General features: G+C 50.3%; 57 protein-coding genes, 2 tRNA genes and 1 pseudogene (2 of these 60 only partly in view). 26 read left to right on the top strand and 34 right to left on the bottom strand.

Annotation, left to right across the window (positions count from 1 at the left end; all coding sequences use genetic code 11):
* From IPI86_RS13020 to IPI86_RS12990, 7 genes are all read left to right on the top strand, one after another.
* A protein-coding gene (locus IPI86_RS13020) for a glycosyltransferase family 4 protein (protein WP_345298439.1) crosses the window boundary here: on the top strand, positions 1-306 show its 3' portion. The gene continues 909 nt to the left of window position 1, outside the view; only the last 306 of its 1215 coding nucleotides appear in the window; the start codon falls outside the window, past its left edge; it ends in the stop codon at positions 304-306.
* Positions 307-325: 19 nt separating this feature from the next.
* A complete protein-coding gene (locus IPI86_RS13015) occupies positions 326-2131 on the top strand; it encodes a glucosyl-3-phosphoglycerate synthase (protein ID WP_345298438.1) in 1806 nt (601 codons plus the stop codon).
* Positions 2132-2314: 183 nt separating this feature from the next.
* Positions 2315-3583 carry a cation:proton antiporter gene (locus tag IPI86_RS13010; RefSeq protein ID WP_345298437.1) on the top strand — a complete coding sequence of 423 codons (1269 nt, stop codon included), beginning with the start codon at positions 2315-2317 and terminating at the stop codon, positions 3581-3583.
* A gap of 1 nt (position 3584) precedes the next feature.
* A complete protein-coding gene (locus IPI86_RS13005) occupies positions 3585-3947 on the top strand; it encodes a hypothetical protein (RefSeq protein WP_345298436.1) in 363 nt (120 codons plus the stop codon).
* Positions 3944-4282 carry a cyclic-di-AMP receptor gene (locus IPI86_RS13000; RefSeq protein ID WP_345298435.1) on the top strand — a complete coding sequence of 113 codons (339 nt, stop codon included), beginning with the start codon at positions 3944-3946 and terminating at the stop codon, positions 4280-4282. The genes IPI86_RS13005 and IPI86_RS13000 overlap by 4 nt, the downstream gene beginning before the upstream one ends.
* A 53-nt stretch (positions 4283-4335) precedes the next feature.
* A complete protein-coding gene (locus IPI86_RS12995) occupies positions 4336-4596 on the top strand; it encodes a cyclic-di-AMP receptor (protein ID WP_345298434.1) in 261 nt (86 codons plus the stop codon).
* A 92-nt stretch (positions 4597-4688) separates the two neighbouring features.
* Complete coding sequence (locus IPI86_RS12990) at positions 4689-5918, top strand: hypothetical protein (protein WP_345298433.1); 1230 nt, start codon at positions 4689-4691, stop codon at positions 5916-5918.
* An 85-nt stretch (positions 5919-6003) separates the two neighbouring features.
* On the opposite strand, the gene IPI86_RS12985 is transcribed toward IPI86_RS12990, so the two are convergent.
* From IPI86_RS12985 to panC, 3 genes are read right to left on the bottom strand one after another with little or no spacing between them, the layout of a single operon-like run.
* Entirely contained in the window at positions 6004-6891 is an 888-nt protein-coding gene (locus IPI86_RS12985) for an alpha/beta hydrolase (protein ID WP_345298432.1), read from the bottom strand.
* Positions 6888-7805, bottom strand: a complete 918-nt coding sequence (locus IPI86_RS12980; RefSeq protein ID WP_345298431.1) for an alpha/beta hydrolase — start codon at positions 7803-7805, stop codon at positions 6888-6890. Before IPI86_RS12980 ends, IPI86_RS12985 begins: the two co-directional genes overlap by 4 nt.
* 2 nt (positions 7806-7807) lie before the next feature.
* Entirely contained in the window at positions 7808-8641 is an 834-nt protein-coding gene (gene panC / locus IPI86_RS12975; protein ID WP_345298430.1) for a pantoate--beta-alanine ligase, read from the bottom strand.
* Between the two features lie 73 nt (positions 8642-8714).
* Here panC and IPI86_RS12970 point away from each other — a divergent pair, with 73 nt between their 5' ends.
* From IPI86_RS12970 to IPI86_RS12955, 4 genes and pseudogenes are all read left to right on the top strand, one after another.
* A complete protein-coding gene (locus IPI86_RS12970) occupies positions 8715-8933 on the top strand; it encodes a hypothetical protein (RefSeq protein WP_345298429.1) in 219 nt (72 codons plus the stop codon).
* Positions 8934-9039: 106 nt separating this feature from the next.
* Positions 9040-9423 carry a single-stranded DNA-binding protein gene (ssb, locus tag IPI86_RS12965; protein ID WP_345298428.1) on the top strand — a complete coding sequence of 128 codons (384 nt, stop codon included), beginning with the start codon at positions 9040-9042 and terminating at the stop codon, positions 9421-9423.
* A 68-nt stretch (positions 9424-9491) separates the two neighbouring features.
* On the top strand, positions 9492-10007 hold the full coding sequence (locus IPI86_RS12960; protein WP_345298427.1) for a GNAT family N-acetyltransferase: 516 nt from the start codon (positions 9492-9494) through the stop codon (positions 10005-10007).
* Positions 10008-10344: 337 nt separating this feature from the next.
* Positions 10345-11244 (top strand): annotated as a pseudogene (locus tag IPI86_RS12955) (ethylbenzene dehydrogenase-related protein); the annotation flags it as partial.
* 13 nt (positions 11245-11257) lie between these two features.
* Here the strand turns inward: IPI86_RS12955 and IPI86_RS12950 are convergent.
* The 10 genes from IPI86_RS12950 to IPI86_RS12905 form a co-directional block, all read right to left on the bottom strand.
* Positions 11258-11800 (bottom strand): response regulator transcription factor, encoded by a 543-nt coding sequence (locus IPI86_RS12950; protein ID WP_345298488.1) that lies wholly within the window; start codon positions 11798-11800, stop codon positions 11258-11260.
* A gap of 58 nt (positions 11801-11858) precedes the next feature.
* Complete coding sequence (locus tag IPI86_RS12945) at positions 11859-13256, bottom strand: ATP-binding protein (RefSeq protein ID WP_345298426.1); 1398 nt, start codon at positions 13254-13256, stop codon at positions 11859-11861.
* 1 nt (position 13257) lies between these two features.
* Positions 13258-13464 (bottom strand): hypothetical protein, encoded by a 207-nt coding sequence (locus IPI86_RS12940; RefSeq protein WP_345298425.1) that lies wholly within the window; start codon positions 13462-13464, stop codon positions 13258-13260.
* 153 nt (positions 13465-13617) lie between these two features.
* Positions 13618-14817 (bottom strand): chromate efflux transporter, encoded by a 1200-nt coding sequence (chrA, locus tag IPI86_RS12935; RefSeq protein ID WP_345298424.1) that lies wholly within the window; start codon positions 14815-14817, stop codon positions 13618-13620.
* Between the two features lie 20 nt (positions 14818-14837).
* Positions 14838-17465 carry a DEAD/DEAH box helicase gene (locus IPI86_RS12930; protein WP_345298423.1) on the bottom strand — a complete coding sequence of 876 codons (2628 nt, stop codon included), beginning with the start codon at positions 17463-17465 and terminating at the stop codon, positions 14838-14840.
* Positions 17423-18427: a lysylphosphatidylglycerol synthase transmembrane domain-containing protein gene (locus tag IPI86_RS12925; RefSeq protein ID WP_345298422.1), complete on the bottom strand. Its 1005-nt coding sequence runs from the start codon at positions 18425-18427 to the stop codon at positions 17423-17425. The genes IPI86_RS12930 and IPI86_RS12925 overlap by 43 nt, the downstream gene beginning before the upstream one ends.
* A 91-nt stretch (positions 18428-18518) precedes the next feature.
* Entirely contained in the window at positions 18519-19214 is a 696-nt protein-coding gene (locus IPI86_RS12920) for a zinc metallopeptidase (protein ID WP_345298421.1), read from the bottom strand.
* A 37-nt stretch (positions 19215-19251) separates the two neighbouring features.
* Entirely contained in the window at positions 19252-20577 is a 1326-nt protein-coding gene (locus IPI86_RS12915) for a S41 family peptidase (protein ID WP_345298420.1), read from the bottom strand.
* 199 nt (positions 20578-20776) lie between these two features.
* On the bottom strand, positions 20777-21022 hold the full coding sequence (locus IPI86_RS12910) for a hypothetical protein (protein ID WP_345298419.1): 246 nt from the start codon (positions 21020-21022) through the stop codon (positions 20777-20779).
* On the bottom strand, positions 21022-21657 hold the full coding sequence (locus IPI86_RS12905; protein WP_345298418.1) for a pyrimidine 5'-nucleotidase: 636 nt from the start codon (positions 21655-21657) through the stop codon (positions 21022-21024). Before IPI86_RS12905 ends, IPI86_RS12910 begins: the two co-directional genes overlap by 1 nt.
* Before the next feature lie 60 nt (positions 21658-21717).
* Here IPI86_RS12905 and mutL point away from each other — a divergent pair, with 60 nt between their 5' ends.
* The 6 genes from mutL (at position 21718) to IPI86_RS12875 (ending at position 31187) form a co-directional block, all read left to right on the top strand.
* On the top strand, positions 21718-23496 hold the full coding sequence (mutL, locus tag IPI86_RS12900; RefSeq protein WP_345298417.1) for a DNA mismatch repair endonuclease MutL: 1779 nt from the start codon (positions 21718-21720) through the stop codon (positions 23494-23496).
* A gap of 133 nt (positions 23497-23629) precedes the next feature.
* Complete coding sequence (locus IPI86_RS12895) at positions 23630-24541, top strand: GGDEF domain-containing protein (RefSeq protein WP_345298416.1); 912 nt, start codon at positions 23630-23632, stop codon at positions 24539-24541.
* Between the two features lie 463 nt (positions 24542-25004).
* The gene (locus IPI86_RS12890) at positions 25005-26273 is read left to right on the top strand and encodes a multiheme c-type cytochrome (RefSeq protein ID WP_345298415.1); all 1269 of its coding nucleotides are present in this window, start codon (positions 25005-25007) and stop codon (positions 26271-26273) included.
* Positions 26274-26294: 21 nt separating this feature from the next.
* Positions 26295-28016 carry a rhodanese-like domain-containing protein gene (locus tag IPI86_RS12885; RefSeq protein WP_345298414.1) on the top strand — a complete coding sequence of 574 codons (1722 nt, stop codon included), beginning with the start codon at positions 26295-26297 and terminating at the stop codon, positions 28014-28016.
* Between the two features lie 199 nt (positions 28017-28215).
* Positions 28216-29157, top strand: a complete 942-nt coding sequence (locus IPI86_RS12880; RefSeq protein ID WP_345298413.1) for a LysR family transcriptional regulator — start codon at positions 28216-28218, stop codon at positions 29155-29157.
* Between the two features lie 44 nt (positions 29158-29201).
* Positions 29202-31187, top strand: a complete 1986-nt coding sequence (locus IPI86_RS12875) for a heterodisulfide reductase-related iron-sulfur binding cluster (protein WP_345298412.1) — start codon at positions 29202-29204, stop codon at positions 31185-31187.
* 89 nt (positions 31188-31276) lie between these two features.
* Here the strand turns inward: IPI86_RS12875 and IPI86_RS12870 are convergent, their stop codons facing one another.
* A complete protein-coding gene (locus tag IPI86_RS12870) occupies positions 31277-32371 on the bottom strand; it encodes a hypothetical protein (RefSeq protein WP_345298411.1) in 1095 nt (364 codons plus the stop codon).
* 230 nt (positions 32372-32601) lie between these two features.
* On the opposite strand from IPI86_RS12870, the gene IPI86_RS12865 reads away from it, so the two are divergent.
* From IPI86_RS12865 to lpdA, 7 genes are all read left to right on the top strand, one after another.
* On the top strand, positions 32602-35019 hold the full coding sequence (locus tag IPI86_RS12865; RefSeq protein ID WP_345298410.1) for a transketolase C-terminal domain-containing protein: 2418 nt from the start codon (positions 32602-32604) through the stop codon (positions 35017-35019).
* Positions 35020-35095: 76 nt separating this feature from the next.
* Complete coding sequence (locus IPI86_RS12860; RefSeq protein WP_345298409.1) at positions 35096-36343, top strand: dihydrolipoamide acetyltransferase family protein; 1248 nt, start codon at positions 35096-35098, stop codon at positions 36341-36343.
* Positions 36340-36966 (top strand): class I SAM-dependent methyltransferase, encoded by a 627-nt coding sequence (locus tag IPI86_RS12855; RefSeq protein WP_345298408.1) that lies wholly within the window; start codon positions 36340-36342, stop codon positions 36964-36966. The genes IPI86_RS12860 and IPI86_RS12855 overlap by 4 nt, the downstream gene beginning before the upstream one ends.
* On the top strand, positions 36956-37297 hold the full coding sequence (locus IPI86_RS12850; RefSeq protein ID WP_345298407.1) for a hypothetical protein: 342 nt from the start codon (positions 36956-36958) through the stop codon (positions 37295-37297). The genes IPI86_RS12855 and IPI86_RS12850 overlap by 11 nt, the downstream gene beginning before the upstream one ends.
* A complete protein-coding gene (locus tag IPI86_RS12845; protein WP_345298406.1) occupies positions 37294-37770 on the top strand; it encodes an isoprenylcysteine carboxylmethyltransferase family protein in 477 nt (158 codons plus the stop codon). The genes IPI86_RS12850 and IPI86_RS12845 overlap by 4 nt, the downstream gene beginning before the upstream one ends.
* Before the next feature lie 89 nt (positions 37771-37859).
* Positions 37860-38519, top strand: a complete 660-nt coding sequence (locus IPI86_RS12840; protein WP_345298405.1) for a dienelactone hydrolase family protein — start codon at positions 37860-37862, stop codon at positions 38517-38519.
* 221 nt (positions 38520-38740) lie between these two features.
* Entirely contained in the window at positions 38741-40141 is a 1401-nt protein-coding gene (gene lpdA, locus IPI86_RS12835; RefSeq protein ID WP_345298404.1) for a dihydrolipoyl dehydrogenase, read from the top strand.
* Positions 40142-40269: 128 nt separating this feature from the next.
* Here the strand turns inward: lpdA and IPI86_RS12830 are convergent, their stop codons facing one another.
* Entirely contained in the window at positions 40270-41004 is a 735-nt protein-coding gene (locus tag IPI86_RS12830) for a class I SAM-dependent methyltransferase (RefSeq protein ID WP_345298403.1), read from the bottom strand.
* Between the two features lie 80 nt (positions 41005-41084).
* Between IPI86_RS12830 and IPI86_RS12825 the strand changes: the two genes are divergently transcribed.
* Positions 41085-41172, top strand: a tRNA-Ser gene (locus tag IPI86_RS12825).
* A 79-nt stretch (positions 41173-41251) separates the two neighbouring features.
* Positions 41252-41341 (top strand) — tRNA-Ser (locus IPI86_RS12820).
* A gap of 233 nt (positions 41342-41574) precedes the next feature.
* Here IPI86_RS12820 and IPI86_RS12815 read toward each other — a convergent pair.
* From IPI86_RS12815 to IPI86_RS12725, 19 genes are all read right to left on the bottom strand, one after another.
* Positions 41575-42069 (bottom strand): DinB family protein, encoded by a 495-nt coding sequence (locus IPI86_RS12815; protein WP_345298402.1) that lies wholly within the window; start codon positions 42067-42069, stop codon positions 41575-41577.
* Position 42070: 1 nt separating this feature from the next.
* Complete coding sequence (locus tag IPI86_RS12810; RefSeq protein WP_345298401.1) at positions 42071-43045, bottom strand: membrane dipeptidase; 975 nt, start codon at positions 43043-43045, stop codon at positions 42071-42073.
* A complete protein-coding gene (locus IPI86_RS12805) occupies positions 43042-44892 on the bottom strand; it encodes a glycosyl hydrolase family 8 (protein ID WP_345298400.1) in 1851 nt (616 codons plus the stop codon). Before IPI86_RS12805 ends, IPI86_RS12810 begins: the two co-directional genes overlap by 4 nt.
* A gap of 55 nt (positions 44893-44947) precedes the next feature.
* A complete protein-coding gene (locus IPI86_RS12800; RefSeq protein WP_345298399.1) occupies positions 44948-45409 on the bottom strand; it encodes an ATP-binding protein in 462 nt (153 codons plus the stop codon).
* Positions 45410-45446: 37 nt separating this feature from the next.
* Positions 45447-46160, bottom strand: a complete 714-nt coding sequence (locus IPI86_RS12795) for a hypothetical protein (protein ID WP_345298398.1) — start codon at positions 46158-46160, stop codon at positions 45447-45449.
* Positions 46161-46499: 339 nt separating this feature from the next.
* Positions 46500-47309 carry an alpha/beta hydrolase gene (locus IPI86_RS12790; RefSeq protein WP_345298397.1) on the bottom strand — a complete coding sequence of 270 codons (810 nt, stop codon included), beginning with the start codon at positions 47307-47309 and terminating at the stop codon, positions 46500-46502.
* A 23-nt stretch (positions 47310-47332) separates the two neighbouring features.
* Positions 47333-48235 carry a DUF2268 domain-containing putative Zn-dependent protease gene (locus IPI86_RS12785; protein WP_345298396.1) on the bottom strand — a complete coding sequence of 301 codons (903 nt, stop codon included), beginning with the start codon at positions 48233-48235 and terminating at the stop codon, positions 47333-47335.
* Between the two features lie 222 nt (positions 48236-48457).
* A complete protein-coding gene (locus tag IPI86_RS12780; RefSeq protein WP_345298395.1) occupies positions 48458-48946 on the bottom strand; it encodes a GNAT family N-acetyltransferase in 489 nt (162 codons plus the stop codon).
* Positions 48947-49041: 95 nt separating this feature from the next.
* Positions 49042-49635 (bottom strand): dihydrofolate reductase family protein, encoded by a 594-nt coding sequence (locus IPI86_RS12775; protein WP_345298394.1) that lies wholly within the window; start codon positions 49633-49635, stop codon positions 49042-49044.
* 305 nt (positions 49636-49940) lie between these two features.
* Positions 49941-50558, bottom strand: a complete 618-nt coding sequence (locus IPI86_RS12770; RefSeq protein ID WP_345298393.1) for an SPFH domain-containing protein — start codon at positions 50556-50558, stop codon at positions 49941-49943.
* A gap of 140 nt (positions 50559-50698) precedes the next feature.
* Positions 50699-51073: a nuclear transport factor 2 family protein gene (locus IPI86_RS12765; protein ID WP_345298392.1), complete on the bottom strand. Its 375-nt coding sequence runs from the start codon at positions 51071-51073 to the stop codon at positions 50699-50701.
* A gap of 231 nt (positions 51074-51304) precedes the next feature.
* Positions 51305-51847 carry a ClbS/DfsB family four-helix bundle protein gene (locus IPI86_RS12760; protein ID WP_345298391.1) on the bottom strand — a complete coding sequence of 181 codons (543 nt, stop codon included), beginning with the start codon at positions 51845-51847 and terminating at the stop codon, positions 51305-51307.
* 245 nt (positions 51848-52092) lie between these two features.
* Positions 52093-52512, bottom strand: a complete 420-nt coding sequence (locus IPI86_RS12755) for a DUF1801 domain-containing protein (protein ID WP_345298390.1) — start codon at positions 52510-52512, stop codon at positions 52093-52095.
* Positions 52513-52833: 321 nt separating this feature from the next.
* On the bottom strand, positions 52834-53271 hold the full coding sequence (locus tag IPI86_RS12750; RefSeq protein ID WP_345298389.1) for a GNAT family N-acetyltransferase: 438 nt from the start codon (positions 53269-53271) through the stop codon (positions 52834-52836).
* A 306-nt stretch (positions 53272-53577) separates the two neighbouring features.
* Entirely contained in the window at positions 53578-54129 is a 552-nt protein-coding gene (locus tag IPI86_RS12745) for a dihydrofolate reductase family protein (protein WP_345298388.1), read from the bottom strand.
* Between the two features lie 293 nt (positions 54130-54422).
* Positions 54423-54887 (bottom strand): DUF1801 domain-containing protein, encoded by a 465-nt coding sequence (locus IPI86_RS12740; RefSeq protein ID WP_345298387.1) that lies wholly within the window; start codon positions 54885-54887, stop codon positions 54423-54425.
* A gap of 218 nt (positions 54888-55105) precedes the next feature.
* Complete coding sequence (locus tag IPI86_RS12735) at positions 55106-55990, bottom strand: GGDEF domain-containing protein (RefSeq protein ID WP_345298386.1); 885 nt, start codon at positions 55988-55990, stop codon at positions 55106-55108.
* Between the two features lie 231 nt (positions 55991-56221).
* Positions 56222-56752: an isoprenylcysteine carboxylmethyltransferase family protein gene (locus IPI86_RS12730; RefSeq protein WP_345298385.1), complete on the bottom strand. Its 531-nt coding sequence runs from the start codon at positions 56750-56752 to the stop codon at positions 56222-56224.
* A gap of 23 nt (positions 56753-56775) precedes the next feature.
* Positions 56776-57006 carry the 3' end of an isoprenylcysteine carboxylmethyltransferase family protein gene (locus IPI86_RS12725; protein ID WP_345298384.1) on the bottom strand. Its footprint extends 459 nt past the window's final position, so the window shows 231 of its 690 coding nt (coding positions 460-690); its start codon lies beyond the right edge, outside the window — the gene reads right to left on this strand; the stop codon is at positions 56776-56778.

Here is a 57006-nt window from a genome sequence, read left to right as displayed (position 1 = left end):
ATCGCTGATTTTTATCGTATTGCGGATGCGCTTTTATTTCCGAGCCGCGAGGAAGGATTCGGCATTCCATTGATCGAAGCCGCATTCAGCCATTTACCCGCCTTCTGCGCGGATATTCCTCCACTCCGCGAACTGGGATTAAACGACGCGGCCTTTTTCTCCCCGGATGATGACCCCGCGAAAATCTCGGGCATGATCGCGGAATATTTTCAATCCTCCCCTGCCGCACGCCTGTCGATGCGTGCGCGGGCTTCCTTTCGCTGGGAGGCGATCTATCGTCAGCACATCGCGCCATTATTGAAATAATCAACGAAAAGGAAAACTCATGCTCAGGCATTCTGAATTTACACCCATTCACAGCATCATCGTTCCATTCATTCACGAAGGGCCAGGGCTGCATGCCCTGGATGCCGCGCGTCAATTCGATGCGGAGATCACGCTCGTGGGCGTGGTGATCGTTCCGCATGAACAATCGTTGAGCACGGGCGCATCGGCGGCGCGCGCTTTGCGCAGGCTGTTGCGCGTCTTCAGCAGGGACAAGCGCACCACGAGCAAATCGCAGGTGATCGTTTCGCATGAACCGTGGAATGAACTTGCGAAACTACTACAGAATGAAAAACCCGATCTACTCTGCCTTGAATATGAAACTCATCCCAAAGCATTGCATGTAACCATGAGCGAAATATTGGCCCGCCCGCCATGCGATGTCGCTCTGGTACGTGGAAAAATTTCCAGTAAACCGAAGCAGGTTCTGGTCCCGGTAAGAGGCGGTCCACATGCGGAGTTGGCATTACGGGTGGGGCTGGGTCTGCATGCGCAAGGTGTCACTGCTTTGCACATCCGCCGTTCAAATGACCCCGAAGCAGGAACGGACGCTCCGTTCAAGGGGTTGGAGCGCGTGCTGAAGCAAATGCCTGAGGTGCAGAAGCAGTTCGAAGTTACGGATGATTCGGCGCAATTCATCCTCGAACATGCAAAGCAAAAGGATGTCATTATTTTGGGGACGACCATTCAGCCTGTGACAAGTTCCATTTCACTGGGGCCAGTGGCAGACCGCATTTTGCGTGAAGCGCCCTGCGCAGTGATCGCGGTCAAAAGTGGAAGGCCAATGCCGCAGCAGGCGGTGTACGATGAAAGTGCGGGCGTGGAGGCGATCTCCATTCTGGTGGATAAATGGTTTGCAGAGAATACCTTTCACGCAGATGAATTCAATCAACTGCGCGAATTGATTGAACTAAAAAAGAAACAAGGGCTGAGCATCAGCCTGGCCCTGCCCGCGTTAAACGAGGAGCAGACCGTTGGCAAAGTTATCAAAATGATGAAGAAGGAATTGTTGAAGCGGATTCCACTGCTGGATGAGATCGTGTTGATCGATTCAAATTCCACAGACCGCACACGCGAGATCGCAAAAAAGGAAGGCGTGCCTGTTTACATCCACCAGCAATTGCTGGAACGATTGGGCGCGCGGCGCGGAAAAGGCGAAGCGTTGTGGAAGAGTTTACTGGTGACAAAAGGCGACATCATCGTGTGGATCGATACTGACATCGTCAATATTCATCCGCGCTTTGTGTATGGCATCATCGGGCCGCTGTTGATCAATCCGCAGGTGCAATTTGTAAAAGGCTTTTATCGCAGACCGCTGCGTGTGGGACAAAAAATGCAGGCAGGCGGCGGCGGACGTGTAACCGAATTGACGGCGCGCCCGCTGTTGAATTTGTTTTATCCCGAGCTTTCTGGCGTGGTGCAGCCGCTTTCGGGTGAATACGCGGGCAGGCGCGAAGCATTGGAGAGCGCACCGTTCTATTCAGGTTATGGCGTTGAAACTGGTCTGCTCATTGACATTTACGAACGCTACGGCTTGAACGCCATTGCACAGGTGGATTTGCTCGAACGCATCCATCACAACCAATCGTTGGAGGCATTGAGCAAAATGTCCTTCGCGATCATCCAGACCGTGATGCGTAAACTGGAAAATCGGATTGGCCGCGTCATGCTGGAAGATGTGAATCGGTCCATGAAGTTGATCCGCTACAACAACAAGGGCTACTTTCTCGATGTGGAGCAGATCGCCGAACTGGAACGCCCGCCGATGATCGAGGTGCAGGAATATTTGGAGAGAAAGAAGACGTAAAAGCCAAGAGACATTACCTTTACAACGGGAATTAATCTTAGGCGGGAAAAGTCATGGTATAAAAAAAATTCATTACGGGAGTACTCCCACGATGAAACTTATCCCTTAATAGAGAGGAGTTGTTATTGCGCGATCTGTATTTCTTGAATGCAGCAATATGTTTCGCGCCATACAAAAAAATCAATGACCCTATTTCTTCAACTTGCATTTCTCCTTTCGATCATTCTGCTTTCTGCAAAGATGGCGGGATACTTGAGCATACGCATGGGGCAGCCTTCTGTATTGGGTGAATTGCTGGTGGGCATCATCCTTGGCCCATCCATCATCAATGTGCTAAACCTTCCATTCATCGAACATGAATTAGCTGAAACGGTTGCTAAACTTGGCGAACTCGGCGTGTTATTGCTCATGTTCCTTGCAGGTCTGGAACTGCATCTCGGTGAGATGAGAAAGAACCTGCGCGTGGCCGCTTTTGCAGGATTGATGGGCGTGTTCTGGCCCGTCTTGCTGGGATGGGGCGCAGGCTTGCTCTTCGGTCTGAATCAACCCGCTTCGATCTTTCTTGGCCTGACGCTTGGCGCCACTAGCGTCAGCATTTCCGCCCAGACGTTGATTGAGCTAAAGGCATTGCGCACCCGCGTGGGATTAAGCCTGCTCGGCGCGGCAGTGTTCGACGATATTTTGATCATCCTCCTGCTTTCCGTTTTTCTCGCCCTGCAAGGCGGCGGCGGAAGCGCATCCGATGTTTTGTTGATCGTTGTCCGCATGATCCTGTTCCTGGTCACCTCGGTGGCATTTGGTTTATGGATTCTGCCGTGGGTCATCCGACGTTTTGCAAAACTCCCCATCAGCCAGGGACTTCTTACAGTTTCCCTTGTCATTATGCTAACGTATGGCATCGCCGCGGAATATTTCGGCGGCATGGCGGCCATCACAGGCGCATTTTTAGCGGGCCTCATGCTGGCACGTACGCACGAAAAAGAAAGGATCGAAACAGGCATGCACGCACTGGCCTACGGTTTATTCGTTCCGATCTTCTTCGTAAACATTGGCTTGTCCATTGACTTGCGTGAGTTCCAATTGCAGGGATTATTCTTTACCGTTGTCATTATTCTGGTGGCAGTGATCGGCAAATGGGTGGGTTCAGGCTGGGGCGCGCGACTCGGCGGACTTTCGCGGCACGAATCGATTCAACTCGGCGCAGGCATGATCTCACGCGGTGAAGTAGGCCTTATTGTTGCCAGCGTGGGAATGAAGGATAATCTGGTGACCGCCGAAGAGTTTTCTGCGATCGTTGTCATGGTACTGGTCACCACGTTGATCACGCCGCCTATTTTGCGTGCCTTGTTTTCGCCAAAGGAAGATACAATAATGAAAAAAGCGGACAACGTGGAACAGCCCGTAGAATTATCCACCCCAAATGAGGATGCAAAAGAACCGGAGGCATCTTAATATGTATTTGATCATTCTGTTTTTGTATAATCCAGATTTGTTGGAAGAAGTCTTAAAAGAATGGGAAGAAGCAGGCGTGGAGAACGCCACAGTCCAGTTCAGCACTGGCATGGAGAGGGTCATCCAAAAACAGGGCATACGCGATGATATTCCGCTGATCCCTTCCCTGGACGATTTTTACGAAGCACCCGAAACCGTCAGCCGCACGATCTTTACTGCCGTAAAAGAAGAAGCCATGATCGATAAAATCCTTGCCGCCACACAGCGCATCACAGGCGATCTGAATAACGAAAAAACAGGCGTGATGCTGGTTTTACCAGTACTCAAGGCATACGGCATTGACAAACAAGGAAAAAGCAAATGACACAAAATCCAGTCCATTTATTATTAATGGCGGTCGTGCAGGATCAGGACCTTGATTCTGCGACAAAAGCCGTGCAGGCAATCGGCGCGTCTGTTACCTATCTTTCAAGTTCGGGGGGCTTTTTGGGGCGGCGTAACGCCACGCTGTTAATCGGCCTGCCCACCGCAAGGGAAGCCGAAGCGCTTGCCGCATTGCAGGAAGCCTGCCGTCAGCGCATCGAATATATGACACTGCCGCTCGAAGGCTCGCCCATGCCCATGCCCGCGCCTGTACCCGTCACCGTCGGCGGCGCCACTGTGTTTGCATTGCCCGTGGAAAGATTCGAACAAATATAAAATGCAAACCCTAAAGGTTTTTAAAACCTTTAGGGTTTTAAGGAGAAGTCACCATGAAACTGATCATCATCATTGTAAAAGACAACGACGCCGATACGCTCACCCAGGCATTCACCGCAGGGAATTTTCGCGTGACGCGTGTTGCATCCACGGGCGGTTTTATGCGCAGCGGCGTGGTCACCATGTTGTTGGGCGTCGAGGAACCGCAGGTGGATGCGGCGATCCAGGTTGTGCGCGATTCGCTGCCATCCAAAGGCGCCGAGAAACGTGCCACCCTGTTCGTGGTTCCAGTTCAACACTTCGAACAAGTTTAGCTGCTGACATCCAAAACAAAGACGTTAAACTCGGAACCTTCCGACTGGTTTAACGTCTTTGTTTTGTTTAACGAACCTACCATGAGGTCAAAATGCAAAAAAACTTCCGAATCTTTTCCGCGCTTCTCGCTTTGCTCGTTTTCGCTCTCGCCTGTGCCAATCCATTGGGAGGAACATCGCCCGTTGAACCTGCCAATGTGGAAACCGCCGTCGCTGCGACATTTCAAGCGCTGACAGCACCCGCTCCCGAATCGGGCGATGCGCCTCCTGCTTCGACCTCGAACCTGCTGCCGCATTCGATGTATTTTCTCAACAACGACGGTGCCGGGCTGTCGCAAGTCTACCGCCTTGAAAAGGACGGCAAGACCGTCACCCAGATCACCTTCGAACCTGCAAAGGTGGAAGATTACGCCGTCTCACCTATCGATGGCAGCGTGGCGTACACCTCCAACAATCAATTGCTCAACGTCCGCGCAGATGGCAGCAATCGCAGTCTGCTCGTGGATGGCGGCAAGGTGGATGAAAACAACCGTTACCTCACTTACATTTCCAATCCCGTCTTTGCGCCCAACGGCCAGACCATCGCCTTCGGATACAAAGGCCTGAGTTTTTATTCCATCGCTTCGGGTCAATACAATACCGTGCTCGAGAATAAATTCGACACCTTCGATGGCGGCTTCTCCATTCCGCGTGAGTTGTTTTGGCCCGAAACCTACACTACCGATGGAAGCAAACTCCTCATTACGCTTGGATATTATGAAGGCGCATCCGCCGCGATCTATTATCCCAATGGAGGTACGCTTGTTCAATTGACTGGCGGTGAGGGAGCCATGATCTGCTGCGGTGAAACCGAATGGACATCGGATGGCTCTGCTTTTTATGCGGCCAGCCCAACCTTCGGCATGTTCAGCGCCGGTCTCTGGCGCGTGGATGCAACCACAGGGAAAGTCACCACGTTGTTGAGTGGCAGCTTCGATACCAATCCGCTCAATCTTGCTGATGAACCCTTCCTCGCCCCGGATGGGCAGTTGTATTTCTTCCACGCCACCATGCCCGGCGGCACAGACATGGTCAATCGCGCGGCTTTGCAACTCGTCCGTGCTGGGACGGATGGCGTCGCAAATCGAACGGTGTTACGCCCCGAAACCTTCGAACGCATGAACGAAGCGCTATGGGCACCTGACGCAAGTTTTGTCATCGTGGCCAATGCCGATCTGCCCGAGATCTATCAAGGCGGCAGGCTGGAGTTATATTACACCGATGGGCAAAAAGGCATGATCTCGCTCCTCCCCTTTGGCATGGACATGAAGTGGGGACCGTAGTTTTTTTGACCGCCGAGGCGCAGAGTACGCGGAGTTTCAATAAGATTCTCTCTGTGCGCGAAGCGTTCGCGTCTCGGCGGTTCACTTATGGGGAGATACTCAAAAGATATTCATCGAAGAAACCTACCACCCTTTTCTCATACGCTTCGGGGAAATAGCCATACATCGCCAAATGCGGCACGCCATCTTCCACCCAGATTTGCTTTGGCTCCTTCGCCGCATCGTACAAACGATACGGTGAATTCATCGTGATCGCCCCGCCCTGCCAGCCGTCAATGATCAGGACCGGGCGCGGACTGATCTGCGCGATCCCATCCACCGGGCGGACCAGATCCATATCCACGCCACTGCGATATTCGCCGAAAAACATCACGAACGGCTGCATCAAGCCAAAGGGGATGTTGATCGCCAGCACATCTTCCAACGTGGGAAAGGCACTGTCACTGACCACCGCTTCGATCTCTGTCCGTTTTGCGGCCGTGAGAATGACCGTGGCCGCGCCCATCGACCCGCCCCATGCGCCGACATGCTCCACCTCAGGCTGATTCAACACATAATCCAACGCGGCTTCCACATCGGCCTGCTCATAATATCCCAGCGTAGACATATCGCCGCCGCTCAAGCCATGTGCGCGAAAATCCCATGACAGCACGCCATATCCATGCTTCGCAAACAACAATTGCCAGGTCGCATCGCGGCTGGAGTTGTATCCGTGCGCGACCAGTATCACAACTCCATTTTGGGGTGGTGTGTACCAGGCTGAAAGCACAATGCCATCTTTCGTGGTGAGTTCAATTTCCTGAAAAGGGATTCCGCTCTCGACAAGCGGCCTTTCGTTTGGAATCACCCGCGTGGGATGAAGCCGTGCCTGTGCCCATTGATCACTGACAAAAACGAGAAAGATCAAAAAGGCAGTCAAAAGCGAAATTGCAAGCGTCAGGGCAAGGTTTCGCCAATAACGTCCAGTCTTCATGGCTGATTCTGCTCAAGTTGCCGCACCAGTTCTCCAAAGAAGGCTTCGTCAAAGAAACGAAGTACCCTTCGCTCATATCGGCGCGGGTTGGCTTCGAACGTCCCCAAGTGGCGAACGCCCTCCTCCACCCACAAGAAGCGCGGATCGCCTGCGGCTTCGTACAATTCCTCGGCGGAATCGGGTGAAGCCACTTTGTCACCGCTGCCTTGAATAATGTACACCGGGCGCGGACTGATCTCGCCAATTTTCTCAAGCGGGCTGGCGGCATATGGATCGTTATCGAGCACAAACGTCATCAACAGCTTCGCCAGCGGATTCACGAACGGATATGGTGCAAGAAAATCGATCTCCTCCCCCAAAGACGAAAAGGAACTATCTACCACCAAGGCTTCGATCTGGGGCAGGCTGGCCGTTGCGCGGATCAGGGTAGCACCGCCCATCGAACCGCCCCACGCTCCCACATGCTTTATTTCGGGCTGGGCAAGCACAAAATCCAGGGCCGCTTTCACATCCAAGACTTCACGATAACCCAGTGTACTGATCTCGCCGCCGCTTTCCCCGTGAGCGCGGGCATCCCAGGAGAGCACGCCGTATCCGCCTTTGGCAAACATGGCATGCACCCACTCGGGGCGGTTATCGCCATATCCATGCGCCAGCAAAATGACTGCGCCGCTGCGTTCGTCATCGGGCGGGGTGTACCATGCCGAAAGCCGCACACCATCCTCGGTGAGCAGGTCTACGCTTCGAAACTCGATATTCTCTTTTACGAGCGTGTATCCCGGGGGCACGATCCGCGGCGGATGTAAAGCGTCATACACGCCGATCACCCCCAAAACCAAAAGGCCGATCCCGACCAACAGCACCACCCTGCCTGAAATTTTCAAAACCAAAAGCAACCGCTGACGAGAAGTCATCGCTACTCCAGCACAAAATTATCGATCAGCCTCGTTTTACCGATCAGCACAGCCATCGAAAGCAGGGCTTTACCCTTTATCATCTCCAATTCTTCCAGCGTGTTGTAATCGGCACACGAAACATATTGGATCTGCGCGCGCGGCTCAGCTTCGAGCACGTTCTTCATTCTGCTCCGCAACATTTCCGCGTCGCGTTCCCCGCCCTGATAGGCTTCCTTCGCCGCATTCAATGCCTGAAATAACACGACCGCCGCCTTGCGGTCTTCGCCCTCAAGGTACTTGTTTCGGCTCGACATCGCCAGCCCGTCCGCTTCGCGCATCGTTGGGCAGACCACCACCTCGAGCGGGAAGTTCAGATCCCAGACCATCTGGCGAATGACCGCCACCTGTTGGGCATCCTTCTGGCCGAAATAGGCCTTGTGCGGCTGGATCGCATTGAACAGCTTCGCCACCACCGTAGTCACACCCTTGAAATGGGTCGGCCTCATCGCACCTTCCAGCGGACGAGTCATCGCTTCCACCTCAACCCAGGTCTGGTAGCCAGTCGGATACATGATCTCAGGGGTGGGATTCCAAACCAAATCCACGCCGAGAGGCTCGATCAGGCTCAAGTCACGTTCAAGGTCGCGAGGGTACTTGGAAAGATCCTCGTTCGCGCCAAACTGGGTCGGGTTGACGAAGATGCTTACCGCCACATGGTCACACTCAGCCTTGGCGCGGCGGATCAGGGAAAGATGCCCCTCGTGCAGATATCCCATCGTCGGGACCAGACCCACTGTCCCCTTGAGAGAGAGGCGAGCGGCCCTCAATTCGTCTAGACCAATTACAGGTATCATACAATTCTCCTACTTGACAGGCTAGAAACTTTGTTCTACACTCATATTACCAAATTAGATATAAGGAGAAAAAATGGCTTACTCACACACAAACTCAAAAGGTAACACCTACTACCTGCATTCCAAAGGCAAGATGTTCTTCTTCTCGAAGGAGATCAAGGAAGGCGTTCTTGAAGCCCTCCCCGCCGGATACACAGTCAGCGAAATGAAGACCGGTATGCTCGTGCTGAAGAGAATCCCCGCTGAAGGCGAAGCAGCCAAACCCGCGGAGACCCCCGAAGCGTCTTCATAAAGTATAACCCTGTTCGACACAACCAAATTGTTCTTTTAGATAATAAGGAGACCAAAATGACACGTAAACAAGCATCTAAAAGCCATGAAACGAAAGTGGGGATGCCATGCCTACACTAAACCGCGTCCAGTTGATCGGCCGTTTGGGCAGAGACCCCGAAAGCAAATTCACCCCCACAGGCAAAAAAGTGACCCATTTCAGCCTTGCCGTCAGCAACCGCTGGAAAGACAAGAACGGCGAAACAAAAGAAGCCACCGAGTGGGTCAACATCGAAGCCTGGGGCCGCCTCGGCGAGGTTTGCCAGGAATATCTGAAGAAAGGCAGTCTCATCTTCCTTGAAGGGCGATTGAAGACTGACAAGTATGAGGAGAAGGGTGAAACCCGCTATTTCACCAAGGTGGTAGCCCAATCTCTGGAATTCCTCGATAAACGCCCTGCCGAAGAACCCATGATGGCAGTGGACGAAGACCCAGGCGATTACGAAGCGTAAAGTAGTAATAAGTAGGTAAAAAGGCAATCATCGAAAGGTGACTGCCTTTTTTATTTTATAATCTGAAAATGAACATCCAGCGACTCACTTCCCAAACCATCCTTCCTGAGCTTCCGAAACTCACCTCACTTTTGCAGAATGCGGTCGTAAACGGCGCATCGGTGGGATTTTTGCTTCCGCTTTCGGAGGATGAAGCCCTCGCCTACTGGCAGGATGTCGCCAAGGCTATCGAAGGTCCGCACCGCATTTTGCTCGTGGCAAAAATGGACGATGAACTCGCCGGAACGGTTCAGCTTGACCTGGCCAGCCGCGCAAATGGAAGTCATCGCGCAGAGATTGCCAAGCTCATGGTGCACACCTCCTTCCGCGGGCAGGGAATCGCGAAGGCCTTGATGAATGCCATCGAGCAGGAGGCAAGACAGGCGGGCAGAACCACACTCGTACTCGATACACGCGAAGGCGACCCATCTGAAAGCCTGTATGCAAAACTTGGCTATCAACGCGCAGGGACCATCCCCGAATATGCGCGCAGCATCAATGGTCAGCTTCATGCGACCGTGTTCATGTATAAGTTATTGAAGTAATCCCGCTATAAGGTACTCAAATTGATCTTGGGGGAGTTTTCTACCTGACTTCCCCTATCAAAACAGGGGAGAACGCCTCTAACTCCATTTTGGGAAGATGCATAAACTTATGAAAGATATATGAAAAATTCATAAGACAAGTTTGTGCATATATCGCTCTCACAAAATCTTTATAGAGGAGTTCACCATGAAAAAGTTTACGTTCGCAATTTCCCTGATTGTGCTGGCATCGCTGATCCTTTCAGCTTGCGGCGCCCCCGCGCCAGAACCAACCGAGGCACCTGTTGTGGCAACTGAAGCCCCAGCAACTGAAGCGCCCGCCCCCACCGAGCCCCCCATGCCTGCATGGGATGCCCCTAAAGGCGCGCTTGTCGCCTCCCCCGTTGATGCTGCTCCCACGCTCGACGGCGTAGCTGATGAAGCTTTTTGGGCTGATGCCGAAGATTTCGTCGTTGATGTAGATGGCGGCTTTGGCGGTTATGAAACCAAAGTTAATATTAAGGCTGTTTACACCACTGATAGCGTATACTTTCTCGTCACCTACACCGACCCCACCGAATCCTGGTATCGCTATCCGTGGGTCAAGCAGGAAGACGGCACTTGGAAACAGGATAAAGACCCAGACGACAAAGGCGGAGACAATAATCTTAATTACGAAGACAAGCTGGCCTTTATCTGGCCGATCAACAACAGCATTGAAAAATTTGAAACCAAGGGCTGCTACACAGCCTGTCATGACGGCGAAAACCCTGATCTGAAGCCCTACGGCAACAAATACACCGCTGGCGAAGGCCAATTGGGTGACATCTGGCACTGGAAATCCGTCCGCAACCTGAACCAGATCGACGATCAATATCTTGACTGGACACAGTTCAATGCCGAAACCGCAAAGGAAGCTGGGCGGAAGAGCGATCCGAAGGAAAGCGGCGGCTATTCAGACAACTTTGCAAGCATGCCCGATCCTGCCGATGCAACCAAGACCGTTCCCGACAAGACCATGCCCGGCTTTACTTCCCCCAGCATTGACCTTACCACTGGAGCCCCTGGTTACATTCTCGACAGTGAAAAAGTTGCCCTTACCAAGGAAGAACTCGATGCCATGCCTGCTGGCACAATTATCCCCGGCATCGTCAAATCTGAAATCGTCGGCGACCGTGGACAAATCTCTGCGGGATGGGTATGGGCCGATGGCATGTGGACAATTGAGTTTGGCCGCTTGCTCAACACTGCCTCTGAATTCGATGTCGAATTCACCGACCTGACCGCTCAATACTTCTTTGGCGTAGCCATCTTTCAACCGTCTTCTCGCTTAGGTTCAACAGTTTTCCAATTTCAGCATTGGTTTTTCCCTTGGCAAGATGCAGCAATACATCCATTTCCCGGTCTGATATTTCGCGGAAGGCATCTTCCTCGGCTTTTCTCTCTGCCTCGCGGACTCTTGTCAGCAACCTCGCAGTTGTGGATGGATCAAGAACCGATTCACCCCTCGCTGCGGCCTGGATTGCGCGAATCAGCTCTTCGTTCCCGACTTGTTTAAGCACATACCCAACCGCTCCCGCATTGATGGCACGCATCACTAATTCATCATCAGCAAAAGAAGTGAGCATCACCACCTTGACCAATGGAAAACGCGCCGTGATCTGGCGTGTGGCTTCGATGCCGCCTTCCCCCGGCAGACGAATGTCCATGAGTGTGACATCTGGAGAGAGTTTTTCAGCGGCATTTACAGCCTCTGCGGCAGTGCTAGCCTCTCCGGCCACTTCCATATCTGGCTGGTCATTGAGCAGGGTCATCAAACCGAGGCGAACAAGCGCATGGTCATCAACAAGCAAAATACGAATCTTTTTCATCTCAATCTTTCCAGGGAATTTCGAGGGTAACAACAAGACCCTTGTCATTTTCAAACAGGATTTTTCCATTCAACAAACGCGCACGGTCACGCATATTACGAAGGCCATATCCATTTTTTACTTCCGGGGGAAACCCTTGTCCGTCATCTCGAATCCGAATCTGCAAGAATTCACCCAAGTCATGGGTTTCAATAGTCACATTTTGCGCATGCGCATGGCGAACCGTGTTTGCCATAGCTTCATTAACAATGGAAAATAAATGCCCCGAACGCACATTTGAAATGAATTTTCCGACAGGCAATTCATTTTTGATGATGATATGAACCATCGTGTTGTAATTGGGATTCTCTGCCACTTTCTGCAAAAGCTCCGGTAGGGGCTGCTGAATCGTCTGGGTATGAGCATGCAACTCGGACAGATTCCGCCTCAAATCCAAAATCGAATCGCTAAGAGCGGAAACCGCGCGTTTAAGCCGTTTATCCATTTCACTCTCAGGTTCAGCCAGCCGTGCTGCAGATTCCACCAGCAGTCCCGCCGTATAAACTTTTTGGATCGCTCCATCGTGCAAATCACGGGCGAGGCGCTCCTGCTCGGCGTTTACGATCTGTTGTTGCTCCAATTGCTCAATACGACGTTCGGTTTCAAGATCGAAAATCTCCAGTGCTCGTATCAAGGTAAAGGTGATGATCATGGCGATCAATGAACGGAACACCAGCGGAGGCACATCCAGCAATTCAGTAAATGTTTCTGTGTTAACAAGATTACCTGGAAAAAAACTCACAGGGGGTACGATCAACCCGCCGATTACAGCATAAATTCCCAAGGAAAGCCCGGCAATACGAAACACTTGAACAATCTTCGGCACATTCAGAGGTTTAATGCGCTGCAAGGTATGGGCGCGCAATCCATACGCAGCTAGCATCCCACCGGGAAAGCCAATGAAATAACGCGCCAACGCATTGGCAAGACGCCTCCAAGCAAGATCATTTGGGTCGCCGGGGAAGATAAAAAAGACAAGACCAATCCAAAGCGCCAGCAAGGCGGCAGATTCCCAATGGATAGTCCAGCGGGTACGCTGTTTGGATGGATGCACAGTGAGACCAAATTCAAAAAGACAGATAAAGGAAATCGCCAGAAGTATCTTATGGATTAAATACAACACTCGCATGGTGGCTTCGCTGAGATACTCTGATTGAATGGGGATAAAAAGGTCGCCCCATTCGTAAAAGCCATGGGTAAGGCCAAAGGCCGCCAACCAGCGCAGGCTGCGCGCTAAATCAAGCCGTGAGGATTGGCGCGTTTGCAGGATGATGCCAAATCCCAAAAGAAAAAAGACCAATCCATAGACAAAGAGAATGATCTCACGGTTTAGTCTGAAAAATTCAGAAAGAGTGATCATTTCACGAATTCAACCCATCAATAAGGTGATGAAAGAACAACGCGAGCGAAACCGCCAAGGCAAAGACAGCATACCAACGCCTTCGGAGAACCAAAAGAATGCGGCGGATGGAGAAGCCGAACTCCATTTCCACAAACTCGTTAAAAAGGATATAGGTTCCGTAAGAACCAAGTACGATCATGACAATGGCGTACAAAAAATTGGACATGTCTTTTTACCGTGACCTTCATCTAAAGCAATAATTTTTATTATAGGCGGAAACAATCAGGAATCGATCATCATCCTTTTATTTCCTTCTTCGAACGGCCAGATGAAAAGGAGCCAAGTCTTTTTAGGGTGTCTTTTTTGAAAATACAAGGATTTACAAGAAGAACAATCCAAACAAACCCGCGGCGGCTACGACCCACGCAACGGTCCATTTTGATTTGGAGAGGAAGAGCGTGAGGAGGGCAAGGCTAAAGATGATCCACGCGTTCAGGCCGAGGATGGTTTCACTGAGGATGCCCAATGCCGTGGCGGCAATCAAGCCGACAACACCCGCTGTCACGCCGTCTAAAAAAGCATGAGCGGATTTGTTTTCGATCAGCTTTTCGAGATAGTCGTGTCCGATGATGGTGAAGGCAAAGGCAGGTAAAAATATACCAACCGTGAGGGCAATCGCGCCAAGCGGACCTCCACCGAGGTAGCCGACAAAAGTGGAAAAGATGATCAGCGGCGCAGGGAGCAAGCCCGAAAGGGCAAGGCCATCGAGAAATTGGGCATTGGTCAGCCAATGTCCCACTTCGACCGCGTCATGTTGAATGAACGGGATGGCGGTGTATGCGCCGCCGAAGGTGAGCAGTCCCGCGCGCAGACCAGACGCAAAAAGGGAGACGAGATCGGTCGCAGCGGTTTCAGTGACCTCGGCTGTTGAGAAGGTCACTGCATTGAGGGGAATGCCAAAGTTAAAGTAAATGATCGAGAAAACAAAAGCAATTGCCAGCGTGAGAGCGAAGCGGATCTTCTGTCGCTCGGCAAAGGCATAGACGAATCCAACTGTCAAAAGGGTGATCAAGAAATTAATGCGAAGCAGTTGGGCAAATCCCGCGAGGAAGGCCATGCTCCATAACCATTTATTTGCCTGCAGGGCGTGGCCGCCAATGCGATGCACCGCGCGGACGATGAGTGCGGCGACGGCGGGCTGCATTCCAAGAAAAACAGATTGAAAAATGGGCGAGTTGATTCCATAGGTGACGTAAAACCACGAAAGCGCGAACATGAGCAGAAAGCCCGGGGTCATAAAGCCAAGGCCAGCAAGAAACGCGCCGATGCGACCGCCTGCAAGCATACCGAAATACACGCAAATTTCGTGTGCCTCGGGGCCGGGCAATACTTGATACACCGCCAGCACACGATTGAATCTTTCAGACGAGATCCATTTTTCCTCGTCAACCAATTCGTGTCGGATCATCGCGATCTGTGCGACGGGTCCGCCCCATGCGAGAAATCCAAAACGAAGGAATCGCAGGAAAATTTTCAAATGAGATTCGTGGGGAATGTCGATTTGCTCAGATATAGACACGCTGCTTTTCCTTCGACGAATTAATATTGAGATGTGAGTTGTTTCAGTATGGCCAATGTTTCTGCTTTGCCCCCCGCCCCATTTTCACCGCCCGGGCCTACGCACGAAGGACAGCCATCTTCGCATTCACATTGACTTACCAATTCAAGGGCGCGTTGAATTAATTCATCATGGATCTCAAACAGTTTCTGGCTAAAACCTATGCCAGCAGGGACAAGGTCATAAAGAACAACGGACGGTTGACCGTTGACAGCAGACCATGCAGGGTCGGTGTGGGTACCCAGATCGCGCGGGTCGCACATGAGGAAGAGGGGCGCGAGGTTGCCCAGCACAAAGCCGAGGCCGCCCAATCCGCTGCGGATGCGGACGTTTTGCTCCACTTTTTTGTGGCAGCTTGGGCAAAGGGTGGTGAGATTCTCGAGGCGATTGGCCTGCTCCCTTGCCGCTTCGAGGGATGACGCATTCCGCACAAAGGAACGAAATGGAGTCTTGTGATGCACATCGTGTTGTCGCGCCCGGAGTGTAGTTGAAGGGTCCTTCTCCAATGCGCCGCAAACCTGACATTGATATTTGTCACGCGCACGCACGCGATCACGGATCTTCGGCCACTCGGGGCCGTAATCATTGGGGTCGTTGGTCCAAACTCCGGCGTCGCGCAGATTCGCTACGGCTTCTTCAGAAAGTGAAAGCCAATAGCCGGTGGTCTGCAATTCGGAGGGCGGCATGTCGAGCGGTTCCTGTCCGAGGTTTTCATAGGTGAACCAGCGAATCTTGCGGAAGCCAACCACCTGTGTGGTGACTTGAATCTCGCCATAATTTTTATCACAGCCCGGAACAGTCTCCTGGGCAGTATGCGCTGTGATCTCGATCTCTGAATTCTTTTGCGCCTCGGTGTAGTAATCCAACCCAACGGGCACAAGTTGGGCAATATGATTTTCGATGTTGAATTCCTGCACAAAATATTGCTGGGCTTCGTGCATGTAGATCGCGCCGGGATGTACCATCCATGCGGCGGATTCACCATCGACGGTTCCAATCGTCAGCGGTCTTCCGTCCTCGGTTACGCTTTGCAGCACCACGCTTTGCGGCGAAGCCGAACGCAATGAAATATTCGCGGCGGGATATTGATCTTTCATCCAATAATATTTTTCGTTCGAAAAATGCGCATCCTGATTGGCAACGAGAAATTCGAGATACTCATCCAGCAATTCATCAGAAATACCGCCAAAACCGTCGCCTTTTTTGAACGGCAATTCGAACATCGCACAACGCAAATGCTCAAGCAGGATCAGCAAATGATTCGGGTTCACCAGTGCCATCTCCGGCGAACTGCCGAAGAAATATTCGGGATGATGCGCAAGGAACTGGTCCAGCGGATTGGGCGACGCGACCAGCACAGACACAGCGGGATCATCGCCCCGCCCCGCCCTACCCGATTGCTGCCTCGCGCTGGCAATGGTGCCCGGATACCCGACGAGAATCGCCGCGCCAAGCCCGCCGATATCGATTCCCAATTCAAGGGCATTGGTTGCCACGACGGATTTTACAGAGCCGTCCCGCAATCCCTGCTCGATCTCGCGGCGCTGATGAGGGAGATAGCCGCTGCGATAGCCGCGAACTTGATTTACATTTGACGATTGACGATTAACGATTGGAGATTGGAGATAGGTCAGGATAATTTCAACCGAACGACGTGTTCTCGCAAAAACAACAGATTGAACATCATAAGTCAGCAGGTCATTTGCCAGCCGCACACTTTCAAGCAGACTGCTTTTCCGCAAGCCAAGCGCGGCATCGGTGACGGGTGGGTTGTAAATGATAAAGTGACGTTCGCCGCGCGAGGAACCATCGTTGTCAATGAGTTCAACTTCCTCTTCGATGAGACGCTCCGCTAGTTCCTTCGGGTTGCCAATGGTAGCCGAAGCCAGAATGAACTGCGGCTTTGCGCCGTAGAAATTTGCCACGCGTTTCAACCTGCGGATCACGTTGGCAACATGCGAGCCAAAGACACCGCGATACGTATGCGCCTCATCGATGACGATGAATTTCAAGTTGGAGAAAAAGTCGCTCCAGTTTGCGTGATGCGGAAGAATCCCCGTATGGAGCATATCGGGATTCGAAAGAACAATGCGCGCGGTTTTACGAATGGTGGGACGATTGGCCTGCGGGGTGTCACCGTCGTAAATCGATGTTGGCAGGTTTGAAAGTTGAAATGTTTCAAGTTTCAGGTTTTCCAGTGTCGATAACTGATCTTGTGCCAATGCCTTGGTTGGAAATAAATAGATCGCACGTGCTTCAGGGTCTTGAAGCATAGCTGCGAGGACGGGCAGATTGTAAGCCAGGGTCTTTCCGCTGGCGGTGCCTGTGGAGAGGATGATGTTTTCCCCGGCACGGGATCGAGTCCATGCGGAGAGTTGGTGGGAGTAGAGTTGGTCAATGCCGCGGGTGGATAATGCTTCTCGAAGCGGGGCAGGCACATCGGTCGGGATGGGATGCGTTTGCGCGGGGCGCGGTGGAGTCGTCTTCCACGCAAAAAAATTGGGAGCGGTTTGCTCATCCCGTTTCCAAAAGTCGAGTAAAGGTTGAATGGTGTTCAAGGGATTTTTTACGGTTCTTCGCCAGCGGTGTGCAGGGAGCGGAATGCCCATGCGCCCAGCCCGAACGGTACCCAAAATGTGACCGTACGGTATGCGATGGTGATAACGACCGCCTGACTCCAGTTGACGTTTAAAGAGGAGAGTGCCACAGGCATGAGGCCTTCCACAATGCCAATGCCCGAAGGCGTAGGCGAAACGATCAGAAAGAGATACGCAATGGAAAAGCCAGCAATGATCGTGCCTGCTGAAAACGGAACTTCAAATGAAAGAAATGAACAAACCAGAATACACATCAACAATATTTTATCCAGAAGTCCCCACAGGATGGGTCTGACCAGGCTGGATGGTTTTTCGTTAAGCCCGGAGAAGCCTTCTGCAACTTCATGGGCAAATTCGCGTGCACGGTCTTCACTTAGATAATCGCGCTTGAGGAAGAGTCGGGCAACGTAGTTTATCAACTTCACTATTTTAACCAGCAGGTTTCCGAGTTTTTCCTCGGAGCGATAACCCAGATAAAGGATGAAGGCGTAGGCGGCGGCAATACCAAACATAAAAAGCGAAGCCGAGATCTCACTGGCATCGAGATCATTGCGGCGAACAAGAACCAATAGCCCGAGCGCCAGTACAATCAGAAATGCAACCTGATCGAGCGAAAGGAATAATGCAGCGGCGACCGTCACTCTTCCGGCGGGATGTCCGCGCCTGCGCGCTTCGGCGGCAAAAAGCGCCACGCCGCCCATGCCCGCTGTCGGCGCAACAATGTTGATGAAATTGGCAGCGGCGGCAATGCGGCTCAAAACCAAAATGGATTCTTCAAGGCCAAGCAGGCGGTACACCGATTTATACATCCGCCCTGTGGTGAGAAGCCAGATCATTTGAATCAAGATCGCGAGAATAAAAAATCCCAGATGCGCCTTCTGCAAAGTAACCAGGATCGTTTCAAGTTCACCAAAACTCAGCACAACCACTGCAATACCAAGAAAGAGCACGACAATGAGGAATAATTTTTTCATCGGGAACGATTATACACGTCTGACAGAATATAAAACGAACCCACCCGTGAAGAAACTTCGGGTGGGTTCGTTTTCATTTTACAAAGATCGATCAGCTTCGGCGTCTGCCACCGCCGACGAGGGAAACATAGTAAAGCAATTGCAGGATGGCGGTGATGAGACCGGCGACATAGGTCAGCGCGGCGGCATTCAATACAGCGTTGACTCCGCGCTTCTCTTCTTCGGTTTGGATGATACCGGTTTGGGCAAGCAGTTGCTTCGCCCGGGCAGAGGCGTCAAATTCCACGGGCAGGGTGGCCAATGCAAAGACTGCGCCACCCGCAAATACGATCACGCCCAGCCAGGCCAGTTGGGTAAAGTTTAGGAACAGGCCGATCATGATCAGGAACCAGCCAAGGTTGGAACCAATGTTGACGATCGGGACCAGCGCCGAGCGGAAGCGAAGCGGGAAATATTCCTCGGCATCCTGCATGGCATGGCCAAGCTCATGTGCGGCGATGGCAACCGACGCAACTGAATTTCCGTTGCCGACACCCTGCGAAAGGTACAGGGTTTTGTTGCGCGGGTCGTAATGATCGGTGAGTTCGCCCGCCACGCCTTGAATTTGCAAGCCATACAAATTGCCCGTGGACATTAATCTCTGTGCGGCTTGCGCGCCGGTAAGCCTGCTGCTGACAGCCACACGGCCCCATTTTCTATAGGCTGATTTGACATACCAGGAAGTCAGCGCCATAAGGATGAACGCCGGGATCATGTATATTAGGTAAGTTGGACTGAAGTAAAACATTTGTTTATTCTCCTGCTGTAATTACGCAAGTGCTGAGTTATGGTTGCGTCGGGACTGCGCTTGGCACAGCGGTCGGCATGGAAGTGGGGATCGGGTTTCCGCTGATCATCGCGAGCAAGGTTTCGATGGCCGCATCGAGTTGGGGGTCGAGCTTGGCCTTGTAATCTTCCTCGGTCATTTCGACAAACACGTCAGGGGTCAGGCCGATCTCGTGGATGGTGTGTTCATTTGGCGTCAACCACTTTGCAATGGTTATGCGCACAGCGCCATTGTCGCCGCTGAGCGGGATCCAATTTTGTACAGAACCTTTTCCATAGGAAACCACACCCACAAGTTTAGCGCGGCCGTAATCCTGCAAAGCGCCTGCCACAATTTCAGAAGCGGATGCAGAGCCTTCGTTGATTAACACAACCATCGGGATGTTCGTGTCGGTGGCAAGGCCGCCGGGAAGCACATCATAGGTCCTGCGTTCGCCATTGCCATATTGTTCGTAAAGCGCCACACCCTCCCCCGCAAACTGGGAAATGACCTCGACGGAAGTTTGCAAGTATCCGCCACCGTTGTTACGCAGGTCAAGGATAATGCCCTTGGGGTTTTGCGCCATCAGATCCGTAAGGGTTTCAAGTAACTCAGCTGTAGTCTTCGCTCCGAAAGTGGTTATCTGAACATAAGCAATGTCGTTCTCGAGCATTTTGCCTGAGGCAGATTTGATGGTGATCTTCTCACGCACCACATCGAATTCAAGCAGGGCGGCCTCGCCTTCGCGAAATACTGTCAGATGGACGGTTGTGCCTGCGGGACCAATGATCTTACTGCGCGCCACTTCCGCAATCGTGCCTGTCATATCCTCACCATTGATCGCAACCACTTGATCTCCAGGCTGAAGACCTGCGCGTTCAGCAGGAGAGCCAGGCATGGGACTGGTAATGGTCAAGTATGTGGTGGTGACATCCACATACGCGCCGATGCCTTCATATTCACCTTCAAGGCTTGAATTGGCCTGTTCGTAAGTGGTCGGGTCCATGTAGGTGGAATGTTTGTCGCCAAGCGCCTGCATCATTCCGTTGATGGCGCCGCGCATCAAGGCCATATCGTCCACGGGCTGGTTTACATAATTCTCGTGGATGATCGTCCAAGCTTCCCAGAAGGGAGCAAAAAGGGCTTGGGTGTCTGCCGCAATTGCCGCCTGCTGCTCGGGAGATATGGTCGGTTCAGCAGAGATAACTGGCTGCTCAAAACCAGGAATACCGGGAATGCCAGCCACTGGAACGAATTGCCCGGTTACGAATCCGCCCGCAAACGAACCTAACACAAGCACGATCACGACCAATGCGGCAAAAATATACTTTAAAGTGTTATTCACAATAGCCTCCAATTTGGCTTAACTTCGATAAAAGATAACATTCGAGGATTAAAGTTTGCTGAATTCTTTGTACGATTTGTGTAAGAAAGCACTTGAAAGGTCAACTTATGCCCCCAAAGGCATGCAGATGCGAAGAGAAAAAGCCGAAAACCTTGTACCTGCGTGTGAGGTTTTCAGAAACAGCAACACTTCATTTTTCTCAAGGCGAAGGGTTCTCGTTGTCCTTTTTTCCCTTTTCCAATTCTTCCACCCTTTGGCGCAGTTCTTTAATCTCGTCATCCTTTTTCTGAGCGGCTGGATTCAACGACTTGCTGAGAGTTTCGAACATATTGCTCTTCTGGCTCGATCGCATCAAGCCGCGCACAATTCCGTACATAAAAAAATTCACACCGACGATGATCACAACAAAAATGATCGCCGCAACACTGGCTTTGCTTGATTCCATTAGCGTGCCTCCAAAATTTCCACAAGTTCATTCCAATCGGTGAAGTGCGCGTCGGCGTCTTCCATACTCCAGGAGTTGTCACACAAAATGCTGAACATGCCTGCTTCACGGGCGGCGCGGGTGGTGCGGCGCAGGTCATCGATCATTACACAGCGCGAAGGATCGGTTTCGCCAGCAACCTTCATAGCGATATCGAATGACTCGGGCATGGGTTTGCAGTATGGCGCAACCGTGGTCACATCCACGATGTTGGAGAACAGGTCGCGCAGGTTGAGCGCGGCGAGGACTCTTTCAGCGTGGGGAATGTCTGCGTTTGTAAAGATCAGGTTGCGGGTTGGGAGTGAAGCGATGACCTCGCGTTGGGTCGGGTTTGGGGTGAGGTAATTGCCGAGGGGCAGGTCATGCACATAAGCCAGAAAATCTTCCACATTGATGTTGTGATGTTTTTCCAGGCCTTTCAAGGTGGTGCCGTATTGTAGATAATATTTTTCGCGCAACGCGGGAATTTCATCTACTGGAATATTCATGCGCTCGCGCATAAATTCATTCATGCGCTGTTTGATGGCAAGCCACAAATTTGTGGTCGGCGGATAGAGGGTGTCATCGAGATCGAAGAAAATGGTGGTGAATCGCATTGAGAGATTATATAATACCGCCTCCAATTTGTGTAAATTGCAAGCGGGTATAATCGGCTCATGCCTATTCGTCTTTTATCTTCTGAGGTTGCTTCGCAAATTGCCGCAGGTGAAGTGGTTGAACGCCCCGCTTCTGTTGTGAAGGAACTAACCGAAAACGCGCTGGATGCGGGCGCGAAAAATATTTCCATTTCAATCGAGGATGCAGGGCGGACTCTGGTTGAAATTGCAGACGACGGATATGGGATTCCCGCAAACGAATTGGAATTGGCCGCTGCGCGTCATGCGACCTCGAAGCTGGTTCAGTCCGAAGACTTGTTCCACATCCAGACATTGGGTTTCCGAGGCGAAGCCCTGGCTTCGATTGGATCGGTTTCGCACATGACGATCACTTCGCGGGTTGCTGCTGCCACAGAAGGTGCGCGCTTAAAAGTGGACGGCGGCATTGCGGGCAAGGTTGAAAAAGTCGGCGCGCCAGTTGGCACAACTCTGCGCGTGGAAAATCTTTTTTACAACGTGCCCGCGCGTTTGAAATTTTTGAAAACTGATGTGACCGAGCGCCGCGCGATTGATGCATTGGTCACGCGTTATGCGCTGGCGTACCCAAACGTACGCTTCAAAGTGACCGACGGAAAGCAAGTCACTTTGCAAACAGCGGGCGATGGAGATCGGCGATCCATTCTCGCGGCGTTATATGGTGTGGATGTTGCCAAGCAAATGCTCGAAGTGATGGCGATGGAAGAAGGATTGTCTTTGACGGGGTTCATCAGCCCCACTTCGCTCACACGATCAAATCGAAAAGAAATAACATTCTTCGTCAATGGCCGCTGGGTACAGGATTATTCATTGACCACGGCATTATTACAGGCCTATCACACCCTGTTGATGGTGGGACGTTACCCGCTCACGACTTTGTTTTTGGATATTGACCCCGAAGATGTGGATGTGAACGTCCACCCGACAAAAGCAGAAGTGCGCTTTCGAAGTCAGGATAAGGTTTTTAGTTTCATTCAACGTTCGGCGCGCAAGGCATTGCTGGCTTATACGCCTGTGGCATCGGTCTCACCGCAAATGTGGGGTGGATCACGGCCCGTTTCATCCGAAGGCAGGGAGATTGGGATCGATTGGTCGATTGGACATGATGATGAGTTACAGGTTACAGGTTCCACGTTACAAGTTGAGAGTGAGTCTTCGCCTAGTACCCAACCTACCAACCTGCAACCTTCAAACGTTCAACCTGCAACCTTCAACACCGTCCCCTTGCTCCGCCTTATTGGTCAGATCGGCTCCACCTACATTGTCGCTGAAGGCCCAGACGGATTGTATTTGATCGATCAACATGCGGCGCATGAGCGGGTATTGTTCGAGAAGTTGATGGCACAGCACGATAAGAAGAGCATCCCTTCGCAGGCATTGCTTACGCCCGAGGTGGTGACATTACCTCCGCAATCATCGAAGGCATTAATGACACAACTGCCGTTTTTGAATCATTTCGGTTTTGAAGTGGAAGAATTCGGAACAAACACGTTCCAAGTCCGCGCCATGCCTGCCTTATTCGCAGGTGGTGATCCATCGTCTGCGCTGCGGGCATTGGTGGAAGACTTTGAAGAAGATGAAACTCCGCTGCAAGCCGAAGTGGAAGCGAAACTTGCGGCGCGGGTCTGCAAACGGCTGGCGGTCAAAGGCGGGCAGACGCTTACAATCGAGGAACAGCGCGCTTTGTTGAACGACCTCGAAGCCTGCACTTCTCCGCGCACCTGTCCGCATGGCAGGCCGACGATGATCCATTTGTCGGTGGACACGCTGGAAAAACAGTTTGGGAGAAAAGGTCCGCGGTAAATTCGCAGTACCGCTAATTTTGTAAGGTGGGGCATTAACGCTTATTGAATGGGCTAAAATTGAAATCATGAAACAACTGGCGGAATTAATATCTTCAAAAGATGCAGAAAGTATCCTGGAGAATCTCCATGCCATGATCGCTCTTGTTGAAAGCGATGGCACTTTGGTCTCATGGAATCGAGCCTTCGAATCGTATAAAAAATTTTTTCCCGCGGCGAACAAGCTGGGGGATTTCTTTTCCCCAGACGATGGGGAACAGATCACATCCAAGCTCAATTCAAGAACAAAAGAACACTGGATCATCAAGATTCCCATTCCAATGGGCACAGACGAGTTTGTCATTCAATGCGACTGCCTGCTCCTGCCGATGGAGGATGGCCGTGTGACCTTTATCGCTGAAGAGATCCATCTGGATTCGGCGCTGCAAGAGGTGCTCGAACGGCTGAACAAACAAGTGAAATTATTCCAGATCGAGAGCGAAGTTACAAAGAAAATCGCCCGCAACAAACAGATCGAGATGGAAGGCTATATGGCCCAGGCGCTGGAAGTCACGCAAATCGATGCCCTAACCTTTCTGCTCAACCGCCGCATGATTATCAAGGAACTTCAAGATGAGGTGATGCGGGCCGAAAGATACACCAGCATGCTCTCGATCTCCATCATTGACGTGGATCATTTCAAGACCATCAACGATACCTACGGTCATCAGGTGGGGGATGAAGTTTTGAAAAAGATCGCGCTTCGATTGCAGGACCATGTCCGTCATCCCGATGTTGTCGGGCGCTATGGCGGCGAGGAATTTCTCATCCTCCTGCCAAGTTCGGATGCCCAAGCCGCCGCAGACCAGGCCATGCGTCTGTGCAAATTGATGCGCGAAATGATCGTCAACGTGAACGGCGATCAGAATTTGGGCGTCACCATCAGCGTTGGCGTCGCACAATTGCAGCATGGGGTGGACACATGGGACTCCCTGCTCAATCGCGCAGATAATGCCATGTACGCAGCGAAAAGCAAGGGGCGCGACGGCTGGGCCGTGGCCGAGTGACAAACAATTTATCATTTGGAAGTTTCCTGACCTTGCAATTCAAAACTTAAAAAATCCACAGTCGTCTGGCTGTGGATTTTTTGCGAAGGGGGATGTTCAGCAAAAGTTATCATAAATCATAAGCAAGTCTAATAAGCAGACGTTATATCCATCACTTGTTTGCATTAGCAATCCCGATAATAATTGTGAAAAAATACACAATTTGTGAGGCAAAGTGCAAACAAAACCCATCTTTTTAGTACTAGCAGGCATGTTCCTCATTGCGGCGTGCTCAACCACAAAGGTCGAGCCACCTACCGCGACAGTAATGCCCACTGAAACAGTAGCAGCCCCAACATCCACGCCTGAAGCGGTTTCTGAAGAATGTCTGGCGTGCCACACGGACAAGCAACGTCTCATTGATACGGCGAAGCCCATTGAGGCCGCTGAGTCAGAATCCAAGGGGGTTGGCTGAGGGGGCGATGTGGCTCCGTTGGAGCCATGGGAAAAAGTATTGGTGGATGGTGAAGCGTTCCTGCAAACTGACCACGGCAAACTAACCTGCATTGAATGTCATGCGGGTGAAAATACTGCGGAAAAAGATTCCGCTCACAATGGTTTAATCGCCAGCCCAAGTGCGCAACCTGAAGAGTTTTGCGGCGAGTGCCATGAAGATCAGGTTGCTTCGTACCCAAACAGTTTACATAACACACAGGCAGGTTATTGGACCGCGATCAATACCCGCAGCGGCGACATCCCTGAAAACCATCCTGTATTGGAAGAAATGTTCGGAAATCATTGTGCCACCTGCCATACCACCTGCGGTGAGTGCCATGTAAGCCAGCCAAAGAATGTGGGCGGCGGATTGTTCACCGGACATGTGTTCGAGAAGACTCCGCCGATGACCCGTTCATGCACGGCCTGCCACGGCAGCCGTGTAGGGAATGAATTCCTTGGAAAGAACGAAGGCATACCGGGCGATGTCCACTTCCGTGAGGCGCGCATGAATTGCGTGAAATGCCATGAAGGTACCGACTTGCATGGCACAGCAGATGCCTCGTCTGCTCCTGATCACCGTTTGGAAGGTGCAGAAGACCCGAAGTGCGTTGACTGCCATGCCGAAGTTGTATCGGGTGATGCAGTTGAAATGCACCAACAGCATGGTGAGACCCTGTCCTGTCAGGTCTGCCATTCAGTGACCTACACAAGCTGTGATGGCTGTCATGTGGCAGTCAGCGAAACGAGCGGCAAACCGTTCTTCGAAACACAGGCCACCTACTCCACATTCCTGATCGGACGAAATCCCATCCAAAGCGAAGACAGACCCTATGAATTCGTACCTGTGCGCCATGTCCCATCTGCGCCGACAAGTTATGAGTTCTACGGCGAAAACCTGCTGCCTAATTTCGACGCACTTCCAACCTGGGTGTATGCAACCCCGCACAACATCCAACGCAACACACCGCAGAACGCTTCATGCGAAGCCTGCCACAGCAACCCTGAAATATTCCTCACCGCAGAAAAAGTAAATCCCGAAGAGTTGACCGCGAACGCCTCCGTCATTATCAGCGCCTTGCCGCTTTCAATCGATGTGATTCTTTCAGCCCCGGTGTTGCCCGCTGGGCATGAGAAACACATTGGTGACTCATGCCTGTTGTGCCACGAATCGGGTGTGAAAGATGCGCCAGTCAACCCTGCAGACCATGTTGATTATGCAGATGCAAACTGCACAAAATGTCATAAATTGCCATAACCATAAACAAGGAGAAAGAAAATGTCCAAGAAAGTACAATTTTTATTCGGACTGTTGATTGTCGTCAGCATGATCCTAAGCGCCTGTGGTACGCCAGCCACTGAACCCCCGGCCGCCACTGAAGTTTCCGTAGTCGTCACCGAAGCCCCGGTGGTTGTTACTGAAGAGCCCGCGCTTGATGTGCAGGCATTATTCACCGACCTGGTCGCCAGCCTGCCCGCCGACAAAGGCTACGGCACCGTGAAACCAGCCGCATTGAATGAAGAACTGGTGGACAAGGCTCCTTTCCTGCTCGATGTGCGTGAAGCCGCTGAAATTGAAAAGGACGGCTTCATCGAAGGCGCAGTCAATATTCCGGTGCGTGATGTGCTCAACAACCTCGACAAACTGCCCGGCCTCGATGAACCCATCGTTATTTACTGCGGTTCCGGTCATCGCGGTGGAATGTTAATGGCAGCCCTGAAGATGTTGGGATACACCAACGTCCGTAATCTAGGTGGCGGCCTCGGCGGATGGAAGAAAGCCAACCTGCCTGTGGTTACCGGCTCCATGCCTACGGCTCCCGCAGCCATAAGCACCGCCATCATTGCAGATCAGGCACTGTTCGAAATGCTGAACGGCTTCTTCGCCGGCATGCCCGATGATTTCTACTCGGTCAAATCGGACAAACTCGCCGAAGAACTGACCGGCACACCGCCTGTCATCATCGATGTTCGTTCTGCAGATGAATGGAACAAGGATGGTTACATCGACGGCGCGGTCAACCTGCCATTCAGCGATTTCTTCGCCAGCATGGACCAGGTCCCCGCTGACAAAAATGCCCGCATTGTTGTCCTGTGTGCCTCCGGTCATCGCGGCTCCATGATTATGATGGCACTGCGTCTGATGGGCTACACCGATGTCGTCAACCTTGCAGGCGGTCTGAACGCATGGAAAGCCGCCCAGATGCCTGTCGCCGGTTGGATCGATTGGGCAGCCAAATGGCCTGAATACATTGCCTCCCTGCCCGAGGGCTATTCCACCATCAAAGCCGCAGACTTGAACACCGCCCTCACAGAAACCCCGCCCTTCCTTCTGGATGTGCGCGAAACCGCTGAAGTCACAACAGATGGTTTCATTGCGGGTGCGATCAACATCCCTGTGCGCGAAGTACTCAACAACCTCGATAAACTGCCCGCCAAAGACCAACCCATCGTTATCTACTGCGGCTCCGGGCATCGCGGCGCAATGGTAATGGCCGCCCTACAAATGCTTGGATATACCGACGTGAAGAATCTCGCTGGCGGACTCGGCGGCTGGAAGAAAGCCGAACTGTCCGTGGAAACTGGAACGACTCCTGCCGCGCCGGTAGCTGGTACCGCCCCCGAAGTGGATCCCATCCTCTTCCGTGATCTGAATGCCTTCCTCAACACCCTACCCGAAGGGTACTACACAGTCAAATCCGCAGACTTGAATGTGGAACTCACTGGAACACCCGCTCCTATTCTTGTGGATGTCCGTACAGCTGAAGAGACAGCTGGTGGTTATATCGAAGGCGCGCTCCTCATCCCGTTTGTAGATTTCTCCGCCAACCTTGCCCAACTTCCCGCAGACAAGGCCGCGCCCATTGTGGTTCTGTGCCAGTCCGGTCATCGCGGTGCAATGGTCATGATGTACCTGCGCATGACAGGCTACTCCAACGTTCGCAATCTTGCTGGCGGCATGAATGGCTGGGTTGCTGCTGAATTGCCCGTTGTGAAGTAATCGCAAAGGCGGGAAGCAAGTTCCCGCATACAAAGTCACCGTCCACGAGGGAAACTTCGTGGACGGTTTTCGTTCGGGTAATTACCCCATGGCGTCAGACCGAATTTGTGACAATGCACACTGGTCAGGAAGATAAGTCAAATTTATGCTAACACATGAAAACCATCATCATCACTTATCGTCACGATCGGAGCAAAAAATGATCGAGATCTCAGCCTTGCGTGTCTTTCTAGCCGCCGCCGAGGAAAAAAATTTTTCACAGGCCGCCAAACGTTTGCACATGTCGCAATCTGCTGTCAGCCAGCATATTCAAGCCATGGAACAGGCGTATCACGTGGAATTGTTCCTGCGGCGCGGACGGTCGATTGCTCTCAGTGAGGCGGGCGAATCTCTGCTGCCCATGGCCCGCGAGGTGCTACGCTCGGCGCGGCTGTTGGAAGACAGCCTGCACAATATCAATCACGAAGTTGGCGGGGAGTTATTGATCGCCTGCTCCACATCCGCAGGGAAATATCTGATGCCCGTCCTGCTTTCCATGTTTCAGGAGCAGTACCCAGCCGTGCATCCGCGTGTCAAAGTGATGGGACGTGACCGTGTCTTCGAAAACCTGATCGCCCAAAAGATCCCCATTGGTGTCACCAGCAAATTGCTCGAACATCGTGATATTGAATGCCAACCCCTCTTCGAAGACCGAATCTACTTGATCGTGCCGGTCGATCATCCATGGGCTGAATATGGCTACGCCACCCCCGATGATCTGCTCGACCAAAAGATCATCCTGCGCGAGGAGGTCTCAGGAACCTGCGAAACCGTGATGCAGGAATTGAAAAAATTCAGCATCATGCCCGATATGCTCAATGTGACCATGGAGCTCGGAAACCCCGAGGCCATTGAAATGGCTGTAGAGCGTGGCGTGGGCATTGCCTTCGTTTCAGAAATGGTCGCGGCACGCGGTCTGGCCTTCGGGCATATCAAAAAAATCGAACTGCAAGGCGCAGACTTACGACGCACGGTTTACATCGCGCGTCACATCAATAACCCATTCACACGGGCGCAATCCCTGTTCTGGGAATTTGCCCAAGCCCAGCGAACACAATTGAACACTGAAATCTGGCAAAGCCTGACTACATTCGTGTCTTAACTTGTGCTAAACTTAACGAACATTTCTCATCTCTGGGAGTTTCCATGCTTACCCTTGTAGAAAAAATCCTCTTCGTTATTGCAACACTTGTTTCGCTTTATTTCACCTATCGTGGTGTGATGAAGATCGTCGCTCACATCTCCAGCGGACAGGGAAAAGTGGATTGGTCGCTCGTTTGGAAACGGATTGGTGATCTCATCGTCAAGGTGGGATTGTTCCAACCCGTTTTTCGTTTCAGGCTTGGCCCCAGTATTTTGCACGGACTCATCGGTTGGGGTTTTCTTTCTTTTCTTTTGATCAATCTAGCGGATCTGATCTACGCCTACACAGGCTTCAAACTCCTCGACAACACCGGCCTCTTTGGCGACATCTACCGCCTCATTGCAGACGTTGCGAATGTTGCCATCGTGGGCGGGATCCTGGCTATGGCATTTCGCCGCTTCATCCTGCGACCTGACACATTGTCCACTCGCGATACGACTTTGCTTCACCCGAAAGCAAGAGCGGGCATCATGCGCGATTCAGCCATTGTTGCCACGTTCATCTTCATCCACAACACGATGCGGTTTTTGGGAGAATCTTTCGGGGTGGCATTGGCAGGTCACACTGACAGCTGGCAACCAAGCATCTCGGCGGTGTCCCAGCTGTGGGCGGGGGTTGATGCGAGTGTCCTCGTAGCGGGGGAACACATCGCGTTCTGGATGTCGATTGGCGCAGTCGTCGCCTTCCTTCCTTATTTCCCATATTCAAAACATATTCATCTTTTCTTCGCGCCGTTGAATTTTGCATTGAAGCCCGAAAGAAAATCCATCGGCGAATTAAGTTACATCAATCTCGATGACCAAAGCATCGAACAATTTGGCGCGGCGAAAATGAAAGACCTCGGCTGGGAGCAGATCATGGACAGCTACGCCTGTATCATGTGCTTCCGCTGTCAGGAAGTTTGCCCCGCGTACAACACTGGCAAATTGCTTTCCCCTGCTGCGTTGGAAATTAACAAGCGCTATCATTTCAACAATGGCGGCACAACCGATGTGCCGATGTTGGATCTGATCTCGGAAGAAGCCGTGTGGGCATGTACAAGCTGCGGCGCATGCGTGGACATTTGCCCCGTGGGCAACGAACCGATGCGCGACATTCTCGACATCCGCCGCAATCTTTCGATGATGGAAAGCGCGTTCCCGAAGCAACTGGAATCTGCGTTCAAAGGCATGGAGCGCAACCAGAACCCGTGGAATGTTTCGCAGGGTGATCGCATGAAATGGGCGGAAGGCATGAGCGTGCCAACCATTGAGCAAAATGCCGAGCCTGAAATTTTGTGGTGGGTTGGCTGCGCTCCCGCAACAGACACGCGCGCGCAAAAGACCGCGCAAGCCTTTGCAAAAATTTTGAATACGGCAGGAGTCAATTACGCCGTGCTTGGCAAGAATGAATCCTGCACAGGTGACTCGGCCCGCCGCGCAGGACGTGAAGATATTTTCTTCGGGCTTGCTTCACAGAATGTTGAAATTTTGAATGAGGTTGCGCCAAAGCGAATCGTGACAACCTGCCCGCATTGTTTGCACACCATCAAGAATGAATACCCAGCCTTCGGCGGGAATTATCAAGTCATTCACCACACGCAATTAATTAACGAGCTGGTGGGTGCTGGGAAAATTTCCATGAATTTGGAAGGCGACAACATGAAGGTCACTTTCCATGACCCGTGTTATTTGGGCAGGCACAACAAGATCACAGATGCGCCGCGAGACGATTTGAAAGCCGCGGGCATTGAAACCGTGGAAATGCCGCGCAACGGAGCCAAGTCCTTCTGCTGCGGCGCGGGCGGCGCGCAAATGTGGAAGGAAGAAGAGGAAGGCTCGGCGCGTGTGAACGTGACCCGCTTCGCCGAAGCCAAGTCCACGGGCGCGAATACGGTGGCTGTGGGTTGCCCCTTCTGCCTGACGATGATGACAGACGCCAGCAAAGCAGACGGCGACTCAATGCAAGTGAAAGATGTTGCTGAGATCGTAGCGGAGAGATTAAAGTAAGAGCAGGGAATGACACTCAAAAACAAGACGCCCAACGATAATATTATCGTTGGGCGTTACGCTTTCTATGAAAGCTACATGCTGATCGTTTACGGAATTGCAGTAATGATCAGATTATCAAATGCGATCTTCAAAGTCTCACCGGGTTTGTACATCGCCAGACTAAAACTGATCTCACCAGCTTCAGTGACCGTAGCATCGGTCACTTCTTTGATTTTCTGTCCATTGACATATAGTGTAAAGGTCGAGTCGTTCACCTCAAGTGAAATCTTATTGACTACACCTGGCTCAAGCGTGATGGCATCATTCGCTTCGTAACTCCAAAACTCGATCACATCCTGATATTTTTTTGTCGGCCAAACTTCGCCCGAGGATGTTCCATCATTGAAGATCGAGAACGAATAGTGCTTGCCACTGAGCCCATCCACTTCGCGAACAGAGAGTGCCAGCAACATATTGCCAGCGCTGGCCGTGCTTTCGAGAATGATCGCATCCATGCTCCACACAAAATCTTTAGCTGAAAAATCTGGAATGGATGTGATCGCAAAAAAGTATTCCTGCTTACCTGTCATTGTTACGACGTATTGGCCATCTGTTATCGTGCTATCAACTTCGCCGTAATCATCGGATGAAAGCCCAACATCCCAGCCATTGTTATTCGAGCTAAAATCATCCTCGAATAGAATTTCTCCAGTAGAAACAGACGGCTCAGCAGTTGATCCATCCACCGCTGTTTGAGCTACAATGTCGCCAGCCTCATCCACCACCAGCCGCGTTCCCGCATCATAAGAGACGCCCATCAACACCAACCCGCCCTCACCGATCTCAATCTCCATTCCTGTTGGGAAGGTCAGCGCTTCGGTGTAGACGCCTATCGCCGAGCCAGTCAACAAAATATCGCCACCGGCGAGTTGGTATCGTCCACTGAGGACTTCCAGCCAGATCGGTTGTTCGAACTTTCCGGGGCCTAATCGGATGACAATGGCTGGTTCCTGTGTAGCAGGGATAGAAGTGGCTGTAGCAGTACTGGCAGGCAGTTCAACGGTCACAATCGCCGTCTCAGATGGTAGTGGAGCGGAAGTAGCCACCACCGTCGGCGTGGTTTGAGAGAAGATGCCGCAGGCTAACAACACAAACATAACAGCGATCAACCCTGTTGAACGAATTACTTTATTCTTTTTCATTTTTCCTCGTTATTCTTTTTTGATACCCCCTTACTCTTGATTCGAGTAGTTGCTTTTTGCAACCACCACTTCGTGAAATATACCACGAACACATAAGACGAGGCTTAGTCTGGTTGCTGTGGGATATCATTTTTTTCTTCCCATTTTCTTCTATCTTCATCATTCCTCCTTCATCCTTCATCCTTTCCCGTTTATAATCCGCCCAACCAACTTTACAGGAGAGAGAGTTCATGCCCAACAAAAAGAAGGGTACGATTGCGCTTCCCCTAGAGAAAGATGAAATTATCAAAGATTACCGTATCGCCTATCAAAGCAGGCAGGTTTCGCTTATCGGCAGGCGCGAGGTTCTGAGCGGCAAGGCAAAGTTCGGCATTTTCGGCGATGGAAAGGAAATCGCCCAGCTCGCCATCGCCAGAGCCTTCCAAAAAGGCGACTGGCGCTCTGGATATTATCGTGATCAAACCTGGATGTTCATGCTTGGCGTAATGAGCATCCAGGAGTTTTTTGCCCAGCTATACGCGCATGGTGATGTCACCTACGACCCCGCCAGCGCAGGCCGCCAGATGAATGCGCATTTCGCCTCGCGCAATTTATATCCAAATGGCACGTGGCGTCCGCAAACGCAGATGTACAACACAGCCTCCGATATTTCGCCCACTGCCGCGCAAATGCCACGCGCTGTTGGGTTTGCATATGCTTCGGTCATCTATCGCAATATCAAAGAGCTGCAAGACCAAAAAGATTTTTCCAACAACGGCAACGAGATCGCCTTTGGCACCATCGGCAATGCCTCCACCTCCGAAGGCATGTTCTGGGAAGCGGTCAATGCCATTGGCGTGTTGAAAGCACCTGCCATCCTCACCATTTACGATGACGGTTATGGCATCTCTGTCCCCAATCAATTTCAAATGGTCAAGGAAAATATCGGTGCTTTGCTCAAAGGCTTCGAGCGCGATCCATTCACGCCGCCCGACAAAGTGCAGAACGGCTACGACCATTACACCGTCCGTGCGTGGGATTATCCCGCTCTCGTCGAAACCTATCTCACCGCCGCCGAGGTAGCCCGTGAATATCATATCCCCTCGCTCGTGCATGTCATTGACGTGACTCAACCGCAGGGACATTCCACATCAGGTAGTCACGAACGCTACAAGACTCCAGAGCGACTCAAATGGGAAGAGGAATTTGACGGACTCAAAAAGATGCGCGCATGGATGATCACGAACCGCGTCATCTCCGCGCCCGAGCTTGATTCTGTTGAAAAGGCAGATTACGCCGCTGTTGAAGGATTCCGCAAAGCCGCATGGGACGCGTATCTCTCGCCCATCACCGAAGAGCGCAATCAAGTACTGGACATTCTCGACGAGATCGCGCCGACTTCGAACCATGTCTACGAGTTGAGACTGATTCGGGATCGGCTGGCCACTCTCCCGTCGTATTCGAGGCGCGATATCCACACGATCGTGCATGAAGCGCTGAGACTGCTCAGGGACGAGTCGCATCCCACGAAGCAAGTCCTCATCCAATGGAAACACGAGAACGATAAAGTGAATCTCGAAAGATACGGTTCACATTTGTATTCGGGCACAGCGTTAAAAGTGGACGAAGTGAAACCTGTGTACGCGGACTCTTCGCCTACCATGTTCGGTTTTGAAGTGGTCAACGCCGCGTTCGATGCCGCGCTGGGGCGTGATCCGCGTTTGATTGCGTTTGGTGAAGACGTTGGCAAACTCGGCGATGTGAATCAGGGTTTCAAGGGGATGCAGGAAAAATACGGCGCGATGCGCGTGACCGATACGGGCATCCGCGAAGCAACGATTTTGGGGCAGGCGATCGGCATGGCAATGCGCGGACTGCGCCCGATTGCCGAAATTCAATATCTTGATTATGTGTTGTACGCCTTGCAGATCATGAGCGACGATCTCGCGTCACTGCACTGGCGCACCGCAGGCGGACAAAAAGCACCCGTTATCGTGCGCACCCGCGGACATCGCCTTGAAGGCGTTTGGCATTCGGGCTCGCCCATGTCTGGAATCTTGAGTCTGGTGCGCGGCATGTATGTGCTGGTTCCACGTGATATGACTCATGCTGCTGGTTTTTACAACACCCTCCTAAAATCTGACGAACCCGCAATCGTTGTTGAAGTACTCAATGGCTACCGTGTGAAGGAACGCCTGCCTAAAAATATCGGCGAGATCACCCTGCCGCTCGGCGTGCCTGAAGTTATCCGCGACGGGAAAGACGTCACCATCGTCACCTACGGCGCGTGCTGTCGTGTAGTGCTTGATGCGGCAGATAAACTCAGCAAGGTCGGCATTGACGTGGAAGTCATCGACGTACAATCGTTGATGCCTTTCGATATCCACGGCGAGATCGTTGAGTCGTTGAAAAAGACCAACCGCATTTTGTTCGTCGATGAAGATGTCCCTGGCGGCACGACTGCCTACATGATGCAGGAAGTCATCGAAAAACAAGGCGGCTATTTCCATTTGGATTCCCCCGCTCGCACTTTATCTGCAAAAGCGCATCGCCCTGCATATGGAAGTGACGGCGATTACTGGTCCAAGCCAAATGCGGAAACAATCTTCGATGCGGTGTATGAAATGATGAATGAAGTTGATCCAACTGCTTATCCAAAATTCGATTAACTACAAAGGGTCACGAAGAAGCACGAAAGAAAACCTTTATGTACTTTGTGACACTGCGTGGTGAAAAGAGGAAACTATGGCGACAAAAGTTTTAGTTCCAAGGCTCGGCGAAGGCGTTGATGAAGTCACCGTTACAAAGTGGCTCAAACAAGTTGGCGATTCCATTAAAGAATTGGAACCATTGCTTGAAGTAAATACAGATAAAGTGGACACCGAAATCCCTGCACCTGCTTCAGGTGTGATCTTGAGAATCGACATGCAGGAAGGTCAGGTCGGGAAGGTTGGAGAATTATTAGCTCTGATCGGGGTGGCGGGCGAAACAGTGGATAGTGTTCAGCCGGCAGTCGGCAGTGTGGAAGGGTCAAAAATCGAAAGCGATTCCCTGAGTTCATCGAAAGGTCAAAAGCCCGAGCCACAACCTGCAACCTTAAACCTTAGACCTTCAACTGATCTTGGCTTCATATCCCCCGTCGTGGCAAAAGTTGCTGCTGAGCACGGAGTGAATTTATCCCAGGTAAAAGGCACAGGCTTGAATGGTCGCATCACGAAGAATGATGTGTTGAATTATGTGGAAAGTGGAAAATCGAAAGCGGGAGGTCAACCTTCCAACCTTCAACCTTCAAACCTGACACCTAACACTGGAACACATGACACCCTAATCAAACACACCACCATGCGCAAATCCATCGCGCACCACATGGTCGAATCAAAGCAGATCTCACCGCATGTATTGACCGTGATGGAAGCGGATATGAGCAAGGTCGCCAAGCACCGCGCCGCGAATAAATCCGCATTTGAGCGCGATGGAGTCAACCTCACCTTCACCGCCTACTTCATGATGGCGATCGTCGCGGGGCTGAAAGCCTACCCGCAAACCAATTCCTCATGGAGCGATGAAGGCTTATTGATCCATAAAAACATCAACTTGGGCATGGCGGTTTCGCTCGGCGAAGAAGGCTTGATCGTCCCCGTCATCAAAGGCGCAGACAATTTGTCCCTGCTGGCGATGGCACGCACGATCAACGATCTGGCAGCACGCGCACGCACAAAGAAACTGCAACCTGATGAAGTTAAAGGCGGCACCTTCACACTGACCAATCACGGCGTGAGCGGGTCGCTCTTCGCCTTCCCCGTCATCAACCAGCCACAGGCGGGCATCCTCGGTGTCGGCGCAATGCAAAAGCGTGTGATCGTCATCGACGATGCCATTGCCATTCGCCCGATGGTATACATGTCCTTCGTCTTCGATCACCGCATCCTCGATGGCGCATCGGCAGATTGGTTCCTGGCCAAGGTCAAAGAGACATTGGAAAACTGGGCATGACAAATTTCGACGAACGCGCAAAAGACTGGGACTCCGATCCCAAAAAAGTGGAACGTGCCCGCACCGTGGCAGACGCCATCCGCAAAGCTATTCCGCTTTCACGCGAGATGACCGCCCTCGAATACGGATGCGGCACAGGCCTGCTGAGCTTTGCTCTTCAGGAGGAACTCGGTCAGATCACACTGGCAGATACATCGCAAGGGATGTTAGATGTGCTTGCCGAAAAGATCTCCACCTCAGGTGTGCGAAATATGAAACCGCTTCGCCTCGACCTGTCAACTGATCCGCTTCCTGACGAACGGTACGCCATTACATATTCTCTGATGACCCTGCACCACATCCATAACACGCAAGACATTCTAAAAAAATTCCACGCCCTGCTTGAGCCTGGCGGGTATCTGCTGGTCGCTGACCTCGATAAAGAGGATGGCTCATTTCACACCGACGGCACAACCGATGTCCACAAAGGCTTCGCAAGGAGTGAATTACAAAAGCAGGTGGAAGCCGCAGGTTTTGAAGAAATTGCTTTTTTCACGGCATACACGATCAAAAAGAAGATCGAGGAAAAGGAAAAGTTCTTTCCCGTTTTTCTGATGTCAGCAAGGAAGCGAAGTGGCCATTAAAATACTGCAGGGCGAGCTGGAAGCCTATTGGGAGCAGGGCATGGAAGGATTGATCCTTTTCAGCTTTATGCCCGAAGGCGGAAAAGGTCTCAACGACCTGATCACTCTGCAAAACGGTCAACTCCTGACGATCTTCAACGCCGATGACAGCATCCTATGGTCAGGCACGATCAGTTTCATCCGCAGGAGCGATTTTTGGGACCGTCACAAACTCGATGCGGATATCTGGTCAAACGAAAAGCAGAAAGGCGTCTCCTACGCCGATTGGATGGATTGGTTCTGGCGCAAGCCGCCGTTGAAAGCAAAACTTGCATTTGAGGAACAGGCATGAGCGAAAAACAAAAAGACAGTCCGAATATCAACAAGAATGTGCATCCGCCCGTTGTCGCAATGATCTTTATCATCGTCGGGCTTTTTCTGGGGCGATTGGTACCCGCACTGGCTGGGATGAACGCAATTCTCAAAAATATCGGACTGGGCATGACCTTCATCGGTTTTCTTTTCGGTGTCGGCGCGTTCATTGAATTTCGCAAGGCACACACAACACTCGACCCGCACGGTTCGGTCAAGACGCTGGTCAAAAGCGGAATTTATCGCATGACTCGCAATCCTATCTACCTTGGCTTCCTCTTCATGGTCATCGGGTTTCCGCTTGCATATGGTTCGCTGTGGGGGTTGGTCGTTTCGCCGTTATTTATGGCAACCCTCTCGCGGCTTGTCATAGAAAAGGAAGAAGCCTATCTGGAGAAAAAATTCAAAGATCAGTACACAGATTACAGGTCCAGAGTGAGGCGCTGGATCTAAATCCCAAAGGCGATTTCATCGCCTTTTTATTTTACCCCTTGATTTAGAACATTTGTTTTAGTAAAATGAATTCAACCAAGGAGAGTGATATGTCCATTCAAACATCTGAAATCCAATTGAACGTGAACGATAAAAAGGTCAAGGCGTATCTTGCCAATGGCGGCGGCGCGGGCATTTTGCTTCTACACGCCTGGTGGGGACTGAAGCCGTTTTTCAAACAAGTCTGCGACCGCCTTGCTGAGCAGGGATTTACCGTTCTCGCGCCTGATCTGCGGGATGGGCAGATTGCGAATACCATTGATGAAGCCAAAGCGTTGATGGAAAAAAGTGATGGCGAATTTACTGGTGCAACAGTGATGACGGCAAAAGATTATTTGCGAGACCTGGTGAAAGGAAATAAGATCGGTGCGGTTGGCTTTTCAATGGGTGCGGCATGGGCATTGATCGCTGCGACTTACAAACCTGAACAGTTTGGAGCAATCGTCCTTTTCTACGGCAACGAAGGCGTGGAGTATGGAAAGGTCACAGCCAAAGTGATGGGACATTACAGCGACAACGATGAATGGGAACCGAACGAATATGTGGACAACACCTTCGCGGAATTCAAAAAAGCAGGTGTGGATGCGACGCTTCACATCTACCCGGGAGTTGCTCATTGGTTCGTTGAGTCTGATCGCCCCGAATACGACCCCGCTGCCGCGCAGTTGGCATGGGAGCGGACGTTCGAGTTCTTGAAGAAAAATTTGTAAAAAATATTTACCACAGAGAGCATGGAGTTCACTGAGAAAAATTTACAGGCTCAAGCCGCCGTCCTCGGCGGCGATTTGTAATGCTTCCTACGCCGAGGACGCGTAGGAAGCACAGATAATATTTACAAAACTCTAACTTCCTCCTGAAATGGAGGAAGTTTCTTTAATAGTACAATGGGGGACGAAATATCATCTTTCTATAATTTACTGGAGTATTCTCTATGGCAGAAAATTTTGACCTCGTTGTGATCGGTGCAGGCCCCGCGGGATATGTCGCCGCCATCCGTGCCGCGCAACTGAAACAGAAAGTTGCAATTGTAGATAAGCAATGGATGGGCGGAGTTTGTTTGAACGTGGGCTGCATTCCATCCAAGTCCCTGCTCAAAAATGCGGAAGTGGCTCACACCCTGCGCGAACGCGGCAAGGAATTTGGCTTCACCTTTGAAAACCTCAAGCTCGATTACAGCGTAGCCGTCAAACGCTCGCGCCAGAATTCAGACCGCCTGACAAAAGGCGTCGGCTTCCTGATGAAGAAGAACAACATCGCTGTCTTCATGGGCGAAGCGAAGTTTAAAACAAAAGACACGCTCAACGTGACCGACAAAGACGGCAAAGTCACTGAGCTTCAGGCGAAGAATATCATCGTTGCCACAGGCGCAAGCGCCATGGTTCCCCCCGTTTGGAAAGTGGACGGTGAGAAGGTCGTCACATACTGGGAAGCGATCCTGCAAACTACACTTCCCAAATCTGTTGTTGTGATCGGCTCAGGCGCCATTGGTGTGGAATTCTCCACCATCTGGAATGCCTACGGTGTGGATGTGACCATTGTCGAAATGCTGCCGCGCATTGTTCCGCTGGAAGATGAAGAAGTTTCCAAGGAACTTGAAAAGGAATTCAAGAAGCGCAAGATCAATATTATGACGGGACACAAAGTCGAGTCTGTCGAAGCCACTGCCACGGGAGTGAAGGTCAAAGTGTCAGCGGAAGGAAAAGAAACAGTACTGGAAGCAGACCAGGCTTTAGTCGCGATCGGTTTCCGTCCCAATTCAAAAAATCTCGGGCTGGAAGAAGTCGGCGTGAAGATCAACGAGCGCGGCTTTGTCGAAGTCAACGAAAAGATGCAAACGAACGTGCCAGGCATTTGGGCGGTCGGTGATGTGACGGGCAAACTCATGCTCGCGCATGTCGGCTCCACGATGGGTATTGTCGCTGCCGAACACATCGGCGGACATGAAACCGTGGTCCTCGATTACGAAATGATGCCGCGCGCCACGTATTCGTATCCGCAGGTTGCTTCATTTGGTATCACCGAAGCGCAGGCAAAGGAACGCGGCTACGAAGTCAAGATCGGGCGCTTCCCCTTCCAGCCGAACGGCAAAGCGTTGGGCATGGGAGACTATGCAGGCTTCGTAAAGATCATCACCGACGCAAAATACGGCGAACTGCTCGGCGCGCACATGATCGGCCCCGAAGTGACCGAACTGCTGCCCGAACTGACCCTCGCCCGCATGATGGAACTGACCGCGCACGAGATCGCGCGCAACGTCCACGCGCACCCCACGCTTTCCGAAGCAATCATGGAAGCGGCACACGGCGCGGATGGAAGTCCGATCCATATTTAATTGGCAAAACTCGTTATGAACTGGGTATAACTCAAAATCAATGTCGGAAATGAGGCATTTCAACGCAAAGTCGCCAAAGTTTTTTCTTTTCTTTGCGCCTCAGCGTCTTGCATTAAGACTTCAAGTTTTCACACCTTCTCAACCACCCAAAAATGAGAAAGCCCCAATCCCTTCAGCGGCGTGGCTTCGAGGAATTGCAAAACCGCGCGCAGGATCTTTCCCAACGAACCGAAGCGCGCGATGATATTGTCATATGCACCGAAGATGACCGTGCGCTCGATGAATTTCACATTCAAGCCATCGAACAAATTTTGCATGTCACTGCGTGAATACACGCGCACATGCGGAGCAAGTTTGTCGCGCAGTACACGCGGCAGGTAATTCACAAAGAGTTTGTTGCCGAAATAATATTTTCCCTTCCAAAATATCCCATGTGTCTCGTAGGGATATCCACGGTTGGGGCAAAAGATGACGATCCGCCCTCCAGGCTTGATTACGCGGATCATCTCGCGGATCGCGGCGCGGTCATCCTGAACGTGTTCGATCACTTCGTGGCTGAGGATCAGGTCAAAAGTCGAAGCAGGAAGCGGGATGAATTCCCCTGCGGCGTTGAATATTTCGTCGGAATTGACTTTCGCATCGGCAGCGCGATCAAAATCATATTCCAGCCCGATCACGCGCCCGCCGAAGGCTGAGAGCTTTTCAACGTACATTCCCACCCCACAGCCATTTTCAAGAATCATGCCGCCCACGCGTTTTTCAGCGGCTTTTACGATCATATCCAGTCGGCGCTGCTGCCCATCACGCCAGACGTAAGAAGGTTCTCCGCGCAGGGCGGCTTTTTCCATATCTCTTTCAGTCATAGTTGACCGATTATATAATACCTGCGACGGGTATACCAACCTGTTCTACTCGGGGATGTATGGTAAAATCGCTTCCGCCTGGAGGGATGGCCGAGCGGCTGAAGGCGCATGTCTTGAAAACATGTTTGGGTCACACCAACGTGGGTTCGAATCCCACTCCCTCCGCCAGGCTATCCGTAGTGACAGCTTTAGCAACTGTCCATGTGCGACTGGCAATAGAATCATAAAGTCGCTACTACAAATTTTTGGGGAGGTGCCAGAGTGGCTGAATGGGCTCGCCTGCTAAGTGAGTGCTGGGTAAAACCAGTCGCGGGTTCGAATCCCGCCCTCCCCGCCACTAAACAAAACACGTTCCAAAAGGGGCGTGTTTTTTGTTTTCCAGTCGCGAGTCCCCATTGAAGGGATGGTATTCGAATCCCGCCCTCCCGCCACATACAAAACGCATCCGCAATGGATGCGTTTTTGTTTTTCATTCGTGAGCCCCATTGTGGGAACCCCCTTGAAAAAAACTTTGCCGCGAATTGCGCGAATTTACGCGGATTCAAAAAACATCGCAGAAGAATCTCAACCTTAGCCGATCTTTCTTTCCAGATCGCTGACATGCTCTGACTCGTGGAGCGCCAAAGACCTTGCCCGCCAGTAGATGGACTCTTTCCGCTTCTTGCCTTCCTCGCGAATTGGTCTTGACCATTGGGCCTCGGTCAGCGCCGAGAGGATTCTCAGCAATACCTTGCGGCGGATTTTGAAATACGCCAGCAATTCGGGGAAATCGAGTAGATCGAATCGCAACAGTTTTCCCCAATCTCGTTCAGAATGGATATCCGCGATGAGTGGTTCATCCACGAGCAAAGCGAGGTAGATGGCTTCCGATGTTCGCGCTTCGCTATTGATCAAATGCGCCAGGTCCTCGGTCAAGGATCGTTCATCCGCTCCCAGCGGCTGGCGGAGTTTTTCAACAGACAACAACTTGCTCAAGGCCTTCAGCTTTTCGGGGGTCTCCCGAAGTAATTCCAAAACCCTGGCAATGTTGGCTGGGGTTAGGTCGGTGGAAATGGTCTTTTGCATATCATTTCCAAACTTGTTTTGCAACTCGCAGAAAATTCCCGCCCAAAATGCCGCTGATCACCTGCTCATTGTGACCTTTTTTATGCAACAGATCTGTGATCTCAGGGAGTTGTTCTGGCTCAACAAAGGCCAGATAATCGTTCATCTTATCGGGTGGAAATACATCGGGGTGGCCTTCGATGTAATCGATCAGTTCTTGTTTATCCACGACATAATCGAGGCCGATGCCAACGTGCTCGGGGCCGACCAGATCCATCACGTATTCGATATGTTGAACCATGATCTCACTGGTGGTTCCGCCGAGAAAATCGCCGATGCCATTGATGGCGATCACGCCGCCTGTTTTGGCGCAGGCCTTGATCTGCTCATCGGTGATATTCCGCGCGTTGTCGCGCAATGCTTTGGGATTGGAATGCGAAAAGATGACAGGTTGTGCCGACACATCGAAAGCCTCCATTGTGGCACGATAGCCCATGTGAGTCACATCCACGACCATGCCCACACGATTCATCTCACGAATCACCTGTTTTCCGAAATCGGTCAGGCCGATGTGACCTTCCATACATCCGCCTGAAGCACGGTTGTCTTTGTTGTAGGCCAAAAGCATTTGACGAACGCCAAGGTCATAATAGAACGAAATAAGATTCAAGTCTCCGCGCAGTGGGTCGGAGCCTTCGAGGTCAAATGCAATTGCGAGTTTGCCAGATGCCTTCGCGCCGATCACATCGTCCACCGCCAGAGCAAGCACGAGGTCGTCAGGATGCGCGGCAATATATTTCCTGAAACAAGCCAGCACTTGAATCACATTCTCGAAGGGATCCATATCCATGCCGATGTTCAGGGAGATGAAATTCACGCCGCTATCTTTATATCGTTTCAATTCACTCAGGTCGGAATTTGGATTGAGCGGAAAGCAGGCATGCGCATCCCACACGAGGGATTGGGAGTGTATCTTTTGAGAGAGATTTGAATTCATGGGGACCAGAAGTTTCCTGTCATCACCAGCAGGCAAAGCAGGGTGACGCTATCTGAATAATAATCTTCGCGGGCTGCATAGACCGAATCATAAACGGCGTTCAACCAATCCTGCTGGGCGGAATCGTTCATGGCGGCTACTCCCAGTGGGGAAACAAAAAAGGATGTGAAGTAATCACTGTTTGGCAGAGGTGTGCCATTCAGGTTGTACCCAGCGCGGAAATTTGCAGGGTTGCCCGATACCGCAGACTCGGCCCAATGTGAGATCTTCAATGCGCTTGTACGCGAAATGGCATCACCGCTCAACAAGGCATCCATGCCCAAACGCCACGGGTCGCGCCCGGCATTGTAGTTGTAGGCGCCGTCGGTATCTGCTTCCAGAAAATTCGCGGGAGCGGGTTCATAGCTGCCGTTTTTTCTCACAATGAAATCAGGCAACAATCCCGTTTGCGGACTGTGATTGGTTTGCAACGCCACGACCACACTTTGACTTTGCGCAACCACATCATCCCAAACTGGATTCCCCGTAGCCTGCCCATACGCGCGGAAATTGGTCAACATGAAATCGGAGGAACGCGGCGTGTATTGGTTGTAGGTTGCGCCATTGGCATCAGTCCAATCGCCGAGCATCGGCAAATGACTGGCGGGGCCAATGGTCGATTCGAGAATACCCGCGATCATCGTTTCCGCTTCGGCTTTGTAATTCACAATTCCCGCGCTGCCCCACTGGGCATCTGCCAACAATAAACCAAAGGCGATATCCGCATCGCCGTCAAAGGCTGAGTCATTGCCATCGGTCTGAGGCACCTTCCAATCCATCAGGCGCGGATCGCCTTCGCTTGGATGCGCACGCGCAAAGGCCCACAACCCGTCAAAGATGGCCTGCGCATCGGGGTCGTAGCCCGCCATGATGGGAACGATCAACATGCCATAGCCCTGTCCTTCGGATACAGTGGCCGAACGGTCAGGTTCATTTTTTCCAAACGCCACACGGAACATCGGAATACCATCAACGTTCACACCTGCTTCGATCAGATAATTCGTCTTCCAGTAATCATAAAAAGCGCGGACGTCGTCATCGAGTTGGGTCTGGGTGCGATGATTGGGGAGAATGCTATTGGGCGCATATTGGACATGCTGCGGAAACGGGCGCAGGGACGTCTGGTCAATGGGCGGGGGAATATAGTCAGCGCCGTGAATGGCGCGCAGGATAAAAACGGACATCTGATCGCGGCTGACGGATGATTCGGGGCAGAACTGCAACGGGTTGGATGAGCAGCCACCGGTGTAACCTTCTGCGTAGAGTTGTCCGATCCAATCGCGTGCCCAGTAATCCGCGGGCACATCGCTAAAGATGTCGCCCGAGGCAGGCGGGATGTACGCACTGCCATATTTGGCGCGGAGGAGAAAAACCGCCATCTGTGCGCGGCTGACATTTGCTTCTGGACAAAATAATTTCGGGGCGCTGCTGCATCCACCTGTGACACCATCGGCGTTCAACTGATTGATCCATGCGCTGGCCCAGTAATCGGCAGGGACATCTTCAAAGATCACTGCGCTGGCTGGCGGAGTGAACGTACTGCCATGAATAACGCGCACGAGAAAGACCGCCATTTGTGCGCGAGTGACCACCGCATCGGGACAATATCGCAAGGGGGCAGCGCTGCATCCACCCGTTACACCTTCGGTATAAAGCTGATTGATCCATGCCACCGCCCAATGGTCCTGTGGAACATCCACAAATTGATTTGGCACAGCAACACGAGAGGCATCGGCTCCCGCCAAAACAGGAGCGGTAATCGAAAGAGAAAGAAGAACGATCAACCCAAAGATAAGCAGTTTTTTCATCACAGGCTCCTCTATTAATAAAAACATGACCTCACCTATTATCGTACATCGAACACTATAAATCAATCTCTTCCTGAGTTGGCGGTTCAAACCAGCTCATCCAAAGATCAAGTTGATCTTCACGCACGGCAAAAGTTCCAGGCGGCAAATTCTCATTGCGTTTTGACAGGCGCGCCCACAACTCATCGCGCTCGACGTTTAGATAGATTAATTTAACGCGAGCACCCAACACCTCGGCCTGTGACCGATACATGGCACGTTCGGCACGTGACCAAAATCCATTTTCCAACACGACATTGACTCCAAGGCTGAGAACTTTTTTGGCGACCTCCCACTGAAGCAATTCGATGGGCGTGCGCAGGCGGTCAAGCTCTGCGAAATCAGTGACATCAATCAAAAGCGGCTCGATCCACTCATCGGGGCACAGGCGCAATGCCGTATGAGAAGACTCGATCTGCTTTGCAAGCGTGGTCTTTCCAGCGCCGGGTAATCCACACATTAAGAAGAGGGTTGCCATTGAAATGACTTCAGTGAAGTTCTCAGGAGCGACAGACTCATTTCGTCAAAATGGTTGGGTCAATGAGGCCAGCGTTCGTCAACAAGGTGTGGATGAAAATAAAAGGCATCGAAACAATGATCGGAAAAATGAATCCCAGAAGATATCGAAGCGGTATGTTCAATTGACGTGTGCCTTGCGACCTCAGCGAGAGGATCGAAGGCATAATGATCGCCATGTAGGTGAACATTGTGGGAAGAATCAGCGCAATCCCAAGGATGGGAATCGCCAGGACATGGACATAAATCTTCTCGGAAAACAATCCAAAGAGTCCCACGAGGGCGAACACTTCGGTCCGCGAGTATGCGTAAAGTTTGAGCAGGATATACCAGCCAACGATGAAGCCAGGCAACAGAAGCAGGTTGTTGAAATAATACGGCGGCACTACAGCAAGCAACTCTCCGATACTTTTCACACTAAGCAGGTGGACAGCGATCCCCGCGATGGTCTCTTCAACAAGGATCATGATGAGGCCCAACCCGACAAAAAGGGGAATTTCTGGCAGGGGGCGATTCTTGAGCCAGAGGCTAAATCGCTCCCGATTCTTCCACAGCAGACCTGAAAATGTCAGCCAGACAGCATAGTAGAAACCACGTGTCGAGGAAGGCTGTCCCCCGAGAAAAGCAACGACGAGGAATGCAACCGACAGAATGAGCAAGACAAGGAGCCGCCTGTCCATAAGCGGCTGCGCGGTGATGGTTTTATCAGTCATAACGATATCCTTCCAAAAAAGATTCCGCCGTGAAAATCAAAATCCACATACGACAGTTTAAGCAAAACAATCGTGTGTGGATTTTACTATGCGTTTTCAGGTTTTGAGATTCGCCGCCCGAAAGACCGCATGGATCTTGATCAGAACCTCGTTATCCTTCGGGGCAGGTTTCTCAACCTCTGCGAGCCGAAGAACTTCAGGGGTCCGTATTCTGTATACACAATTGCTTTCATACCTGCAATTCTCCTTATTAAATCAAAACTGCCAAATCGCTCCTTTCTTTAAGCGGTATGGCAGAAAAGGTTTCAGGAAAATCGATCTACAAAATTTTCAAATGCTTCAAGCCAGCACTTTGCCGAGGAAGGTGAGAAGGGTGTCGTTGAATTGGTCAGGCCGCTGCAACGGGGCGAAGTGACTCACGCCCGAAAGATAAACAAATTCCGCGTTTGGAATATTCCGCGCGAGATATTCGGCATGCTCAAGTTTGATGAACTCATCAAACTCGCTGTGGATGATCGCAACCGGTACATTGATCTGCGCGAGGTCATTGGCCGAGTAATTGGGCTGAGTCCTCTGCATGAGACCCACCGCTTCAGACAACGCCTCAAACTGGTCTGGCGTTTCTGACAGTTGGCCATAGTCCTTTATATGCCTGCCGATACACCGCTGAAGGATCGGGGCGAATTCTTTAATTTCCTTTGCACCGCTGGGATCCATATTACATGCGAAGAAGAAGACTCCTTCCACACGTGCAGGCGCTTGCGCAGCAAGGACCAAGGCAATACATGCGCCATCGCTCCAGCCTGCCAGCGCCGCTTTTTCGATGCCCAATGCATCCATCACGGCCAAAACGTCGGAGGCCATCAGTTCATAAGTATATGGACGGTCGTCACGGGTGCTGCGGCCGTGTCCGCGGCTGTCAATGACAACGGTGCGATAGCCATTCCCAACCAGCGTAGGGACTTGATATCCCCAATTCCCGCTGTGGCCGAGGCCGCCGTGCAAAAGTATCACGGTTGGACCAACCCCATAGTCGGCGTACCAGATGCGGGCGCCGTCATGATCGATGTGTCCTCGATTTCCAAAATCTGGCAACGGCGCGGCACCTTCCGCTTCAAATTTGCCGAGATCGTCGTCGTAGTCTTCCATTGCTACTCCTTGCATGAGTTTATTTAGCGTATGCCGTTGGCTAATTCTTCCAAAGCCATTTTGATCTCGGGTTTGATAACTGCAAGTTTTGAATGTGCCATTTCCTGCAGGGAATATTTTTTCGCGAGTTTCTGTACGACCAGATAACTCAGATAGTAACCACTGCGCGGTGGAATCTCATCACTGCCGTTGTTTCCAAAAAAGAATTTGCCATAGTCGTCCCTGCTGGTTGAATCAAGCACTTCGAGAAGTTTACTGGCAAGCGTTGAGAGCATCGCTTCCGAGCGCTGCGGCATTTCCTTTGGAAGCCCGAACAGATTCACGCCTTCGACATCTGGGTTCAACGATTTCGCCACGAATTGGGCGAGCCCTTCCTGCCAGATGGCGGCGGCAACATCGTCACTATCATCTTCCAGAAATTGGGAATGGTAGATGTGAAAAATCTCGTGATGAAAAAAGGGCTGCAGATCTAGGTCATCACCGTAAACCCAGGCCATTGTATCCAAGCCGAACAACAGGGCAATATTTCCATTAACCGTGCGTGTTGCCCCATCGAAGCCGAGGAGCGAATTCATAAAATAGACCGACCCTGTATAGTTGAAGTCAGGAAAAACTTTTCGGAATTTTGCTTCGTACTGGGCCATGTCACGTGCTATCGAAGCGGATATTCGCTGCATGGTGCTGACCTGCTGAGCCGTGCTCCGCTCATGGCAAAGCAGGTAACGCTCGGTAAGCGCCTCATCGTAGGGGTTTGTTTGGATCAAGGCCGATGACCCTGGCAGCATATGCTTCGGGGTGTTTATCCACCACCATTTTTTGAACAGGGCCGCCTGTTCCGAAACATTTGCATCCTTGCTTTTGGCATGGAATTCCCAGAAGTCTGGCATCAAATCCATGATCTGATAGGTTGATTCTTTTTCGGGCATTTTATTCTCTCCAATAAAAATATATTTATTAAACCTTATCAATAATAAGCCAAAACATATTTCAGGATGCTAACAAACGGCTTGCGCCCGTGGACACGAACAGAAAAACTCAAAGCCACGCCCCTCTCCAAATACGGCCTGTGCACATTAACCCCCAGATTGAATTTCAATGCTGTATTTGAAAACAGTGTCCGAAGGACGGGGTGGTCAGTCCATGCTTTGTTAGCCTGCCTTATCAATTTTCTTTCTCATTTTCCGACTTGAATTTTGATAACCAAGCCTTTCATAAAAATAAATCGCATTCCTGTTAAATTCATAGACATTTAGCTCCATGAATTCTGCATCTTTTGTCATTGCCCACTCCTGCGCTTTTTCCATCAACAATTTACCGATCCCGTGCTTCTGGAATTCTGATTTTACGGCGATCCCGTCGATGACTGCATAATGGTGAGGAACAATGACAGGAAAGGCGGGTGTATCTCGGACAAGGACATGAACAAACCCTACAAGTTTCTCATCCATCTCTACGACAAAAAGTCCGATACTCTCATCGGCAATCAGCTCCAGATAATAATTTTTTTCTCGAGCAGGGCCATTTGGCTTTTGGAAAATATGGGGCAGGTTAACACGATGTAAAGCATCTACTTCATTGAAGAGTTCACATAAATCGTCATAATCATTTGCTGTTGCTTTACGAATGTGCGTTTCCATGACCTATTTTTATTTTCTTTCGCTGTTCTTTAAGAATATGTATCCTCAACAGGTTAACCGTACCTACTTGATGTTAAGAACAGCGCGAATACTCATCAACTTTCGGTTGTGATTGCGCCTGCACGCTCGTAATTCACGACAATGACACCATTTGGGGTCACTGTGCTCTCAGTCACCTTGAATGCCGCTGGGATCGTGCCATCGGCAAACAACCGCTTTCCACCGCCCAGCGTGATCGGATATATCATCAACCAGAACGTATCGACCAAATCATGCTTGATAAGCGTCTGAATGAGATTGCCACTTCCCCAAACATGCAAATCGGGCCCTTGCTGCTGCTTGATCTTGGCGACTTTTTCTGCAATATCTCCGCTTAAAAACACGGACGGCTGCCATTCGCTAGACGTGATGGTATTTGAGGCGACATATTTGGTCGCTGTGTTCGCGCCAGGCCATGCGTCTGCATGTTGCGGCCAATAGGGCTCCCAAATTTCAAAGGTTTTGCGCCCTACCAACAGGTCGAACGGCATGTTCATCTGCTTTCTCAGGGCTGTTCCACCAATTTCATCGGCATAGGGCGCTATCCATCCGCCATACGCGAAGCCGCCGCTGGTATCTTCCTCTGGCCCGCCTGGACCTTGTATGACACCATCAAGGGAGATATGTTCAAGCACAATAATTTTTCTCATGACTGAGTTCCTCCAACATCCGAATTACTATGTGATTGCCTCGTTCTAAAGTAAGTAAACGACGAAGCAGAGTTTAGAACACTTGTTCCGAACCGTCAAGAGTATATGTCGAAGCACGATGAAGCCAGTCAACGGGCCGCACCCATGATCTGCCGCCGTGGCAGGAGTGGACTCTGCCTGGAAGCAGAAAAAACTCGAAGCCAAATCTCTCTCCAAATACGGTCTGTGCATTTAAGTCCCTTCTCGAATTTCAATGCTGTATTTGGGGATTGCGAAGCAGTCCGAAAGACGGCTGGGGGCAGTTTCTATTTATTCAAACGAACATCGTCTATCTTGAATTCAAATAAAATCAAATTAGACTCTGAAAAATCAGATTTAAGGCGAGAAAATATTGCCTGCTCAACCTCATTTCTTTTTGTCAAAGCGATTTCGCTGGAAGTATATTGACTTGCAACTTCTTCGATAATTTTTATGGATTGCGGTATTACAAACCCATCTTGATACCTATGCTGCCACACCTGATAGAGCTTGACAACTTGTTCAGGGTTTATAGAATAAGTAATCTGATAGTCTACAAATATTTCTGCACTCTCTTTGGCGTGAAAGGTAACAAGGTCCGGGCCGCAGCCACAATTTGTTGAAGATGATATATATTTTTCTTTGGAGAAATTGAAAATTTCAAGTTTATCAAGTGGACTAACGAAGTGATTCCCTGGAGTTAAGGGAATTTCGCTGATTCCGTTTGGCGCATTAGGAGATAATACAACTGCAACCTCATCTGACTGTATTGTGATGAACAATGAACGTGCGTAAATTCCCAGCGGGAATAAAATCAGAACAACGGAACTCAAAAATAACACAATACAACCAATGACAAATCTTTTTTCTGAAAACTTGCTTTGGGGCTCGGTGGTTTCTGCCATATTGTTGAATCCGACAGGAAGATTATAAGTCTCAAATGTTGAGTTAATTTAAGAAGGAACTACCCAACCGTTTACGCCCGTGGACCTTACCTCCATGCTCATCGTGTAATCTCGCTGGCATATTTTGCTGACCATGCTGGTCACTCAACTATTTTCCAGAAAGAATCCTTGCGGATGACCTTCCCCTGAGCAAACTCAAGCAGATCAACCCCTCGCACTTCGATGTGTTGTCCTGACGTAGATGTGCCAGTCAGCGTCCATTCCGACACACCGAAATCGCCACAGATCCAGTGTCGATCGTCTCCATAATGTACATCTGGTATCCCTTCAAATCGTTTTGCCAACCCTGCCCGCACCTCCTGTTTCCCGACATACCAATCGCCACGAGGCTTGACGCCTTTTGGCATGTAGAAGACGCAATTATCTGCGAAATAGTCCATAATAGAATCTAGGTCGTGACGATTGAATGCTTCCAGGAATCCCTTCAACAATTCAACGTTTACTTGCTCGGACATTGTGAACCTCCATTGTGTGGATACCTGATTGAAAAAGATTGAAGCAGCTACGGATTGCGTTACTAGTGCCGTGGCAGGTGTGGATTCTGTTTGAGAACAAAAAGAAACAAACTCGAACCAGTGTCTCGACAAGCTCAACAACCAAAAAATGCTTGTAAATGCGGCAGAATCCCCAGAGTCCAATATACGCCGCACGCCTTATTGGGTGACACGCTGAAACGGTCACTCATTTTACTTTGCCTTGTTTCTAAACATTTCTATCTGAGCGTAATGCACCTTCTCATCCTTGAGTTCAGCTTGCAGGAGGCGGGCTATGGTAACTTTATAGCCTTTGAACCTCACTCCATAATCTTGTTCGAGCTCTTCAGCGGGAATGATCTGAATTGAGTCTATGAGTTTTTGGTGGTAAGCTTGCATTGCCGATAAAAGCTCTACCATGTTTTCACGTTTATATTTCGAAACGAGACGAGCATTGTAAGTTTGCCAGTCACGATCTTTATATGCATAGAATTCTGGGAGTTTGCCTGCCCGGATGGCTTTCACTGCTTTGCGGTTTGCCTCAAGCCATCCTATCAAGTGGGCTAATAAATCTTTGATGGACCAAATACCCAAAAAGACCTGATCATGCTCAGTTGGTGAAAAAGACGAAGTTATGTCAATGATTTTTCTGCGAGTCTCGATCAAGTCCGCAACAAGCTCATCTCTCTTCAGCTGCGCTTTAATAACAGTTGATGGCCTCTTTGATTTCTTAGCTGCAACAGGTGTGTTTTTCATCTTATGCCATCCATATCTTATGCGCCCGTGAACTCTCGGCCTGGGAGCAGAGAAAGCCCAAAGCCAGAAGAATGCTTGTAAATCGCGCAGACTTGCATTAAGCTTGCGAAAGGTCTCAGTGCATGCATTGTTAGGCAACCTGCCTGCTTACCAAAACGATAGTTAAAAAAGACATCGGTGCCAACATGCCCAACTGTTACACACAACTTAATTTTTGGAAACATCAGCCATGTCAAAAATGGGATCTACTTTTTGTCCTGACTCTTCATCTTTTTCACAGATGTAATCACCAATTCTTTCAAAACTTTCTTATCTACGTCATCTAACTTCTTGATATATAAACAGCCTACGCTGGTTTTATATTTCCCAAGTTTTTCGAGTAACTCTTTTTCTGAGTCAAATCCGCCCATCAGATACAAAGTCAAATTTTGCTTGCGCGGCGAGAAGCCAGTTAACATCCAATCACCTTCGCGTCCGCTTTTGCCAATGTAGTGATAACTTCCAAATCCGACAATACTCGCGCCCCACATTTTCGGCTTGGCTTTCGTAACACTCTCCATCATCCTGGAAATCTCAAAGCAATCTTTTCGAATCTGCTCATTTTCAATTGAATTGAGAAAGTCTTTCACGCTCGCATTGTTGACTTTTGTTTTTAGTTCGGACATTTTGCCTCCAGTAAAAAAAACAGATCATCAAAATCTAAAACGGTGTTATCTTTTCAATTTTACGACAAAACGAAACTTGCGATTCGTTGATTCTTTTGCTCTTGGTTGCCTAACGGTTTGCGTTACTGGCGCTGGGGCAGGTGTGGACTCTGCTCGGAAGCAGAAAAAGCCCGAAGCAAAATCCCTCTCCAAACACAGCCTATGCACATTAAGTCCCAGCTCGAATTTCAATGCTGTATTTTGGGAGGGTGTCCAAAGGAAGGTTGGGACTAGTCTATGCTTTGTCAGGCGCTTTTGCTTTTCAGTAGTTACCCTTTTAATTTATACACGATTTCTAAGTTGTTTCGTAAAAAAATACCGCTGATGTCCAGCAGGGAAATCTTTTAGCTCACCGAAAACCTTGTAACCATGTTGTTTATAAAAATCTGGTGCTTGAAAACTGAATGTGTCTAAATACACATTCTTTATGCCGCATTTTCGCGCTTCATCTTCAGCCATCTCCAAAAGACGATGCCCATATCCACGACCGCGAAGCTCTTCTTTTACAAACAATAAATCGATATAAAGCCAATCCCAATAAGTTTTGCCAATCAAGCCGCCTACAGTCTTTTTATCAGGCGCACGAAGGACAAAGCACAGTTGTTTGCTCTGCGTATCTCCCGCTATCTGTATGTTGTAATTATGAATGCCCCATCCGACAACATCCCACACAGAATCATCAGGCTTATCCAAGGAGATGATATTGTATTCTTTATCCATATTAACCCTTTCGTGACAAATTTTGATTCGTCAGGTTGTATGACAATAAGTTCTGCAAGAATTTTCTACAAACCTTCTTGGATGCGGCGGGCTAACCATTTGCACCCGTGGACTCTGCTTAGGAGCAGAGAAAACTCGAAGCCAGAAAAATGTCTGAAAACGCACAGACTCCCACCAGTCGGGTGCACGCTTTGTTGGGTAACCACAAACTTGCCAGAACATTGGCTATTAAAAAGGTGCAAAACCTTACTGACAAACTTGCATCGTGACGACTTCGCGAACGATAAGCATGATGTCATTTCCTTATTATTTGTGAATATTTTTATAGTGCAATTCGACAACGCCTGAGCGAAACATTTTTGATCCGATAAGTTCCAATGTAAGATTCTTGCCCGATTTGAACAATCGGGGACCTTTTCCTGCAACAATCGGTTGAACGAGAAAACGATACTCATCGATCAGACCAGACTGAGCGAGTTGCGATGCAATGTTCAACCCGCCAATGGAAATATTTTTGCCTGGCTGTTGTTTTAGTTTCACGATCTCTTCTTGAAGGCTTGAGCGCAGAAGCGTTGTGTTGTTCCACTCCACGCTCTTCAATGTTGTTGAAAAGACGATCTTCGGCATCGAATCGAACGTGCGGGCAAATTCGTTGGTCGCTTTTGATTCCGATTGATTCATTGCGACATCGTGCCAGTACGGATACATCAGATGATAAGTGTTGCGCCCGAAAATTTCAATGTCTGAATCCTGCAGGAGCCCAGTAAAGTACTCGTGAAGTTCGTCGTCGGCGACTACCGATTCATGTCCGCAGCAGCCGTCAACGGTGATATTGATGGCAAAGACAACGTTTCTCATTTTTTGTTTTCTCCTTGTTATGGCACATCTAGAAATTCCTCAATCATCACAACAATCATTTTGGGAAGAATTCTCGGAACGAAACGACAATAGTAATAAGGAGATTACTGCTATTGAAATTCATGAAGTGGTTGCCCGCGCTGGGGCGGGACGGCTTCGCCGTCCAGCCAGAAAAATGCTAAGGCGTAGAAAACTGCCTGGGATGTGCGTGCGCCCTACGGGCAATCCACAGCGTTAGGTGCACGCTTTGTTAGGCGCGTTCACTGAACGCATATAAAGCAAGGCAGAAATACCTATTTTTCAGCCTTCCATAATATTTGGTTGATATGCCCGTCTTGCGACTTTATATTCTCATATGACCTTTGCATGATTTGTTCGAGGATTGGCAACTCCACATCGCCAAGATGCTTGATATAAACACAGTACCCAGTAGTAGTATGCCTACCTAACTTAGCCAGCAATTCGGAGTAACGTGCTGTGCCGTCCATCATGTAGACGGTTATCTTGCCTTTTCTTGGATAAAAGCCAATGATAAAACTGTCACCTTCACGCCCACTGTCGTACTTGTAATGATAGGAGTCAAATCCAATCGTACCTACGTTCCATAACTTAGGCTTACTTCCACTAATTCCTTGCATCATTTCAACAAGTACCTTGCTATCTTTTAGGGTTTGCTTATCAAGTGAAGCAATAAACTCTTTAACCGAAGTGGTGTTTTGCGTAGACTTGCTTTTAGATGAAAGGATTGTTTTTGTCATGGGTATTCTCCTTCGTGAGATTGTAGAACTTATGTTCTATCCCGTCAAGAAGGAAATAAAACTAGATTCCGAATCTACGAAGCAGCCAACGGCTTGCGTTACCTGCGCTGGGGCGGGGACGGCAAAGCCGTCCAGCCAGAAAAATGAAAAGGCGTAGAAAACTGCCTTAGATTTGCGCACACCCTACGGGCAGTCCCCAACGTCAGGCGCACGCTTTGTTAGCCCACTTTTTGCTCACCAGATTCTCGGAACAGCACAACACGCTGCTCTGTTCCCTTGGCTTTATACATAGCTATATCCGCATTTTTGAAAAGAATTTCGGACGTATCTCCATCTGCGGGATATATGGCAATGCCGATACTGGCTCTTATGGAAAGAACGGTCCCCTGAAACTCGAAGGCTTCGGCAACCCGATTGATCATCTTCTCGGCAAGCTGAGTCACGTCAGCTTCCTGTTTAACTTCCAACAACAGGCATACAAATTCATCGCCTCCCCAGCGGCTGACTATGTCTTCATCGCGCACAAAAGACTTTAAACGGTTTGCCACCATCAGCAGCACCTGGTCTCCCAGATCATGGCCATAAGAGTCGTTAATGCTCTTGAATTTGTCGATGTCAATAAATAGGACAGCGAGTCCCCAACCGTGCCGTTTTGCCTGGCTCAACCCGTGGCCGAGACCCTGTTCAAATGACAAGCGGTTCGGAAGACCCGTGAGCGCATCCTGAAGCGCACTTTGTTGGGCTTCTTCTGTTTTTACCTGGGCTTTTGATAAATCGTCGCGTACTTCCGCCAGGTCAGTCTTTGTATCAGCGAGTTCGGATTCGATGACTATTCGCTCAGCCATTTCTTCGGCGAGTTTGACGTTAACCAGCTTTAAATCGTCTGCGGCTTTTGCAACCTTCTGTTCGACATCTTCATTTTGAGTGATAGCCTGTTTCATGATCTGAGCAGGGATATTTTCCTGCTTTAGAACTTCATTTACCGATGTGAGTTCACTGGCAGCCTTCTTGACAGTTTGTTTAATTTTCTCGTTTTTCTTAAGCACGTGTCCAAGCGACGCTTTTTTGTTGGATTTGTCTTTTTTTATAGCTTTTGATTTCATAAGTAGCTCTCTTTGCATAGGGCGGGCTAACGGTTTGTATTACCTGCGCTGGCGTGGACTCCGCTTGGAAGCAGGAAAAACTCGAAGCGAGGAAAATGCTCGATGCGAAGTGTGCCGCACATCAGGTGTACGCTGCGTGCTTTGTTGGGCGGCTTTTATTAATTGAGACCTATACTCATAACAAAACCAACATCACCATGCAATGGCAAATGTGTTTGATAGCTTATTTTCCTATTCATTTTTTCTCGGAAACCATGGAAAGAACATCGATACTTTTTTTCGATATTCTTCATATTGATTTCCAAAATCCTTTAATAATCTCTTTTCCTCCATTTTCACAACAACAGTCAACATGAAAGTAAAAATTGCACTGACTAACACAGCAGAGGTTATTGAATTGATGAATAGGGCAAAAGCAAGATACATTAACAATGTTCCAAACAACATAGGATTTCTTGTGTATTTATAGGGTCCCGATACAACAAGATTCTTTGTTTTTGGACTTATTTCTATATTTCCTATTTCTACAGGACCACCCTGCCCAACCGTGTTTTGAATAATCACTGACCAAATTCCATAAATTAATCCGATCACAAGCAATAACATGATAATAACCCATCTTATTGTGGTGTTCTGGACAATTTCTATTCTATACACATAATCAAACAACGAAGTAATCATATAAATAACTGAAGGGGCTAATACAATGACAAGTAATCCACCTACAATATATCCTAATGCCATCTTTTTTTCTTTATTCATAAACACCTCCTTTCAAGCTATTCTTACCAGATGCCTGGAATAAGGCGATACCTAGTTTTTTGTTTGTATGCTGAATACCCTTCTAGTTCTTTTGTAAGGACTTTTTCTTCGTTAATAATTCTTGCGACAAGAATTGGAATTATGAAGATTGCTGGAATAATTGCCCAATACGAGCCTAATGCCAACGGTGATGAGACATACATTAATATTGTTCCCAAATACATTGGATGTCGAACAATTCGATATGGTCCACT

Source organism: Candidatus Villigracilis affinis, assembly GCF_016705895.1.
Lineage (GTDB): Bacteria > Chloroflexota > Anaerolineae > Anaerolineales > Villigracilaceae > Villigracilis > Villigracilis affinis.
This window is presented reverse-complemented; position numbering and strand designations above follow the sequence as displayed.

What these genes read in the sequence shown, in the direction of transcription:
- IPI86_RS12980 (WP_345298431.1), bottom strand. Translation starts at nt 7,805, where the DNA reads ATGACTTCTCGTCAGCGGTTGCTTTTGGTTTTGAAAATTTCAGGCAGG.
- IPI86_RS12885 (WP_345298414.1), top strand. Translation starts at nt 26,295, where the DNA reads ATGTCCAAGAAAGTACAATTTTTATTCGGACTGTTGATTGTCGTCAGC.
- IPI86_RS12940 (WP_345298425.1), bottom strand. Translation starts at nt 13,464, where the DNA reads ATGTCCAATTTTTTGTACGCCATTGTCATGATCGTACTTGGTTCTTAC.
- IPI86_RS12870 (WP_345298411.1), bottom strand. Translation starts at nt 32,371, where the DNA reads ATGAAAAAGAATAAAGTAATTCGTTCAACAGGGTTGATCGCTGTTATG.
- IPI86_RS12770 (WP_345298393.1), bottom strand. Translation starts at nt 50,558, where the DNA reads ATGGCAGAAACCACCGAGCCCCAAAGCAAGTTTTCAGAAAAAAGATTT.
- IPI86_RS12785 (WP_345298396.1), bottom strand. Translation starts at nt 48,235, where the DNA reads ATGCCCGAAAAAGAATCAACCTATCAGATCATGGATTTGATGCCAGAC.
- ssb (WP_345298428.1), top strand. Translation starts at nt 9,040, where the DNA reads ATGCCTACACTAAACCGCGTCCAGTTGATCGGCCGTTTGGGCAGAGAC.
- mutL (WP_345298417.1), top strand. Translation starts at nt 21,718, where the DNA reads ATGCCTATTCGTCTTTTATCTTCTGAGGTTGCTTCGCAAATTGCCGCA.
- IPI86_RS12880 (WP_345298413.1), top strand. Translation starts at nt 28,216, where the DNA reads ATGATCGAGATCTCAGCCTTGCGTGTCTTTCTAGCCGCCGCCGAGGAA.
- IPI86_RS13000 (WP_345298435.1), top strand. Translation starts at nt 3,944, where the DNA reads ATGACACAAAATCCAGTCCATTTATTATTAATGGCGGTCGTGCAGGAT.
- IPI86_RS12750 (WP_345298389.1), bottom strand. Translation starts at nt 53,271, where the DNA reads ATGGATAAAGAATACAATATCATCTCCTTGGATAAGCCTGATGATTCT.
- IPI86_RS12730 (WP_345298385.1), bottom strand. Translation starts at nt 56,752, where the DNA reads ATGAATAAAGAAAAAAAGATGGCATTAGGATATATTGTAGGTGGATTA.
- lpdA (WP_345298404.1), top strand. Translation starts at nt 38,741, where the DNA reads ATGGCAGAAAATTTTGACCTCGTTGTGATCGGTGCAGGCCCCGCGGGA.
- IPI86_RS12990 (WP_345298433.1), top strand. Translation starts at nt 4,689, where the DNA reads ATGCAAAAAAACTTCCGAATCTTTTCCGCGCTTCTCGCTTTGCTCGTT.
- IPI86_RS12875 (WP_345298412.1), top strand. Translation starts at nt 29,202, where the DNA reads ATGCTTACCCTTGTAGAAAAAATCCTCTTCGTTATTGCAACACTTGTT.
- IPI86_RS12925 (WP_345298422.1), bottom strand. Translation starts at nt 18,427, where the DNA reads ATGAAAAAATTATTCCTCATTGTCGTGCTCTTTCTTGGTATTGCAGTG.
- IPI86_RS12735 (WP_345298386.1), bottom strand. Translation starts at nt 55,990, where the DNA reads ATGAAATCAAAAGCTATAAAAAAAGACAAATCCAACAAAAAAGCGTCG.
- IPI86_RS12895 (WP_345298416.1), top strand. Translation starts at nt 23,630, where the DNA reads ATGATCGCTCTTGTTGAAAGCGATGGCACTTTGGTCTCATGGAATCGA.
- IPI86_RS12830 (WP_345298403.1), bottom strand. Translation starts at nt 41,004, where the DNA reads ATGACTGAAAGAGATATGGAAAAAGCCGCCCTGCGCGGAGAACCTTCT.
- IPI86_RS12960 (WP_345298427.1), top strand. Translation starts at nt 9,492, where the DNA reads ATGAACATCCAGCGACTCACTTCCCAAACCATCCTTCCTGAGCTTCCG.
- IPI86_RS12970 (WP_345298429.1), top strand. Translation starts at nt 8,715, where the DNA reads ATGGCTTACTCACACACAAACTCAAAAGGTAACACCTACTACCTGCAT.
- IPI86_RS12800 (WP_345298399.1), bottom strand. Translation starts at nt 45,409, where the DNA reads ATGGCAACCCTCTTCTTAATGTGTGGATTACCCGGCGCTGGAAAGACC.
- IPI86_RS12755 (WP_345298390.1), bottom strand. Translation starts at nt 52,512, where the DNA reads ATGTCCGAACTAAAAACAAAAGTCAACAATGCGAGCGTGAAAGACTTT.
- IPI86_RS12840 (WP_345298405.1), top strand. Translation starts at nt 37,860, where the DNA reads ATGTCCATTCAAACATCTGAAATCCAATTGAACGTGAACGATAAAAAG.
- IPI86_RS12815 (WP_345298402.1), bottom strand. Translation starts at nt 42,069, where the DNA reads ATGCAAAAGACCATTTCCACCGACCTAACCCCAGCCAACATTGCCAGG.
- IPI86_RS12780 (WP_345298395.1), bottom strand. Translation starts at nt 48,946, where the DNA reads ATGGAAACGCACATTCGTAAAGCAACAGCAAATGATTATGACGATTTA.
- IPI86_RS12845 (WP_345298406.1), top strand. Translation starts at nt 37,294, where the DNA reads ATGAGCGAAAAACAAAAAGACAGTCCGAATATCAACAAGAATGTGCAT.
- panC (WP_345298430.1), bottom strand. Translation starts at nt 8,641, where the DNA reads ATGATACCTGTAATTGGTCTAGACGAATTGAGGGCCGCTCGCCTCTCT.
- IPI86_RS12995 (WP_345298434.1), top strand. Translation starts at nt 4,336, where the DNA reads ATGAAACTGATCATCATCATTGTAAAAGACAACGACGCCGATACGCTC.
- IPI86_RS12985 (WP_345298432.1), bottom strand. Translation starts at nt 6,891, where the DNA reads ATGAAGACTGGACGTTATTGGCGAAACCTTGCCCTGACGCTTGCAATT.
- IPI86_RS12860 (WP_345298409.1), top strand. Translation starts at nt 35,096, where the DNA reads ATGGCGACAAAAGTTTTAGTTCCAAGGCTCGGCGAAGGCGTTGATGAA.
- IPI86_RS13015 (WP_345298438.1), top strand. Translation starts at nt 326, where the DNA reads ATGCTCAGGCATTCTGAATTTACACCCATTCACAGCATCATCGTTCCA.
- IPI86_RS13010 (WP_345298437.1), top strand. Translation starts at nt 2,315, where the DNA reads ATGACCCTATTTCTTCAACTTGCATTTCTCCTTTCGATCATTCTGCTT.
- IPI86_RS12740 (WP_345298387.1), bottom strand. Translation starts at nt 54,887, where the DNA reads ATGACAAAAACAATCCTTTCATCTAAAAGCAAGTCTACGCAAAACACC.
- IPI86_RS12905 (WP_345298418.1), bottom strand. Translation starts at nt 21,657, where the DNA reads ATGCGATTCACCACCATTTTCTTCGATCTCGATGACACCCTCTATCCG.
- IPI86_RS12865 (WP_345298410.1), top strand. Translation starts at nt 32,602, where the DNA reads ATGCCCAACAAAAAGAAGGGTACGATTGCGCTTCCCCTAGAGAAAGAT.
- IPI86_RS12930 (WP_345298423.1), bottom strand. Translation starts at nt 17,465, where the DNA reads ATGGGCATTCCGCTCCCTGCACACCGCTGGCGAAGAACCGTAAAAAAT.
- IPI86_RS12790 (WP_345298397.1), bottom strand. Translation starts at nt 47,309, where the DNA reads ATGGAAGACTACGACGACGATCTCGGCAAATTTGAAGCGGAAGGTGCC.
- IPI86_RS12950 (WP_345298488.1), bottom strand. Translation starts at nt 11,800, where the DNA reads ATGACCCTGCTCAATGACCAGCCAGATATGGAAGTGGCCGGAGAGGCT.
- IPI86_RS12775 (WP_345298394.1), bottom strand. Translation starts at nt 49,635, where the DNA reads ATGAGAAAAATTATTGTGCTTGAACATATCTCCCTTGATGGTGTCATA.
- IPI86_RS12805 (WP_345298400.1), bottom strand. Translation starts at nt 44,892, where the DNA reads ATGAAAAAACTGCTTATCTTTGGGTTGATCGTTCTTCTTTCTCTTTCG.
- IPI86_RS12945 (WP_345298426.1), bottom strand. Translation starts at nt 13,256, where the DNA reads ATGATCACTCTTTCTGAATTTTTCAGACTAAACCGTGAGATCATTCTC.
- IPI86_RS12745 (WP_345298388.1), bottom strand. Translation starts at nt 54,129, where the DNA reads ATGAGAAACGTTGTCTTTGCCATCAATATCACCGTTGACGGCTGCTGC.
- IPI86_RS12910 (WP_345298419.1), bottom strand. Translation starts at nt 21,022, where the DNA reads ATGGAATCAAGCAAAGCCAGTGTTGCGGCGATCATTTTTGTTGTGATC.
- IPI86_RS12765 (WP_345298392.1), bottom strand. Translation starts at nt 51,073, where the DNA reads ATGTCCGAGCAAGTAAACGTTGAATTGTTGAAGGGATTCCTGGAAGCA.
- IPI86_RS12810 (WP_345298401.1), bottom strand. Translation starts at nt 43,045, where the DNA reads ATGAATTCAAATCTCTCTCAAAAGATACACTCCCAATCCCTCGTGTGG.
- IPI86_RS12760 (WP_345298391.1), bottom strand. Translation starts at nt 51,847, where the DNA reads ATGAAAAACACACCTGTTGCAGCTAAGAAATCAAAGAGGCCATCAACT.
- IPI86_RS12855 (WP_345298408.1), top strand. Translation starts at nt 36,340, where the DNA reads ATGACAAATTTCGACGAACGCGCAAAAGACTGGGACTCCGATCCCAAA.
- IPI86_RS12920 (WP_345298421.1), bottom strand. Translation starts at nt 19,214, where the DNA reads ATGTTTTACTTCAGTCCAACTTACCTAATATACATGATCCCGGCGTTC.
- IPI86_RS13005 (WP_345298436.1), top strand. Translation starts at nt 3,585, where the DNA reads ATGTATTTGATCATTCTGTTTTTGTATAATCCAGATTTGTTGGAAGAA.
- IPI86_RS12795 (WP_345298398.1), bottom strand. Translation starts at nt 46,160, where the DNA reads ATGACTGATAAAACCATCACCGCGCAGCCGCTTATGGACAGGCGGCTC.